We start from the raw sequence: 55257 nt of genomic DNA on the forward strand, positions 1-55257 counted from the left end.
GCTGGCGATGCAGGCGAAGTGGGCGATGCCGGCGACGACGCGGGTCTGGCTGTAGAGCACCTCGGTGCCGTCGGCGAATGTGCGCGTGACGACGGTCCGGTCGCCCCAGCCATCGCTGCCGATCAGCGCGAGAAGAAAGTAAAGCGCGGCGATGAGGTAGTGCATGGGTAACCTGCCTTGGTCGGTGGGGCAGCGTGGGCAGCCCGGCTACATGTTGCGGAACAGCGCCATGAACGGCTGGCTGACGGTCAGCGTTTCCGGCCGCTGCCGCAGCCGCACGACGCCCCTGCCGGTGTCGTCGCGCACGATCGAGGCGATCGCCTTGATGTTGACGATGGTGGAGCGGTGGATCTGCTTAAACACGGCCGGGTCGAGCACCTCGAGCAGTTCGCGGATCGGCGTGCGCAGCAGCGCCTCGCCGTCGCCGGTCATCACCGTGGTGTACTTGTTGTCGGCGCGGAAGTAGGCCACGTCGTCGAGCAGGATGAGCCGGGTTTCGCGGCCGGCGCTGGCGGTGACCCAGTTCAGCGGCGGCTGCGCGCGCGGCGACAGGCTGCTGCCGAGCTGCCGGACCAGCGCGGCGAGCGTGGCGCTGTCGGCGGGTCCGGCGGCCGCGCGCGCCTGCAGGCGCTGCACGGTGGCGGCCAGCCGGTCGGCGGCGATCGGCTTGAGCAGGTAGTCGATCGCACCGCGTTCGAAGGCGTCGATGGCGTACTGGTCGTAGGCGGTGACGAACACGACCTGGGTGGCCGGGCTGACCTCGGGCAGGGCGGCAGCCACGTCCAGGCCGGTCAGGCCGGGCATGCGGATGTCGAGGAAGGCGACGTCGGGGCGGTGTTCGGCGATCGCCTCCAGCGCGCTGGCGCCGTCCTCGCATTCGGCGACGATGCGCAGTTCCGGCCAGGCCTTGCCGAGCTGTTCCAGCAGGGCCTTGCGCAGCAGGGTTTCATCCTCGGCGACGATGGCTTCAAACATGTGGCGCGTCCTGGGCGAAGGTGGCGGGAACGCTGATCGTGGCGGCGGCCCCGCTGGGGAAATTGGCGGCGAGGGTTAGCGTGGCGGCGGCGCCGTAGACCAGGCGCAGGCGTTCGCGCACATTTTTCAGGCCGATGCCGCTGCCGTCGGCTGCGCCGCTGAAGCCCAGGCCGTCGTCGGCCACGGTCACCGCCACCTGGCGGTCGTTGCGGCGGCCGAAGATCCAGATGGTGCCGTCGCCGGGGCGCGGTTCCAGCCCGTGCTTGATGGCGTTCTCCACCAGGGTCTGCAGCATCATCGGCGGCAGCGGCGTGGGCAGCAATTCGTCGGGCACGTCGAGCTGCAGGTTCAGGCGCGAACCCATGCGGATCTTCAGGATTTCCAGGTAGGCGCGCGAGCGTTCCAGTTCCACGCCCAGGGTGGACAAGGCGCGGTCGGTGCGCGGCAGCGAGTGGCGCAGGTATTCGATGAGATGGCCGAGCATCGCATCGGCGCTGGCCGGATCGGTGCGGGTGAGGTACTGCGCGCTGGCCAGCGTGTTGTACAGGAAGTGCGGTTCGACCTGCGCCTGCAGCAGGCTGAGCCTGGCGATGGCCAGCTCCTTCTCGGTGACGGTCTGGGTGGCGGCGGTCTGCTCGCTGCGCCGGCGCTGGGACAGCTGCAGGGCGATGGTGCGGGTGATCGCCTCGGCGTTCTGCAGGTTGATGCCGTCGTCCACCTGCAGCCAGTTGCTCCAGGGCGCGAATGCCGGCTCGCAGATCAGGACGAGCCGGCTGGTGCCGTCGCCGCGGACCACGCTGGCGAGGATGCGGTTGTGCTGGCTCACGACCCAGCTCAGCGGGTTGTAGCGGCCCAGCAGCTTGATGCCGTAGGGGTCGAGATAGCGGGTGCTGGCGCGGATCTGCAGGTGGCTGCGCACGCTGTCGATCGCGTCGACGCCGGGCAGTTCGCGGATGGCGGCATCGAGCAGGTCGAATGCCTCGTCCGCCTCGAACGGTACCTCGATCTGCCGGATCTGCCGGTTGGTCAGCGCGGCGGCGGCGCTCAGCTTGCCATCGATCAACTGCACCCGCCCCAGGTGCGAGTACGCGCGGATGACGACGAACACGATCGTCACCAGACCCACCAGGGTGACCGCGTCGCCCAGCGGCGACCAGAACCAGTCGGCCACCGCGTACAACGCAAGAAACAGCAGGTACCAGGCGAGCACGAGCCGGGCCACGGAGAAGAGGCGCTTGATCACGGTGCGAGTCACGCTGTTCGGGAAGTGCTGCCGAGAATAGTCGGCGCGGAAGCGGAAATCCCCCGGCATGCGACGAAACCGGCGTCACGCCGACGAAGGCGGCCGGCGGCGGCGTAGACTGGTCCGCCCACCCGCCCAGTGGAGCACGTCCATGCTCACGCCATGCATCATCGACTGCCCGTATTGCGGCGAACCGATCGAGATCCTGGTCGACGCCTCGCTGCCCAGCCAGCAGTACATCGAGGACTGCCAGGTGTGTTGCCGCCCGATCACGCTGCGCGTGGAGGTCGACGCGGACGGCGAGCCGCAGGTGCGTGCGACCGGCGAGAACGACGCCTGAGCAAACACCTCCCCGACGCTCCCCACGGAGGTAAACCAGGTCAGGCGGCGGCCAGCTCCACCGACGTCATGATGCCGATGCCTTGCGCCTGCAAGGTGGCGCGGGTGGCATCGTCGCTGGCCGGCGTGACCGGGCGGCTGAGATCCCACAGCACGCTGGCGCGGAAGCCGAGATCGAGCGCGTCCTGCACGGTCCACAGCACGCACACGTCGCGCGCCAGCCCGCACACGACCACCTCGTCCACGCCGCGCTCGCGCAGCCAGCCGGCCAGGCCGGTGCTGGGGCGATGGCCGTGCGGGCCGTGGTTTTCGCGGAAGCCGCTGTAGGAATCCACACCAGGGTCGCTGCCCTTGCGGATCACCGCATCCAGCGCCGACCAGTCGATGCCCGGGTGCAGTTCGGCGCCCGGCGTGCCCTGCACGCAATGCTCCGGCCACAGTGTCTGCGGCTGGCCGTACAGGGTGATCTGTTCGAACGGCGCGCGGCCGGGATGCGAGCTGGCGAACGAGACGTGCCCGCGCGGATGCCAGTCCTGCGTGGCCACCACGTGGTGGAAGCGGCGTTGGCGCAACAGCGCGTCGATGCCCGGCACGATCGCATCGCCTTCGTGGCAGGCCAGCGTGCCGCCGGGCATGAAGTCCGGCTGCACGTCGACCAGGATCAGTGCGATGCGTGATGAGAGTGGCTGGTTCATGGACTTGCTTGCGCGGAGGCTCCGATGAAGTCTAGCGCGCGGCGCGCCGCCCCCGACGATGCCCCATAATGCGCGATGCAGTGGCAACACGGTTCAGGGGTGCGCGATGCAGTACGACCAGTCATGGATGGGTTACGGGATCGTCGGCGGGCTCCAGGCCGGCTTGATCGCCGCGGCGGCAGGGCTGCTGCTGTTTTTCGTTTTCCACTGGCTGGGCCGGCGCAACGGCTGGAGCTACGGTCCGCAGATCGGCTGGTCGTTCCTGCTGGCGACCGCGCTGACCGCCAGCGGCGACCTGTGGAACCTGTTCTATTTCAACTACGGCCAGCTGCAGTCGCTGCAGCTGCTGAAGGTGAAGCTGGCCGAGGTGCACGACCCGGACAGCATCGGCCTGCGCGCGCTGTGCGAGTTGCTGGGCGTGACCGCCGGCATCTACGTGGGCTGGGCGTTGTGCAGCGGCGATTGGCGCCGCCGCTTCGGCGGGCGCAGGTAGGGTTGTTCCGCTCCCGCCTAAAGTAGCGGGTCGAACAATCGTGCCACGTGCATCGCCACCCGGCGCAGGTAGGGCGCCTCGCGGTATTCGCGTTCGTCGATGGCGCGGGCACGGCCGAAGTCCTCGGTCAACATCGCGGCCACATTGGCGGCGAAGGCGGGATCGACGGCCATGGCGGCGACTTCGAAGTTGAGCCGGAACGAGCGGCTGTCCAGGTTCAGGCTGCCGATCGCAGCGGTGTCGCGGTCGATCAGCAGCGCCTTCTGGTGCAGGAAGCCGGGCTGGTAGCGGAACACGCGGATGCCGGTGCGCACGGCGTGGTAGGCATGCAGGGTGGAGGCGAGGAACACGGTGCGGTGGTCCGGCCGCGACGGGATCAGCACGCGCACGTCCACCCCGCGCAGCACCGCCAGCTGCAGCGCCGCGCGCACCGCGTGGTCGGGCACGAAGTACGGCGTGCTCAGCCACACGCGATCGCGCGCCGCATTGATCGCGGCGGCGAAGAACAGCGAGCCGGTTTCCTGCGGGTCGGCCGGGCCGCTGGCCACCACCAGCGCGCTGGCATCGCCGTCGCCGGGCGGCGTCGGCAGCAAGGGTGGCGGCGCGCCGGTGATCCACTGCCAGTCTTCGGCGAACAGTTGCTGCAGGTCGGCCACCGCGGGTCCGCGCAGTTCCAGCTGGGTGTCGCGCCACGGCGCCAGCGGCGGCTTCAGGCCCAGGTATTCGTCGCCCACGTTGAGCCCGCCGACGAAGGCGCGCGCGCCGTCCACCACCACGATCTTGCGGTGGTTGCGGAAGTTCAGCTGGAAGCGGTTGCGCCAGCGGTGGGTGGCGAAGCGATGGATCGCCACGCCGCCCGCGCGCAGGGTCTCGACGTAGCGCCGCGGCAGCGCATGGCTGCCGATGCCGTCGAACAGCACGCACACCTGCACGCCGGCCGCCGCGCGCTGCAGCAGCACCTGCTGCAGGCGCCGGCCCAGCGCGTCGTCGTGGATGATGAAGAACTGCACCAGCAGGCAATGCTCGGCCGCGGCCATCGCCGCCAGCATCGCGTCGAAGGCGGCCTCGCCGTCGATCAGCAGGCGCAGCCGATGGCCGCCGCGGAACGGCCGCCCCTGCAGTGCGCAGATGGCGGCGTAGCGGGCGCAGCCCGGGTCGACCGGCGGCACGGCGTCCACGGTCGCGGGCAGCGCGCGCGCGAGTGGCGCATGGCGTCCGGCGCGATAGCCGAGGAAGCGGCTGGAGCCTAGGTACAGGTACGGCAGCAAGGTCACGTACGGCAGCAACAGCAGGCCGAGCGTCCAGCCGATCGCGCCCTGCGGCGTGCGCGTGTGCATCACCGCGTGCATCGCCGCGAACAGGCCCAGCAGGTGCAGCAGGGCGATGCAGGCGGTGAGTGCGCTGGCGTTCATCGCGGGTGCGGCGGGCTCTCAGTCGCTCAACAGCTGGTCGGCCAGGTGGCGCGCCTGCTGGCGTATTTCCGGCATCGCGGTGGATTCCCACAGCGTGCCGCGCAGCAGGCTGCCGATGGCGAACAGGTTCGGCCAGTACTGCTCCCCGTGCCGCAGGTGGCCGTCGCTGTCGGCCTGCACGCCGAGGCCGAGCGGATCGGGGGCGATGTGCGCATTGGTGAGCAGCTGGCTGACCAGGCGGTGGTTGCTGCGGCGCAGGTCGGTATCCAGGCCGACGGTCTGGATCACCAGGTCGGCGTCCAGCACGTGGGTCGCGCCGGCATGGCCCACGGTCAGTTGCAGCGCGGCGCCGGCGACGTCCACCGCATGCACGCGTCCGCGCTGGCGTTGCAGCCGGCCGTCGCGTTCCAGCGCGGTGATCGCTTCATGTACCTGTGGCGGCATGCGATGGCGCACGCGTTCCCACGCCCAGCGTGCGTGGCGCATGAAGCGCGCGCGCTGTTCCGGCGACAGTTCGGCCCACAGGCCGGGCAGGTGCGGGCGCAGGCTATCGACGACGGCGCGCCATTCGGTGCCTTCCTGCGCGATCGCTTCGCGCAGCAGGCGCATCCAGCGGCGAATCTCCGGCGCGTCGTGCATCGCCTCGACCAGTGCGGCACCGTCGTCGGCGGGCGCGGCGGCGGCGTGCAGGTGCGCCTCGGGAAAGCGGCCGTGGCGGGAGATCGCGACGAATTCGGCCTGCGGCCATTGCGCGGACAATTCCAGCAGCACGTCGACCGCGGTCAGCCCCAGCCCGATCAGCACCACCTTGCGCGGCGGCGGTTGCAGTGCGCCGGTATTGGCCAGCAGGCGCCATGGATCGACCACGTAACGGCCGCTGGCGAGGGCGGCGGCGCTGACCCCGGCCAGCGGCTGCGGCGGCAACGCGCCCAGCGCCAGCACGGCGGCGTCGGCCGGATGGCTTTCCTCGCCATGGATCACGGTGACGCCATCGCGCTCGGGCACCAGTGCGTCGACCGCGAACGGGAGGATGTTGACGTGGTGCCCGTGCGCCTTGCCCTGCCGCAGCGCGCGCGCCACTTCCGCTTCGAGGTAGTCGCCGTAGCGGCGGCGCGGCAGGAAGTCGGTGCCGGCGATGGCGGGGTCGTCGCGCTGCACGAAATCCAGGAAGCCGCGCGGCTTGCCGGCGAACATGCTCATCGAGGCCGCCCGCACGTTCAGCAGGTGGCGCTCCGAGGTGGTGCCATAGGCGACCCCGCGTGCCGGCGTGTCGCCGCCGGTGAACCAGTCCAGCTGCAGCGGCTGCGGCGACGCGCGGTCCAGCAGCTCGCTGAGCAACGTGGCGGCCGCGGCACCGCCGCCGATGATGGCGACCCGTCGAAACATGAAATTCCCTGTGTGTGGTGTCGGGCAGGTCAGCCGGGCAGGCGGCCGGCGATGACGCTGCGCTGCGGCTGCGCGACCCACCGCCCGGTGGGCTCGGCCTGTTCGTAGGCGAAATATTCTGCCAGGTCGCCGCCATAGACGTGCAGCGAGAGTGCCGTGTCGTGCCGCGACAGGTTGCGGCAGCGATGCGCATGCCCGCGATCGCCTTCGAACCAGACGCCGTCGCCCGGGCCGAGCCAGTTGCGGCCATGCAGGCTCAACTCGCCGGAGTCGGCATCGCGGCGATACGACTGCACTTCCAGCGCGCCCACCAGGGTCATTTCCAGGCCCCACAGGCCGGCGTGGTCGTGTACGGGAGTGGCGTGGTTCGGCGGCCACGCCAGTATCAACACGCTGATCGGCGGCTTGCTGCGCTCGGCCAGTAGCCAGCGTTCGAAACCGTGCCGGCGCTGGCGCAGCGAGGCCAGCCGGGTGGCCAGCGCCGAGGCGTCCTGGTGCACCACGCGGCCCAGTTCGCGCGCCATCGTGGCGAGGTCGGGGTGTTCGACGGCGGCATGCTCGAGCGCGATCGTGCGCAGGGTCTTCAAGGTGTGCTGATGCTTGCCCATGCGTGGAACCTGGCAGGGTGAATGGGCGCCAGTGGAGCATGCGTATCGTTAAAGACGCGTAAGCCGGCGGCATCGCCGCAGGCACTTGCGCGGGCGTGCGGACGGGCATCCGGCCGGCGTGGCCGCCGACCGGATGCCCGCTGCGGGAGCGCTATTCGCGCAGGTCGAACGTCACCGGCACCCGCGCCCATGCGCGTACCGCCTGTCCGTTCACCATCGCCGGCTGGAACCGCCATCCGGCCAGCACCTGCTCGGCGGCGCTGCGGTCGAGCAGCAGGTAGCCGCTGCCGTGCTCCACCGATACCTGCACCGGCTTGCCGGTCTCATCCACCAGCACGCGCAGCAGCACGGTGCCCTGCATGCGCTGCTGCAGGGCACGGGTGGGGAAGCGCAGCGGGGCCGAGCGGTAGGCCAGGCTGGCTTCGACCGGCGCCGTCAGTGCCGGCCCGGGTGTAGTGGCGCTTGGCAGCAGGGTCGGAGTGGCGACCGGCGGTGCGGCGACGTTGCCTTCGGTACTCGGCACGACGGCCGGCGGGTTGGCCGGCAACGGCCGCGTGTGCGCGACCGGCGCGACGGGTGGATGCGGCAAGGGTGTCATCTCGACCGGCGGCGGCGGGGGCAGTGGCGGTTCCGGCTTGACGAAATGGATCGTGGGTATCGGGTCGATCTGTTCGATCGCGTGGAAAAACGCCGGGCCGGTCGGTCGCGAGGCGATCACGATCACGGCAAGGTTGAGTGCGATCGCGGCGCTGATGGCGGCGATGCGTGCACGGTCGGGGTGGGTGCGATGAGCTACGGCCAGGCTTGCGGACGACATGGCGACCTCCTGACTTCGGTGGGGATGTTGCGGCGGTCACGCTGCGCGAGCAGGGGGATCGTGCCGTCGCGACTGCAGCGTATGCCCCGGGCAGGCGGTTGCGCAAGCAGACGGCTGGATGGCCAAATGCCGGTTGGCGGCACTGCGGCCGCGGCGGGCAAAAAAAGCCCCGCGGGGAGGGCGGGGCGGTAAGGGCGGGTGGTCGGGGGAATGCGCACACCCGCAACGGCAGCTTGCGCTGCGGCGGCCCTGATCGGGTGTGGATGCTTCGTGAAGGCGGTTTTCACGCCGGCGCTCGCCGTGGACGCCGCCGTCCTGCAACAATCGGTGCCTGGCAACGGGGCCGGCATGCACCGGGGAACGACGATGAACCTGATCAAATGGGTAGGCGTGGTGGGTCTGGCATGCGGCGGCCTGCTGCCGGGCACGCCAGCGCGGGCCGACGACATTTCCTGCAAGATGAGTTTCCAGTTGTCCGGCTGGTCGGTGTTCTACAAGACCGCCAGTGGCAGCGGCACAGTCCATTGCAGCAACGGGCAGAGCCTGCACGTGAAGCTGCGCGCCAAGGGCGGCGGCCTGACCTTCGGCAAGACGAAGATCACCGACGGCGTGGGCAAGTTCAGCGGCGTCGGCAACGTGCGCGATGTGCTGGGCCACTATGCCAACGCCGAGGCGCATGCCGGCGCGGAGAAGTCGGCCGCGGCGCAGGTGCTGACCAAGGGCAACGTCTCGCTGGCGCTCAGCGGCAAGGGCGAGGGCTGGAACCTGGGCGTGGCGTTCGGCGCGTTCATCATCGAATAACGTGACGGGGTACCGGCGCGGCCATGCGCCACGATAGGCGGGCGCGGGCACAGCCGGTTAAGGTATGCCCAAGCGCCTCGCATTCCCCAGGAGTCCCGCATGTCCGCCACATCCGGCACGGTGATCCCGCGCTACAGCTTCGGCGACGAGCTTGCCAGCAGCATCATCCACGGCCTCGGCATCGTGCTCAGCATCGCCGGGCTGGCGACGCTGGTGGCGTTCGCGGCCCTGCATGGCAATGCGCTGACCGTGGTGGCCTGCGCGGTGTTCGGCACCTCGCTGGTGCTGCTGTACACCGCCTCCACGCTGTACCACTCGATTTCGGCGGCGGCGGCCAAACCGGCGTTGCGCACGCTCGACCACATCGCGATCTACGTGCTGATCGCCGGCACCTACACGCCGTTCACCCTGGTGGCCCTGCCCGGGGCGTGGGGCTGGAGCCTGTTCGTGGCCGTGTGGGCGCTGGCGCTGGCCGGTACCGCGCTGGAGCTGGGTCTGCTCAAGCGTTATCACAAGCTGGCGGTGCTGCTGTACGTGGGCATGGGCTGGATCGGCATGGTCGCGTTCGAGCCGCTCAGCCGGCATCTGCAGACCGGAGGCACCGTGCTGCTGCTGGCCGGCGGCCTGGCCTACACGCTGGGCGTGCCGTTCTACCTGTGGCGGCGGCTGCCGTATCACCACGCGTTGTGGCACGTGTTCGTGCTGGCCGGCAGCGTGCTGCATTTCCTGGCCGTGCTGCTGTACGTGATTCCCGACGCGCCGGCATGAGCGTGCCGGCGAGCCTCGCGGCCCTGCGCCGCGAACTGGAGGATGCGGCCACCCATCTGGGCCGGCCGCACGAACTGCGCTTCAAGCCGATGTTCGGCGGGCTGATGGCCTGGCTCGACGAGCAGCCGTGTGCGTGGCTGACCCCGGGCGGACTGGCGCTGAAGCTGGCGCCGGCCGAGCAGCCGGCGCTGCTGCGGGTCGAAGGCACGGCGCGGCTGATCGCCAAGCCCGGTGCGGCACCGAGCCGGCATTACATCGTGCTGCCCGCCGCCCTCAGCCGCGACACCGTGCAGCTCGCCGCCTGGCTGGCGAAGAGTGCACGGCGCTGACGGTCACGGTTTCTGTCGGGCCGGAATGAACTGCGTGCGCACCGCCTCGGCCAATTGCTCCGGCGGCAGCAGGCCCTGGCCGATCACGAAGTCGTTGAACGCCAGCCGGTCGAACTTCGGGCCCAGCGCCAGTTCGGTCTGCAGCCGCAACTGCTGCAGGCGCATATAGCCGTAGAAATAGGCGGTGGCCTGGCCGGGGGAGTCGAAGGTGTAGCGGTCGATTTCCTGCCGCGCCATCGCCTCGGACAGGCCGACGTCGTGGACCAGCACCGCATGCGCGCGCTCCGGCGTGATCAGGCCCAGGTTGAGCATCGGGTCGAGCCAGGCGCGGGCGGCGCGCATCAGCCGCGCCTGCAGCGCGGCGAACTGGCCGGCCGGCGGCTCGTACGGCAGCATCTCCGCTTCGGCATACAGCGCCCAGCCTTCCACGTTGACGCTGTTGAACGCGAACAGGCTGCGCGCCAGCGACACGCCGCGCTCGACCATCGCCGCGAACTGCAGCTCGTGGCCGGGCCGGCCCTCGTGTGCGGTCAGCGTCCACGCCGCGGCCTTGAAGGTGAAATCGTCGTAGGCCTGGCTGGTATCGCCGGCCTTGCCCGGGTTGCCCATGGTCAGCACGAAGGTGCCCTGTTCGCCATGGTTGTTGACGAACGGCGGCGGGTCCATGTGCGGTGCCGGCACCTGCGCCGCCTCGGCTTCCGAGGCCAGGCGCATCTGCATCTTGCGCTGCGGCAGGGTGACGATGCGCTCGCGCCGGATGATGTCCTCGATGTGGCCGAGTACCTCGTGATACCACGGCACCACCTGATCCTTGCCGAGCTGCTGCTTCTTCAGCGCCTTCATCACGTCACGATAGTCGGTGGCATGGATGCCTTCGTCCTTCGCCACCACCGGCGCCAGCACCTGCAGCATGCCGCGCAGTTCGACGAACTCCAGCTGCGCCTGCTGGATCAGCTGCTGCGGCGGGATGTCGATGCCGACCCGGCGCAGGTTGTACGCATACAGCGGCTCGGGCAGGCGGAAGTCGGCGCGTGCGCGCGGCAGCACGGTGCTGCGCACCCAGCCGCCGTAGGCCTTCAGCTGCGCGTCGAGCGCATCCAGCGCGGCCTTGCCCTCGGCGTTGTCCAGCTTGTACTTGGCGAACAGCTGGCGGATGCCGTCGGTGTAGCGCTGGCTGTTCGCCAGCTTCTGCTCGACCTCGCCCTTGTACGGGCCGAGCAGCGCCCTGTTGCCGAGCCTCTCGATGGTCTGCGCCTTCGCCAGCTCGGTGATCGGCGTGCAGCCGGGCGCCTTGCCCACGTAGCACTGCAACCGCTTCAGCGCCGACGGGCGCCGCGCGGCCGCGACGTCGTCCTTCAGCAAACCGAACTCGCCGCTGAAAACCAGCTGGCCGACATCGGTGTACGGAAGCAGGTACTGGCGGTTGAGGTCGATGCCCTCGATCTGCTCGTTGGCGGCCTTGATCAGGATCTGCAGGTCCTGCCGCACGTTGGCGTCTTTCTCGGTGACCAGCAGCGCCTGCAGCTTCGTTTTCGCCGCGACCATGCCGGCGCGCGCGCGTTCGTCCGCGCCGGGCTTGAGGTCGGCGACCTTCGTCGTAGCCGGCCACGCCCAGCCGCGAGGCCGATTCCGGGCTGAAGCGGACGATCTCGTCGAGCAGGATCTGCGAATCGGCATTGCTGCGCGCGATCCATGCCGGCGGCGTGGTCTGTGCGTGCAGCGAACCGGCCGCGGTCAGCGTGGCGGCAAGGGCGAGGGCAAGGCGTACGGACATGCGTGTTCTCCCGTGGGTGGCCCAGCCTAGGCCGGATCCGCCGGGCCGCCATGTGCCGGAAGCTCAGCCGAACAGCATCGCCAGCCCGAACAGGCCGACCATCACGAACGAGAGCACCAGCTTGACCAGGGTGCCGAACAGCAGGCCCAGCCAGGTGCCGATGCCGACATGGGTCGAGCGCAGCACGCTGGTGCCGGAGGCCAGCTCGCCGGCGAGCGCGCCGAGGAACGGCCCGAACAGCAGGCCCGCGATGCCGAAGAACATGCCCACCAGGGTGCCCAGCGCCGCACCCCACAGGGCCAGCTTGCTGGCGCCCACCCGTTTGGCGCCGAGCGTGCTGGCGACGAAGTCGACGATCACCCCGAGCGTGCCGAGCGCGCCGATGATCAGCAGCCACCACAGGCCCAGGTGCCGGTAGCCGTCCACCGCGGCGGCCAGCCAGATGCCGCCGAACAGCATGGGGATGCCGGGCAGGGCCGGCAGCACGGCGCCGGCCAGGCCGCCGACGATCAGCAGCGCGGCCAGCACATACAACGCGATATCCATCAGTCCGATTCCGTTGGCGCGGTCACATGGCGGGCATGCCGGCCGCACAATCCCAGCCGGTTGAGACACTATGGCATGCAACCGCGCGTCGTTCGCGCCAGCCGGAATCTTCGTGGACGCTGCCAACCCGATCCTGCTCAAGACCGACGAGCTTGGCCGCATCGAGATCGTCGTGCGCGACGGCGTACGGATGATCCGCCGCGACGTCCGCGCCGCGCGATGGTGGGCGTGGCTGGCTGCCCATCGTGCGGCGGCGCGCGAGGCGCGGGCATTGGTCCGCCTGGCGGGGATCGACGGCGTGCCGGCGCTGCTGGGCTGGGATGGCTGCGAACTGCTGCGCAGCTATATCGTCGGCGCGCCGATGCAGCAGGCGCGGCCGCGCGAACGCGGCTACTACCGCGATGCGCTGCGCCTGCTGGCGCGATTGCATCGGCGCGGCATCGTGCACAACGATCTGGCCAAGGAACCGAACTGGCTGGTGCGCGCCGATGGCCGTCCGGCGCTGGTGGATTTCCAGCTCGCCTGGACCCGCGGCCGCCGCGGCCGCCTGTTCCGGCTGCTGGCGCGCGAGGACCTGCGCCACCTGCTCAAGCACAAGCGCACGTATTGCGCGGAGGCATTGAGTGCTCGCCAGCGCGCGATCCTCGACACTCCCGCGCCGCCTTCGCGGCTGTGGCGCGCCACCGGCAAGCGTCTTTACAAGCTGGTCGCGCGTCGCGTGTTCGGCTACTGGGACAACGAGGGCAAGGGGCGCGTGCGCGATTGAGGCGCCCTGCACCTGGAGGCTACTTCTCCACGAACGCCCGCTCGACCACGTAGTCGCCGGGTTCGCGCGTGCGCGGCGAGGCCTGGAAGCCGCGGCCGTCGAGCAGGGCGCACAAGTCGTCCAGCATCGCCGGGCTGCCGCACAGCATCACGCGGTCGGTCGCCGGGTTCAGCGGCGGCAGGCCGGTTGCCGTGCTCATCGCGCCGTCGGCGATCGCATCGGTGATGCGGCCGTGGTGGCGGAACGGCTCGCGCGTCACGGTGGGGTAGTAGATCAGCTTCTCGCGCACCAGCTCGCCCAGGTAATCGTGCTGCGGCAGCTGGTTTTCCAGGTAGTCGGCGTAGGCCAGATCGTCGACCCGGCGCACGCCGTGGGCCAGCACGATCCTGTCGAAGCGCTCGTAGGTATCCGGGTCGCGGATGATGCTCATGAACGGCGCCAGCCCGGTGCCGGTGCCGAGCAGGTACAGGTGCTTGCCTGGCTTGAGGTCGGTCAGCACCAGGGTGCCGGTGGGCTTGCGCGTGACGATCAGCGGATCGCCGGGCTGCAGGTGCTGCAAGCGCGAGGTGAGCGGGCCGTCGGGCACCTTGATCGAGAAGAACTCCAGGTGTTCCTCCCAGCTGGCGCTGGCGATCGAGTAGGCGCGCATCAGCGGACGGCCGTCCGTTTCCAGCCCGATCATCACGAACTGACCGCTGTCGAAGCGGAAACCCGGGTCGCGGGTGGTGCGGAAGGAAAACAGGTTGTCGTTCCAGTGCCGCACGTCGATCACGTGCTCGGTTGCCATTGCCACCATGGTCGGTCGTCTCGCGTTGTTGCCGTATCGGGGAGTCGGGGTCTGCGCACGCGATCGCCCGGCGGTGCCGGATGATGAGACTCGCGGGGAGGGCGGCGGTGCCGCGGTGCCTTGCGAGCGCCGGGATGAGCGCGGCGACGGAGCGCCAAGGATACGCGATCCGCCGGCTCCCTGTCGCAGACTCGGGCCGCGATCTGCGGCATCATGCGGCATTCGGCCACGGGGGAATGGGCAAGATGGGCAATCGCGTCAGGGAACCGATCTCGGATCACCACGTCGGCCAGCGCCATCTGGATCGGCTGGTCATGTTGTCCGACGGCGTGTTTGCCATTGCCATCACGTTGTCGGCGATCGAGATCCGGCCGACAGCGGCGCCGGGGCAAGCGCTGTGGCAGACCTGGTCGACGCCGCTGCTGATCTATTTCCTGAGTTTCTTCCTGATCGGTACGGTATGGGCCTTCCATCGGCGCATCGTCGCGCACCTGCGCGACATCGACCCGATCGGTACGGTGATCAATCTGCTGCTGCTCAGTCTGGTGGCACTCATGCCGGTGGTGATCCGCTTCGTGTTCGAGGGCTTGCAGTCTGGCCAGGGATTGCTGGTCTACGGGATTGCGCTGGGGGCGACCTATGCGTGCATGGCGATTCTGTGGCTGCATGTCGCGTTCATTGCCGGGCTCGCGCCGGATCTCGCGCCGGAAAAGGCGCGCAAATGGTTGCTGGAAATGGTCGCGGGGGCGCTGATCTTCGCTGCGCTCGCCTTTCATGAGGCCCATTTTCGCTGGGCATCGCTGGCCCTGACCCTGCTTGCGCTGGTACTGCTGGCGGCAAAACGGCTGCCGGCCCTGCGCAGGCCTGACCGGCCCGACGCCAGCGCGTGACGCGCCGGTAACCCCGTCCAGCGGCTAGGCGGCTGCGATCGGCGCCGGCCCCGGTCCGGGTGACTCCGGCTCGTTCCGGCCCGGACAGGGCGATGTACTACACCCGCCAGCGGACAGGTACTACAGACAAGAACATGCTTGGACTGCAGCACCGAAACTGCGCATACTCCATCGTCGCCGATGATCCAGCCCTACAGGGCCGGATCGCGATGGCACCAGGGGGATTTCGCGGCACGCCGATAGCTGGCGTGCGGGGGTTCTTGCTGGTTGCTTCGGGGGCGGATGATGCCGGTCATGCTCGGCCAATCCAAGGCGATTCAGGCGGTGCGGGCGCAATTGCAGCGCTACGCCGGCTGCGACGTGCAGGTGCTGATCGAGGGCGAGACCGGCACCGGCAAGGAGCTGGCGGCGCGGGAGATCCATTACGCCAGTGCGCGCCGCGACCATCCGTTCGTGCCGGTCAACTGCGGCGCGATTCCCGACAGCCTGATCGAGAACGAACTGTTCGGGCACGGTCGCGGCGCCTTCACCGACGCCAAGGCCGCCCAGCCCGGCCTGATCGACCATGCGCGCGGCGGTACCCTGTTCCTCGACGAGGTCGACACGCTCTCGGACAAGGGCCAGGTGACCCTGTTGCGCTTCCTGCAGGACAACGAATACCGCCCGGTGGGCGGCGGCGCGGCGCGGGTGTCGGACGCGCGCATCATCGCCGCCACCAATGCCAGCCTGGAGCGCCAGGTGGCGATCGGGCGCTTCCGCCGCGACCTGCACTACCGCCTAAACGCGCTGTATCTGCGGCTGCCGCCGTTGCGCGAGCGCGGCGACGACGTGGCCCTGCTTGCCGCGCATTTCATCGATGCCGTCGCTGCCCGGCTGCGCGGGCCGGCCAGGCGATGGGGCGAAGATGCCTTGCAGGCACTGGTTGCATATGCCTGGCCGGGCAACGTGCGCGAACTGGACAACATCGCGTTGCGTGCCTACATGGGCAGCGAGGGGCCGATCATCGGCCTGGCCGAACTGGTGGCGGCGGAGCCCGCATTCGCCGGTGCGGAGTCGACGCCGCGACGCCGCGCGAACGAGCCGGGCCTCCACTTCAGCGCAGCCAAGCTGCATGCCATCCGCAAGTTCGAGCGCGACTATCTCACCCAGCTGATGCAGCAGGCCTGCGGCAACATCAGCGCCGCCGCCCGCTTGTCCGGTACCGAGCGCCGCCAGCTCGGCAAGCTGCTGCTGAAACACGGCATCGAGACCAAGCAGTTTCGCTCGCACTGATCCGCAAGTCCGGCATCGCCATCCCGCCCGGGTGAAATCTTTCCCGCTGCGTCAGCGAAACGGGTCATCGCCGACCCGGCTGCGGCGTGCCCTCGTCCCGCCAACCCGCATGGCGGCTCCTTCGATCGTCTTTCCGCGATGGCACGCATGTTGCGTCGATTCCCACGCGCACGGGCAACGCCCGTCCGGGATCGAGCCCGGCACGGCGCGTCGCAGGGCCGGCAACCGTCAAGGGAGATCGAAATGGCCACCTCGAAAACAGCGAAGTCCAAAGCGGCACGGTCGGCCGTTGCACAAGGCCAGCACTGCGCCGTGATCAATCCGTACGCGCTGGCCGACCTGGTGTCGGGGCAGCGCATACCGTGGAACGACCTCCCCGACCCGGAGCGGGTGCTGGAACAGGTGCTGGCCACGCCGTACGAGGAACTCTTCGACCCGAAGTACGGCGGGCCGCTCTACGTCGGGTTGAAGCTCAACGAGCGCAACGAACTCGTGCAGGAGCGTTCGCCGCTGCTCGATGTCCAGCCCGCCAGGGACGGCGACGATTCGAAGCCGGGCGGCCTGGAAAACCTTGGCGAGTATTCGACTCTGGCCGAGATGGCGCGCGTGGAAGACTTCAAGTCCATCCTGACGTGGCCCATCCTTTGCGGCGATCTGTCGCGCCATGCGCGCCTGCAGATATCGCTGCGCCTGCCGAGTGCGTTGCGGACATGGCAACTCGGCAACGCGCTGTCGCCCGACGTCGTTCGCTCGATCACCTTCGACCCCAAGGTCGTCGCCAACGTGGATTCCGGCTGGACGCCTCCGGGCGGGCATTGGGCCACGGCCGGCGATTTCTTCCACGAGACCGCCGAGTTCTTCGATCCGGTGCAGGGTGCGGTGGCCAACTGCTACTACATCGCCTCGCTGTCGGCGATCGCCTGGGCCACGCCGTTCCGCCTCGCCCATCTCACGCGGGCGACCGGCATGAGCCAGGCTCAGTTCAACGACCAGATCAATTTCTGCAAGCCCGATTCGGGCGGGGCGCTGGACAAGGCGATCCAGGTGACCGAGGCCGTGCCGATGACCGCGGGCGGCAATCCGATCTACTGCCGTTCCAGCGAAAGCGGCGAGAGCTGGCCGGCCATTTACGAAAAAGCCTACGCCAAGCTGAAGACCGGAACCGCCACCGACATGCCCGACATCACCAAGACGGCTTGGGGCGACTGTGTCTGGGCGACGGCCCAGCTCAACGGCGGCACGCGCCATTACTACGACACCGCCAGCCGAAGTGCCGACGACCTGTGGCAGATCCTGCGTTCGAACTGCCTGTCGTACCGGACTTTCAATCCGATGACGGCATGGACGTATTCGTCCGGCGATGCGTCGCCCGACCACGTCGACTATGCCAGTGCCCACGTGGTGGGTTCGCACTGCTACACCGTGCTGGGCTGGGCGTACCGCAACTGCCGGCGCTGGATCGTGCTGCGCAATCCCTGGGGTAATACTGAGGCGACCAGCAGTATCCTGGATGCCACGATCTCGATGTACGACGTGAGCTGGTGGCGACCGATCACACTGAAGAACAACGACGGGGTGTTCGCCATGGAGATCGGCGCCTTCAAGAAATATTTCGCCGGATTCGGCACGGCGCATTGAACCGGGCCGGGCCACTCAGACCATGTGCGCAGCATTCACCGGGCTGGCAGATACGGCTCTTCCGATGCAGCCCGCGGTGGCGCGTGTACGGGCTTCCCCGGGCCGGGTGCAATCACTCCCGCTGCGCCTGCAAATCGGGTCAATTTTGACCCGGGGTCTCGACCATGCCTGGGCTCAAGCCACGGTGTCAGCCCATTCCGCCATCTTCGACGACTGGCATGCTCGTTGCCTGAGTCTTCGCGTGTGCAGAGGGGTGTCATGACGAAGCAGCCATGCACTAGCGCGACAGCGGAAGACGAGGGCGAGATGGAGATCGAGCGTTCGGTGCTCGCGTATCTGCATCGTCACCCGCAAGCGGCGGACACCCTCCGCGGCATCGTCAACTGGTGGCTGCCGCGGCAGCGTTACGAGAGCGGCTGCATGCGCATCGAACGCGTGCTCGACCGGCTGGTAGGCGAAGGGCAGCTGCATTGCGACCCGTTGCCGGACGGCGAAGTGCTGTATGCGTTGAACGACCACACCAAGCCGCCGCAGCCGAACTGACTGCGACACGGGTTTTCACGACGGAGGACCGATCCCATGCCATCTGCGCTCACCTATCCGGGCGTCTACATCGAGGAAATCCCCAGCGGCGTCCGCACCATCACCGGGGTGGCCACCTCGATCACCGCCTTCGTCGGCCGCGCCGCCCGCGGGCCGGCCGACGCCGACGCGGAAAGCCCGGTCATCATCAACAGCTACGGCGATTTCGAGCGCAACTTCGGCAGCCTCGACCCGGCCTATCCGATGGGCTATGCCGTGCGCGACTTCTACCTCAACGGCGGCGCGCAGGCGGCGATCGTGCGGCTGTACAAGGCCAGTGGCGGCAAGCCGGCCAAGGCCGCGATCAAGATCGCCAACCTGCCACTGGAGGCCGCCTCGGGCGGCAGTTGGGGCAACCAGCTGCGCGCGCGCGTCGACAGCAACGTGTCCGCCGATATCGCCGCGCGTTACGGACTGGCCGCGACCGACCTGTTCAACCTGACCGTGCGCGATCTGGCCAGCGGCACCCAGGAAAGTTTTCTCAACCTCAGTGTGAAGGAAAGCCCGCGCCGCGCCGATCGCGTGCTGAAGGCGGGTTCGTCGCTGGTGCGTGTGGCGTCGTCGCTGACGCTGCCTGCCACCACCGTGCCCGCGGCGCATCTCGATCCGGATGCCGGCAAGACCGTGTGGGAGCAGGACAAGTCCTCCGCCGGCGTGGCCTCGGCCGACCAGGCCGCGGACAGCGCGGCCCTGGACGACGCGGCGTACCTGGGCGACCCGGACGCCAAGACCGGCCTCTACGCGTTGAAGAAGACCGATCTTTTCAACTTGCTGTGCATCCCGCCCGACCTGCGCGACGGCAACACCTCGGCCACGGTGTACCAGAACGCGCTGGCGTTCTGCGTGGAGCGGCGCGCGCTGCTGATCGTGGATGCGCCGGCCGAGTGGTCCGGCGCCGGCACGATCACCCAGTCCAGCAACGCGGCGTTGACCGCGCTGGGGCTCAACGGCGATGCCGCGCGCAACGCCGCGCTGTACTTCCCGCGGGTGATCGAGTCGGACCCGAAGCGCCAGGGCCAGCTCGACACCTTCGTGCCCTGCGGCATCGTCGCCGGCGTGATGGCGCGCACCGATACGCAGCGCGGCGTGTGGAAGGCGCCGGCCGGCATCGACGCGGCGCTGAACGGCGTGCAGGGGCTCGCCGCCACGCTCAACGACGCCGAGAACGGCATGCTCAATCCGCTCGGCGTGAACTGCCTGCGCAGCTTCCCGCTGGTCGGCCCGGTGCTGTGGGGCTCGCGCACGCTGCGCGGTGCCGACCTGCTCGCCGACGAATACAAATACGTGCCGGTGCGGCGGCTCGCGTTGTACGTCGAGGAAAGCCTGTTCCGCGGCACCCAGTGGGTGGTGTTCGAGCCGAACGACGAGCCGCTGTGGTCGCAGATCCGCCTCAACGTGGGCGCCTTCATGCAGAACCTGTTCCGCCAGGGCGCGTTCCAGGGCAAGACGCCGAACGACGCCTACTTCGTGAAGTGCGACAAGGAAACCACCACGCAGAACGACATCAACCTGGGCATCGTCAACATCGTGGTCGGATTCGCGCCGCTCAAGCCCGCCGAGTTCGTGGTCATCCAGCTGCAGCAGATGGCCGGCCAGATCCAGTCCTGAGGAAACCACCATGGCTCAGTTCAGCGTCAATGCGCAGCGCTTCGATCCGTACAAGAACTTCAAGTTCCGGGTGAAGTGGGACGGCCGCTACGTGGCCGGCGTCAGCAAGGTGTCGGGCCTCAAGCGCACCACCGAGGTGGTCAAGCACCGCGAGGGCGGCGACCCCAGCAGCACGCGCAAATCGCCCGGGCGCACCGAGTACGAGGCGATCACCATCGAGCGCGGCGTCACCCACGACACCGAATTCGAGAAGTGGGCGAACAAGGTGTGGAACTTCGGCGCCGGACTCGGCGCGGAGGTCTCGCTGAAGGACTTCCGCAAGGACCTGATCCTGGAGGTCTACAACGAGGCCGGCCAGCTCGCGCTGGCCTACAGGCTCTACCGCTGCTGGGTCTCGGAATACCAGGCGATGCCGGACCTGGACGCGAACGCGAACGCGGTGGCGATCCAGCATCTCAAGCTCGAGAACGAGGGCTGGGAGCGCGACGTCGGCGTGCCGGAGCCGGCCGAGCCGAGCTTCACCGTGCCCGCCGGCTGAGCGCCATGCACACGCCCACGCCCGCGCAGCTGCTGCAGGTCTGGGAACGCGGGGGCGACCCGTCCGCCGCGGCACGCGGGCTGTTGCTGCTCGGCTGCTGCTGCGACGACGAAGGTTCCGCCGATGCATTGGCGGCGCTGCCGCTGGGCCGGCGCGACGCACGGTTGCTGGAGTTGCGCGAGCGCCTGTTCGGCGCCGCGATCGACGTGGTGGCGACATGCCCGCAATGCGCGGCCACGGTCGAGGCGACGTTCCGCGGCGACGACCTGCGGCTGCCGCAGGCGGAAGCCGCCGCGTCCACGCTGGAACATGCCGCGCACGGCATCCGCGTGCAGTTCCGCCTGCCGGACAGCCGCGATCTGCTGGCGCTGGAAAATTGCGGCGATGCCGAAGCCGCGCGCGCGCGGCTGCTCGAACGCTGCGTGCTCGACGCGCGATCCGGCGACGCGGCGCGCGAGCCGCGCAGCCTGCCGCACGAGCTGCAGGCGGAGCTGGCGCAGGTGATGGCGCAAGCCGACCCGCAGGCCGACCTGCAACTGGCGTTCCGCTGCCCGGACTGCGGTAACGAATGGCAGCCGCTGTTCGACGTTGCCCGCTTCCTGTGGCAGGAACTGCACGCCTGGGCGCTGCACATGCTGCGCGAAGTGGACACGCTGGCGCAGGCCTACCACTGGGCCGAGGCCGACATCCTCGCCATGAGCCCGCGCCGCCGCCAGGCCTACCTGGAGCTGTGCGCGCCATGAGCGATTTCCTCGACCGGTTGGCGGCACGCGCGATCGGCAGCGAAACGGCGCTGGCGCCGCGGCTGCCGTCGCTGTTCGAACCGCTGCAACGCGCGCCGATCATGCCGCCGGCCGATGCGGGCGAGGTGCCGGCGCACCATCGCGACATGGCTTCGGCGGCACCCACCGTACCGATCGCCGCGCCGTCGCCGCGGGAGCCGGCGCGCGCTGCCGAGTCGATGGAACGGAGTGCTGCGCGCGTCGTGCCGGTGGATCGCACGGCCGCACCGGCGCCGGCATGCGCCGCGGCGAACTTGCCGCACGAGCCGAGGCCGTCGTCGCCGATTGCGCCTGCGCCCGTGCCTTCCGTCGTCGAACGATCCGGCACACCGGTTGCGCCGGAACGTCAGGCGGTCGGTTCGTCGCCGGTGCAGCCGCGGCAGGTGCACGTCGCGCCGGCCCGGCAGGAGACGGCGCGGACGCCAGCGCCGGGCGGCGCCTTGTTGCCCGCGCCCGCACCGGTATTCGCCGCGACGCGCACAACGCCCGCAGGATCCGGGCGTACCGTCGCCGCGCGGGCCGCTGCTGCGCGAACCGAAGGCAAGGCCGCCGCCGCAGTCGAGCCGGTGGTGCACGTCAGCATCGGCCGGCTCGAAGTGCGCGCCGCACCAGCCGCGGCGGCGCCGTCGCACCGGCGCGAGGAACCGCGGCCGAGCAGCCTCGACGACTACCTGCGCCAGCGCGGCAAGGCGTCGCCATGAGCAACGTGCTGGCGATCGCCGCGACCACGCGCACGCTGCGCAACCTGCTGCTGGCGCAGATGCCCGCGCTGGATGCCGAGCTGAGCGACCTGGAAGTGACCCTGCAGCCGCCGGACGTGGCGCGCAAGGGGATCAGCAAGGCGCAGCTCAACCTGTTCCTGTACCAGGTGGTCGCCAACGCTGCCTGGCGCAACCTCGACCTGCCCGGCCAAGTGCGCCCCGGCGAGACGGCGCCGCCGCCGTTGGCGCTGAACCTGCACTACGTGATTACCGCCTGGGGTCGCGGCGAGAACGACAACGACGCGATCAGCCACCGCGTGCTGGCCGCCGCGATGAGCACCCTGCACGACCGCGGCGTGCTCGACGGCAACGACATCCGCAACGCGCTGCCGGACAACGACCTGGCCGGCCAGATCGAGCGCGTGCGCGTCACCCCGCTGCCGCAGAGTGTGGACGAGTTGTCCAGGCTGTGGACCGCGTTCCAGACCAACTACCGCGCCTCGGCCGTCTACGAGGCGGCGGTGGTGCTGATCGACAGCCAGACGGCGATGCGCGCACCGCTGCCGGTGCTGCGGCGTGGCCCGCAGGACCGCGGCGTGATCGCCACCGCGTCGGCCGCCGCGGTGCTGGATGCGCTCGACTACCCGCGCCATCAGGCCGCCGTGCGCCTCGGCGAGGACATCGTGCTGAACGGTCGCCAGCTCGCCACGGATCATGCGCTGGCCCGCTTCAGCAGCCTGCGCCTGGACGCGCCGGTCGAGATCGCGCCGCTGGCCGGCGAGGCCGCCGGCACGTTGCGCGTACATCTCGCCGACACCGCCGACGATGCAGACGCCGCCTCGCGCTGGGCGCCGGGCATCTACACCGTGGCCCTGCTGGTGCAGCCGCCGGGACTCCCGCCCCTGCTCAGCAACGAGTTGCCGCTGGCGCTGGCGCCGCGCATCACGCTCGGCTCGCTCGCCGCCGCGGCCGGCGACTTCGCCTTGAACCTCACCTGCACACCGCGCATCCGCGACGGCCAGCGCGTGTTCCTGCTGTTCGGCGATCGCCTGCTGGCGCCGGCCAGCCTCGGCAACCCCGCCGACACGCACCAGCCGACCGCGCTGCTCTTCCAGCTCACCGGCGTGGCCGCGGGTACGTACACCGTGCGCCTGCGCGTGGACGGCGCCGACAGCATCCCGGTCGAGTTCAGCGGCGGCGTGCCCGCGTTCGCCGCGAACCAGCAGGTGGTGGTGTCATGAACGACTACGCGCCGTGGCTGGAAGCGAACGACCGCTACCTCGCCGGTGCGCTGGCCGACCTGCGTGTGCGGCTGGAGCGCGCCGCGCAGCGGCACGACACACCGGCTGCAGCGCCGGCGGCACCGGCTACCGCGCTGATGGAAACCGCGCCGGCGGTGAGTGCGCCGGCCGGGCCGAAGCATTCCTGGGTCGCGCGGATCTTCAGCGGCCAGCACGCACCGCCGCCGCTCGCGGCGATGGATGCCGACGAACCGTCCGCCGCGCGACCGATCGTCGCCACCATGCCGGGCGGCGCTGCGGCCGCCCCCGCAGCAGGCGCTGACGAAGGCGACCACACCCCTGCGCTGGCCGTGCTTGCGAACCGCCTCGGCCTGTCTGCGTTCGAGCGCGACGTGCTCCTGCTGTGCATCGGCATGGAACTGGACACGCGTTTCCCCGCGCTGTGCGCGCAGGCCCAGCACGATCCAGCGCGGCCGCACCCCACCTTCGCGCTGGCCTTCGCCGTGCTCGACGCGCCGAGCTGGGATGCGCTGTCGCCACAGCGGCCGCTGCGCTATTGGCGCCTGCTCGACATCCACCAGCCCGGTGCGCAGCCGCTGATTGGCGCGGCGCTGAGTGCCGACGAGCGCGTGGTGAATTTCGTCAAGGGCATGAACTACCTGGATGACCGGCTGACGCCGTTGCTCGCCGCCTTGCCGCCGGCCACGCTGCCGCCGTCGCAGCAGGCGATCGCCGACCAGCTGCTGGACAGCCTGCGCCACGTGTCGGCGGGCGAGCCGCTACCGCTGGTGCAGCTGCTGGGCAGTGACAGCGTGAGCAAGCAGGCGATCGCGCAGGCCGTCGCCGCCGCGTTCGGCGCCCAGGCGTACCGGCTCTCGGCCGAGCTGCTGCCGGCCGCGGTGGGCGAACAGGAAACCCTGCTGCGGCTGTGGCAGCGCGAAAGCCAGCTGCTGCCGCTGGCGTTGTACCTCGACGCGGCTGAAGTCGAACGCGGCGATGCCGCCGCGGCGTGGGTCAAGCGGTTCCTCGCGCGCACCGGTGGGCTCGCCTTCGTTGACGCACGCGAGCCGTGGGCGAGTGCGGCCACGCAGGCGCTCAGTGTCGACGTGGCCAAGCCCACCGCCGTGGAGCAGCGTTCGCTGTGGCAGCGCCTGCTCGGCGACGTCGCCGGCGCGCAGCCGCAGCAGCTGGCCGGCCATTTCGATTTCAACCTGGGCAGGATCGAGCAGATCGCGCACAGTGCGCTGGCGGCGGCCGAGGACAGGCCCGTCGCGCTGGCGCCGACGCTGTGGCAGGGCGCGCTGGCGCATACCCGGCCCGCGCTGGACCAGCTCGCCCAGCGGATCGAGCCGAAGGCCGGCTGGGACGATCTGAAACTGCCCGACGGCGAGAAGGCCCTGCTGCGCCAGATCGCCGACCAGGTCGCCCAGCGCACGACCGTCTACGACGACTGGGGTTTCCGCCAGCGGATGAATCGCGGGCTGTCGATCAGCGCGTTGTTCACCGGCGAAAGCGGCACCGGCAAGACCATGGCGGCCGAAGTGCTGGCGCGCGAGCTGGGCCTGTCGCTGTATCGCATCGACCTGTCGGCGGTGGTCAGCAAATACATCGGCGAGACCGAGAAGAACCTGCGCAAGCTGTTCGACGCGGCCGAGGGCGGCGGCGCGATCCTGTTCTTCGACGAGGCCGACGCGCTGTTCGGCAAGCGCAGCGAAGTGAAGGACAGCCACGACCGCTACGCCAACATCGAGGTGAACTACCTGCTGCAGCGGCTGGAGTCGTTCAGCGGGCTGGCGATCCTGGCCACCAACATGAAGGGCGCGCTGGACAGCGCGTTCCTGCGCCGGCTGCGCTTCGTCATCAACTTCCCTTTCCCCGGCACGGCCGAACGCCGCGCGATCTGGGCCTCGGTGTTCCCGGCGCAGGCGGCGGTGGGCGCGCTGGACTTCGACCGGCTGGCGCGGCTCCCGCTCACCGGCGGCAGCATCCAGGGCATCGCGCTCAACGCGGCGTTCATGGCGGCCAAGAGCGGCGTTCCGATCGGCATGCCGCTGCTGCTGGATGCCGTGCGCACCGAGTACCGCAAGCTGGACAAACCGATCAACGAAGCGGACTTCCGCTGGCGGGAAAGCGCCGGAGGCAAGCCGTGAGCATCGAACTGCACATCGAGCGGCTGGTGATCGACGAAGCCGCGCTCGGCGGCGAGCACGCCGCCGGCGTGCGTGCCGCGGTCGAGCGCGAACTGGCCCGGCGGCTGGGGCAACCCGGCGTCGTCGACGCGCTGCGCGGCCTTGGTGCGGTGGACACGCTGCCGCCGGCGACGCTGCCGCCGGCCAGCCGCCCGCACGACCGTCTCGGCCCGCGCATCGCGACGGCGGTGCAGCGCGGCCTCGGCATCACGCCCGCCGCGCGCGTCGCGGGCAAGGAGCAGTGACATGAGAGCGATACCAAAACCCCGTCCCGACGGCATCGTGCGTTTCGGCAAACGGAAGGCCAAACGCGACGACCGCAACCTGATGTTCGCCGCCTTGCTGAAGGCGCCGCCGGCGTTGCCGGCCGAGTACGACTTCGACGTGGTGCATCATGGCATCCCCACGCCGATGTTCGGCAACGACGAGTACGGCGACTGCGTGATCGCCGGCCGCGCGCACCAGACCCTGCGCTTCGAGAAGGCCGAGCAGAACAAGCTGATCAAGATCAGCGACAACGACGTGTTGCACGAGTACTTCAACGAGAGCGGCGGCGTCGACAGCGGCCTGGTCGTGCTCGATTCGCTGAAGGAGTGGCGCAGCAAGGGCTGGCTCGCGGCCAAACGGCGCTACAGGATCAAGGCTTTCGCGCAGATCGACCAGGCCAGGCGCAGCGAGGTCAAGCGTGCGGTGTTCATGGACATCGGCGTGGGCCTCGGCTTCACCCTGCCCGATGCCGCGCTGACCCAGTTCTATGCCGGCAAGCCGTGGGCGGTGGTGAGCGGCAAGGCCGGCCAGCCGAATCCGCGCAACGGCCACTACGTCTACGTGCCCGGCTACACGAAGAGCGGCCCGGTCTGCGTCACCTGGGGCCGCAAGCAGCAGATGAGCTGGGCCTTCCTCGTCAAGTACTGCGACGAGGCCTACGCGATCATCGACGCGATCGACACCACGAAGAAGAAACGCGGACTCGATGCGGGCAAGCTCGACGCCTTCCTCGCCGCATTGCGCAAGGCGAAGCTGGCGGCGAAGAGGACGGCGGCGCGCGCCGGAAACGGACATGGCTGAGCGCAGCGCCAGGATGGCGGTGAGGCCGGCGCCGGCGGTTCACGGCGCACTGCTGCAGCGCAAATGCGCCTGCGGCACGCATGTGCCGGGTGGTGGCGAATGCGCGGATTGCGCGAAGAAGCGGCTGCGGCGAAGCAGCCGCGAGGGTGCGGCATCGCCGATGGTGCCGCGGCTCGTGCACGACGTGCTCGCCACTCCGGGGCGGCCGCTCGAACCCGCGACCCGGAACTGGATGGAGCCGCGTTTCGGCAGCGACTTCAGCCGCGTGCGTGTGCACGACGACGGCCACGCCGCTGAATCCGCGCGCGCCGTGGGAGCGCTTGCCTACGCCGTCGGCAGCCATGTCGTGTTCGATACTCACCAGTACGCACCGGGCACGCCGGCGGGCCGCCACCTGCTCGCGCACGAGCTGGCGCATACGCTGCAGGACCCCGGCGCGGGCGGCCTGCACGCCTCGCTGGCGATCGGGCAACCCGGAGACGCCTCCGAAATCGCCGCCGATCGGGCGGCCGACGCGGTGACGCGTGGTGAGCGGGTTTCCGTTGCGCCCAGCGGTGGCGGGGTGATGCGCCGGCAGATGCGCGGTTGCGCCGCCAGCGCGGGCGACGGCCCGGATGTGCGCAAGGTGCACTGCCCGGACGGTTCCGATTACCGGGTGACGATGACGGCCGCCGACGGACCGCCGGTGCCGGGCTTCCACGGTTCGGTCACGCCAGGCGCCAGCCTCAAGGAAATCTGGCTGGACATCTCCCTGTGCAAGGGCAACATCCAGGTCAACCTGCAGCCGGGCGTGGACATACCGAAGGCGCTCGGCTCGGTGGTCGCCAACATGGTGGCGGGTTCCGACGCGTTGAAGGGCGTCGCCATCAATCCCGAGCTGAAGATCACCTTCATCCAGGGCTCGAGCTTCACGGTGTCGCTCACGCCGTCGGTCAAGCTGGACGACAAGGGCGTCGCCGGTGCCGGTGGGTCGGTGGAGGTGCAGACCAAGGACGTGACCGTGAAGGGTGGCGTGAATTGCGACCCGCGGGCGGGATCGTGCATGTTCACCCTCGACATCGGTGGCGGCGCGGCCACGAAGCCCGTGGACTGTCACAAGAAGGGCAAGCAGAAGATCACCTTCGCCTGCGAGAAGATCACCCACGTGCCGGCGGTGCCGGAGGTGCCGGCGCAGAAGCGGACGGAGACCCAGACGCGCTACGTGTTCTTCCGGCACGCCAGGCATGAGGTGCGCAAGGATTTCCGGTTGCCGACCGACATCCAGGCACTGAACGAACAGGGCTACCGGGTCACCTCCATCAAGGGTTTCACCTCGCCCGAGGGACCGCGCGGTTCCGAACACGCGCCGCAGTTCGAAGGCAACGTGGCGCTGGCCATCGAGCGGGCGCAGGCAGCCCGCGACTGGCTGGCGGACCCGAAGGTGTGCGCCGGCTGCGATCTGTCCGGCGCCAGGCAAAGCGGCGAGAGCGAGCTGCCGCCGGAACAGGGCCAGCAGGAGCCCGAGCCGAAAGGGCCGGACATGGAGCGCGGCGCCGTGGACGAGTTCCTCGGCAAGAAGGGCACGCCCGACCCGCTGGCGCCTGCCGACCCGGCGGGCCGAGCGAAATTCGAGCGCATGCCATTCGGCCGGCAGCGCGAACAGGCGTACGAGCTCATGCGCCGGGCAGCCATCGTGCTGGAGCGCACGCAGGTGGTGCGTGAACGCCAGCCCGGCGTTCCGGCGCGGGACGAGCCCAGTGCCGTCGAATGCAGCGCGGAAGTGCTGGAGGCGGCGCAGAAATCGTTCGGCATAAAGATCCCGGGGCCATTCAATTTCGACACGCCGGGTAAACCTTGATGGACACCTTGCCATGAACGTCTTCGACGGCCTGCTCGGCTACGAAAAACTGATGCTGGTGTGCGGCTTCATCCTGTTCGTGTTCGCGCTGGCGGCGATCACCGTGATGATCGTGCAGCGACGCGACTTCAAGATGGCGATGGCGCTGATCGTGCTCGCGATCGTGCTGATGGGCTTCCCCGGCATCCAGGCGGTGAAGTTCAGCCAGGACACGGTCGAGCTGGATCGCATCCGCACGCAGCCGCAGGCGCCGGCCGATCCGGCGCAGAAGCAGCAGGCCGAGCAGACGCTGGCCAATCTCGAGCAGCGCGCGGTCGGCAATCCGCAGCTGCAGGCGCAGGTATCGGACGGCTACCGCGCGATCGGCGAGGTGGACAAGGCGTACGACCTGGCGAAGTCGGTGCTGCGCGAGAAGCCGTCGGCGCAGGTGCAGGCCACCCTGGTGCCGGTGCTCACCGCGAAGTTGAACCAGGTGCAGGCCGGTGCGCGGATCATCGCGCCGCCAGCCGCTGCAACCAGCGCGCCGGCATCCGGCAGCGTGCCGCCTGCGGTGGCGACGGGGGCGTCGGCCGGCACCGCCAGCGTCGCGTCCCCGACTCCCGCGCCGGTGGCCCGCGAGCGCGAGCGCCAGATCGCCGCCATCGCCAGCCAGTTGCAGAGTACCGCCGCACCGTTGCCGGCGGCCTCGCATGCCGCGCTGGCCAAGGCCTACGTGGTGCTGGGCCAGCCGCAACGGGCCCAGGCGAATGTCGACGCCGCCCGCCGGATCGATCCGAACATTAGGATCAGCGCTGCCGTGCTGCGTGCGGCAAGGGCAGGCGGCAACCCATGACCGATGGAGCGATGACGATGGACACCTTACGCAAGAACGACCAGGGACCGCAGGTGCGGCAACTGCAGAAGCTGCTGGCGCAGCGTGGCTACGCGGTCGATGCCAACGGCACGTTCGACACGAAGACGTGGCAGGCGGTGCGCGCATTCCAGGCGCAAAATCTCGACCAGCACGGCCAGCCGCTGGTGGTCGACGGTGTGGTCGGGCCGCTGAGCTGGTGGAGCCTGCAGAACCCGAAGCCGTTCATCAAGACGCCGACCGCGGTCGATTACACCACGCTGCCGGCGAACGGCGGCAGCCAACTCGGCCGTGCCGCACTCGCGGCGGCGATCGGCGAGTTGAAGGCGAACGCGCGCGAGATCGGCGGCAACAACCGCGGTCCGTTTGTGCGCAAATACCTCGCGCCGGCCGGTCTCGACGAAGGCGATTCGTGGTGCGCCGGTTTCGTCAGCTGGTGTTTCATGCAGGCAAGTGGTGGCGACAAGGCGGCGATGCCGTTCACCTATATCGCCAGCGCGCGCACCTTGCTGGCCGAGTTCAAGCAACAGGGCTGGGCGTCGGCGCCGGGCAGCGGTTACCTGCCGCAGCCGGGCGACGTGGTGGTGTGGTGGCGGGTCAGCCTGGCCGGCTGGTTGGGCCATACCGGCCTGGTGCACTCGGTGCAGGACGGCATGCTGTACACGATCGAGGGCAACCGCAGCCCGCGCGTGCAGGGCTTTTCCTATGTGCTGAGCCGGATGGACAAGCTGCTCGGCTACGGCCACGTGCCATGAGCGGATTCCCCGGTTCCCCGCGCATCCTGAAGGGCGGCATCGTGCTGATCGACGCGGCCAACTCGGCGGTGCTGCGGGTGATCGCGCTGCAGTACAACCCCGATTCGCTGACCCGCTCGCTGCAGGTGCAGGCCGTCAGTGCGGACGGCGGCGACCGCTCCGAGGTGCTGCGCCTGAAGGGGCCGCCGGTGGAGACGCTGAAGCTGGAGGCGGAGATCGACGCCACCGACCAGCTGGAATTTCCGGAGCAGAACGGCGGCGTCGCCCAGTCCGGCATCTTCGCCCAGCTGGCCGCGCTGGAGACGATGGTCTATCCGAACAGCGGGCAGCTGCGCGCGAACGACCTGCTGGCGCAAATCGGCACGCTGGAAATCGTGCCGATGGAGACGCCGCTGGCGCTGTTCGTGTGGAGCAAGTCACGCATCCTGCCGGTGCGCGTCACCGAGTTCGGCATCACCGAGGAAGCGTTCGACACGGCGCTGAACCCGATCCGCGCCAAGGTCAGTCTGGGGTTGCGCGTGCTGTCGGTGAACGACGTGCCAAGCGGGCACAAGGCCGCCAGCCTGTTCATGAGCTACCTGCAACAGAAGGAGCGCCTGGCCAGCGGCGCCGGCGGCCAGCTGTCCGCGCTCGGCCTCAGTGGAGTGCCGTGATGAACCTGAACTTTCCGCCCACCAGCCGTTATGCGCTGACGCCCACCGCGAGCTTCGTGCGCGCCGACGGCACGGTGGTGATATACCTGAAGCGCCGCTTCGTGCCGCCCCCGGAAAACCTCGCCCTGCTGCAGTGGCATCGCGTGGTGCAGGGCGAGCGGCTGGACAACATCGCGGCGAAGTACCTGGGCGATCCCGAACAATTCTGGCGGCTGTGCGACGCGAACCGCGCGCTGCGTCCCGAGGAGCTGACCGAGACGATCGGCAAGCCGCTGCGCATCACCTTGCCCGAAGGCATTCCGGGGGTGCCGCATGCTTGAAGGCGTGCACTTGACGCTGTTGGTCGGGCCGGTGGTGCCGGTACCGGTGCCGCAGCCCGTGCTGGACGCGCTCACCCGGGTCGAGGTGAACGCGCCGGACGAGGGGGCCGGCGCGTTCACCCTGCAGTTCACGCTGAGCGTGCAGTCGCCGCTGCACACGCTGTTCCTGCTCTCGGGCGGCGGCGTGGTGCCGCTGCTGCGGGTGATCGTGGTGGTCACGGTGAACGGCATGCCGCAGGTGCTGATCGACGGCGTGGTGACCCGCACCGAAGTGGTGCCGGGCGCGGACCAGCGCCACACCACGCTGCAGGTCACCGGCGACGACCTCACCGCGGTGATGACCAAGCTGGAGTTTTCCGGCCTGCCCGGCCTGCCGTATCCGGCGATGCCGGCCGAGGCGATCGTGGCCTTGCTGCTGGCGAAGTACGCGTTCCTCGGCATCGTGCCGCTGGTGATTCCCAGCATCGCGATCGACGTGCCGATCCCGACCAACCGCATTCCGACCCAACAGGGCAGCGACCTGGAGTACATCCGCCTGCTGGCCGAGCGCGTCGGCTACGTGTTCTACCTCGACCCCGGCCCGCTGCCCGGCATGAGCACCGCGTACTGGGGGCCGAAGATCAAGGTGGGCGTGCCGCAGCCGGCGCTGAACGCGGACATGGACGCGGCCAGCAACGTCGACGAGCTCAGCTTCAGCTACGACGGCAACGCGCGGCAGCTGCCGGTGGTCTACATCCAGAACGAGCAGACCAAGGTGCCGTTGCCGCTGCCGATTCCCGACATCGGCCCGCTCAATCCGCCGCTGGGCCTGATCGATCCGCCGCCGCAGCAGTTCCGCCCCTTGCCCGAGACCGCGAAGTATTCGCCGCAGCGCGCACTGCTGCTGGGCATGGCCGAGGCGGCGAAATCCGCCGACACCGTCACCGGCCGCGGCAGCCTCGACGTGGTGCGCTACGGCCGCGTGCTGAAGCCGCGCCAGTTGGTCGGCGTGCGCGGCGTCGGCCCCGCGTTCGACGGCCTGCATTACGTCACCCAGGTGCGCCACACGATCCGCCGCGGCGAGTACAGGCAGAGCTTCCAGCTGTCGCGCAAGGGCCTGGTTTCCACCGTGCCGCTGGTGCCGTCATGAACCGCTATTACGGCAAGTACCGCGGCACGGTGGTCCAGAACGTGGACCCGGAACAGCGCGCGCGCATCCAGGTGATGGTGCCGGACGTGTCCGGGCTGATCCCGTCGAGCTGGGCGATGCCGTGCGTGCCGATCGCCGGCAAGCAGAGCGGCGTGTACGTGGTGCCGCAGATCGGCGCCGGCGTGTGGATCGAGTTCGAGCAGGGCGATCCGGATTATCCGGTCTGGGTCGGCGGCTTCTGGGGCAGCGCAGCGGAAGTGCCGGCGCTGGCGCTGGCCGGCAATCCGGCCAGCCCGAGCGTGGTGCTGCAGTCGGGCCTGCAGAACACCATCGCGATCAGCGACCTGCCGGGGCCGGCCGGCGGCATCCTGCTGAAGAGCGTCACCGGCGCGATGATCATGGTCAACGAGGTCGGCATCACGATCTCCAACGGCCAGGGCGCCACCATCGTGCTCGCCGGGCCGACGGTGACGATCAACAACGGCGCGCTGGTCGTGACGTAGGAGATGCACGATGCCGGGCTTCCTCATTCATGTCGGTGCCAGCGTGCTCTGTTCACACGGCGGCCAGGCGCAGGCCACCGCCCCAAATCCGCGCGTCGCGGTGAGCGGCCAGCCCACGGTGACGCTCGCCGCGCCGTGGCTGGTCGCTGGCTGCGCGCTGCCGCCGCCCACGGCGGCGAACGGGCCGTGCATCAGCGCGCAGTTCGTCACTGCCGCCACCCGGGTCACTTCCAACGGCCAGCCGCTGCTGCTCTTCGACAGCCAGGCGATCTGCGCGCCGACCGGCACGCCGCTGCTGATCGTCGCCAGCCAAACGCGCGTCACCGCGATGTGAGGACGCCCATGAATATCGCCAAAGAAAATATGGATTATCCGTTCCACTTCGATCCGCGCGGACGCACCGCGGAGACCGGTGACGACGAGCACGTGCGCGACATGATCGAGCAGCTGCTGTTCACCAGCCCGGGCGAGCGGGTGAACCGGCCCGACTTCGGCAGCGGCCTGCTGCAGCTGGTGTTCGCGCCGAACAGCCCGGAGCTGGCCGCCGCGCTGCAGTTCACCTTGCAGGCGGCGCTGCAGCGCTGGCTGGGCGACGTGATCGACGTGGGCTCGCTGGCGGTGAGCAGCGAGGACGCCGCCTTGCGCGTCGACCTCAGCTACACCGTGCGCGCCAGCGGCGACACGCGCAGCGACAGCTTCGTGCGGAGCCTGCCATGAACCGCGCGAACGCCCATGCGAGTCACGCCACGATCGGTTGCGCGCCGCTGCCGGCCTGCAGCGTGCCGGCGCGACGCGAAAAGTTGCGGCTGGCCGGCACGCTCAACGGCATCGACTACGTCGAGGTCGGCGACGACGGCATCAGCCTGTGCGTGCATTTGTTCGGCGACATCCCGCAAGGCCTCGGCATGGCCAACGTGCGCATCACCGGCGGCGACCGCATCACCGGGCTGCGCGTGCTCAGCGTGAACCCCGAGCTGGAACCGGACATGCACGACGACGCCTGCCTGCGTGTGCTGCTCGACCGCGAAGGCGACCACACGGCGTACTGCCTGTGCCTGGTGGATGCGGCTTCCGGCAACGACCCGGCCGGCTGGCTGGTGTATCCCGGTTTCGATCCGCGCTATGCCTGCGCCACGCTGCACTTCCGCCTGGACTGCGCGAAGACGCTGGATTGCGCGGACGAGGCGCCCTGCGTGAAGGCATCGCCACCGGCGCCGGAGATCAACTACCTCGCCAAGGACTACGCCAGCTTCCGCCAGCTGTTCCTCGACCGCCTCGCGCTGGACATGCCGGCCTGGCAGGAGCGCCACGTGCCGGACCTCGGCATCGCGCTGGTGGAGACGCTGGCGTACACCGCCGACTACCTCAGCTACTACCAGGACGCGGTCGCTACCGAGGCCTACCTGGGCACCGCGCGCAAGCGCATCTCGGTGCGCCGGCATGCGCGGCTGGTCGACTACCGCATGCACGAGGGCTGCAATGCGCGCGCGCTGGTGACGCTGGCCAGCAGCAACGACCTGAGCCTCGAACTGGCCAACCTGCTGCTGCTGGCGCCGCCGTCCGGGCCGGGCCATCCGCAACCCGGCGTGATCGACGCGGCCCAGCTCGACACGGCGCGTGCGCAAGGCGCGCTGATCTACGAGCCGATGCTGCTGGACGGCATGACCACGTTCGACGTGGTCGCCGCGCACAGTGCGATCCGGCTGCACAGCTGGGGCGACGAGCTGTGCTGCCTGCCGCGCGGCAGCACGCGCGCGACCCTGGTCGACACGGCGCCGCCGGCGCCGCCGGCAGCGACGGATGCCGCCGCGGTCGCGCCGCCGCAGCGCGCGCTGAAGCTCGCGGCCGGCGACCTGCTTATCTTCGAGGAAGTGCTGGGACCGCAGACCGGCAACCCGGCCGACGCCGATCCCGCGCATCGCCACGCCGTGCGCCTCACGGACGTCCGGACGTCCGTCGACCCGCTGGACGGCACCCTGCTGCTGGAAGTCGCGTGGGATGCCTGCGACGCACTGCCGTTCGACCTGTGCCTGTCGGTGCGCACGCCGGCGCCGGACTGCGCCTGGCTGCACGACGTCAGCCTGGCGCGCGGCAACGTGCTGCTGGTCGACCACGGCGAACACGTGCGCGGGCAGTGCACGTCCACCGCGATCTGCCTGCCCGGCGACAGCGACGGCGATTATCCCGGGCTGACCGCCGCGCTCGCCGCGATGCCGGATGCCTGCACGCGCTGCGGCACGCTGGCCGAGGACTGCTGGCTGGTGCCGGGTAGCACGCAATACGGCTGCTGCCGTTGCGACGGCGCGGTGCAGGACGTGCGCCGCCCGCCCGCCGACACCGGCCACGTGTTGCCGGACGCGCCGCTGACCTGGGCCGAACCGTTGCCGCCGCATGCGCCGGTGTGCCGGCTACTGGCGCGCGACCCGCGCCAGGCGCTGCCGCAGCTCGCCGTCTACGGCGGTGCGCTGGCCGACGTGCTGGTGGCCGGCACGCCCGATCCGCGCTGGCGCTGGCTGCCGCGCCAGGACCTGCTGGAGAGCGGCCCGGACGATCGCCATTTCGTGGTCGAGGTCGACGACGATGGCGCCGCCCACCTGCGCTTCGGCGACGGCGTGCTGGGCGCGCAGCCGCAGGCCGGCGACTTCTTCCGCGCCGCCTCGCGCATCGGCAACGGCCCGGCCGGCAACGTGGGCCGCGACAGCATCGTGTGGCTGGCGCTGAAGTCGGGCGTGCTGTCCGCCGAGCTGCAGCCGCGCAACCCGCTGCCGGCCAGCGGCGGCACCGCGCCGGAGAGCCTGGCCGAAGTGAAGCTGTACGCACCCGGCGCGTTCCGCGCCAAATCACTCCGCGCAGTCGTCGCCGACGATTACGCGAGGTTCGCCGCGCAGGCGCCGGAGCTGCAGGGCGCCGCTGCCGCGCTGGAGTGGAGCGGCAGCTGGTACGCGGTCGACGTGATGGTCGACCCGCTGGGCTGCGAGAACCTGCCGTCGGCACTGGCGCGGCGGATCAGGACGCAACTGGAGCGCTACCGCCGCATCGGACACGACGTCGAGGTGCATGCGGCCTGCTACGTGCCGCTGCGCATCGCACTGTTCGTCTGCGTGCTGCCGGACTTTCTCGTCGCCCACGTCGAGGCCGAGCTGCGCGACCGCTTCGGCACGGGCCTGCGCCGCGACGGCACGCCCGGCTTCTTCCATCCGGACCGGCTCAGGCTGGGTGCGCCGGTGTTCGCCAGCGCACTGCTGGCCGAGGCGCAGTCGATCGCCGGCGTGGCCCACGTCGAAGTCACCACGTTGGTCCGCGCCGAGGGCGGCGATGACGGCGTGCCCGACGACGGCGTATTGCACCTGGCCGCGCGCGAAATCGCCCAGGTCGACAACGACCCGGACCATCCCGACCACGGCAGCATCAGCTTCGATATGGGAGGTGGCCGATGAGCTGCTGTAGCGCCTGTGGCAGGCATGCCTGCGCCTGCGGTTGCGGCGCGACCGCCGGCACGCCGTTGCCGTTGTACAACCGGCCGGGGCTGTCCAGCCTTGCGTACCGTGTCGGTACGTACGCCGACTTCCGCGCCACCATGCAGCGCGATCTCAGCGATGCCGCACTGCCGGCGCTGGCCGGACTGCGCACGCGCGAGGCGGACGACCCGGCGATGGCGCTGCTCGACGCCTGGGCGGTCGGCGCCGACGTGCTGAGCTTCTATCAGGAACGCATCGCCAACGAAGGCTACCTGCGCACTGCCACCGAGCGGCGCTCGGTGCTGGAGCTGGCGCGGCTGGTCGACTACCGCCTGCGCCCCGGCGTGGCCGCCAGCGTCTACCTCGCCTACACCGTGGAAAAGGACTCGCCGCCGGTGACCATTCCCGCCGGCGCCCGCGCGCAGTCGGTGCCCGCGCCGGGCGAGCAGATGCAGACCTTCGAGACCGCCGAGCCGCTGGACGCGCGCTTCGAGTGGAACGCGCTCAGGCCGCGGCTGACCCGGCCGCAGAACATCACGCTCGACAACGTCGCAGGGCTCGGCGAGCTGTGGATCGCCGGCACCGCCAGCAACCTCAGGCCGAACGACCGCCTGCTGTTCCTGTTCGGCGACCTCGCCACCGGTGTGCAGGCGATCCGCTTGGTGCGGTCGGTCGAGGTGCAACAGCAGAGCGGGCGCAGCAAGGTGTTGTTGCAGCCGGTCGAAGCGGCGACGGCGCAGATCGTGGCGGCGGCGAACAAGGCGATCATTGCGCTGAACGCATCGGCCGCCGGACCCCATCGCGAAAGATGGCTGGAAGGCATCGAATCCGCGCGCAGGGATCTGCTGCTGGGCGGCGACAACGGTGGCAGCTTCGACGTGCTGATGAATCGCCGGCTGGATGGCATTCCCGCCGGACCGCCAGCCGTCGACGATTTCAAGAGCGCGGTGGATGCGGCGTTCGGCACGGCTCCGCCGTCCGCCGGGCCGCCGGGCGGCTTCGGCGCGCTGTTCGCCGCGCTGACGCTCACGCCGACCTTGCAACCGGCCAGCCGTTTCCGCCTGCAACGCAACGTCGTCAGCGCGCTGGGCAAGGCCAGCGACGTGCGCCCGCAGCTGCTGCTGAATTTCGAGGCGCGGCTGGCCGACAACTTCTACCGCGCCTGGACCAGCGTGCCGCAGGGCGAGCCTTCGCCGGCGCTGAGCGGCGTCCATGTGCTGCGCGTGGCCGCGCCGCTGTTCGGCTACAACGCGCCGCAAAGCATCTCCATCACGCAGACGCCCGATGGCCATGGTGGCTCGACCTCGAAGGTCGCCACCACCGAGCTTTCGCTGGATGAAGATCCGAATGTCGTGCGCCTGGACAATGGCTACGACGGTGTGATGGCGGGTAGTTACCTGGTCATCCATCCGTCTGGTGACGTTCCCACGGTGGCGCGGGTGAAGAGCGTGCGGGTTCATCCGCAGCTGAGCTACGGCATCAGCGGCAAGACCACCGAGATCACGCTGGATGATCCGTCGGTGGATGGCGACTCGGTGGTGTGGCAGGTACCAAGCATGACGGCCTTGCGCAGCACGCAGGTGCATGCGCAGAGCGAACCGTTGTCGCTGGCCGAGCTGACCATCGCCGACACGGTCGGCCGGGTTGCCGATGACGGTGCATCGCGCACGACCAGCGACAGCGCCACCCGGCTCACCCTCGACAGCGCCGTCGACGGCCTCAAGGCCGGTCGCTGGGTGATCGTGGAAGGCCGGCGCAGCGACGTGCCGGGTACCGATGCGGTGAGCGCCGCCGAGCTGGTGATGCTGGCCGCGGTGGAGCAGGGCGCGGATGCGGATCTGCCGGGCGACACCGTGCACAGCACCCTGGTGTTCGCCAACCAGGGCCTGGCATACAGCTACGTGCGCGACAGCGTGGCGGTGCATGCCAACGTGGTGCGCGCCAGCCATGGCGAGACGCGCAACGAGGTGCTCGGCAGCGGCAGTGGCGCGTCGTCGATGCAGGCGTTCGTGCTGAAGCAGTCGCCACTGACCTGGGTTTCCGCCGCCACCGTCGACGGCGTGCAGAGCACGCTCACGCTGCGCGTCAACGGCATGCAGTGGCACGAGACGCGCAACCTCGCCTTCGCCGGCGCGGCCGGGCGCAACTTCGTCACCGCCACCGACGACGACGGCAAGACCACCGTGCAGTTCGGCGACGGCATGCACGGCGCGCGGCTGCCCGCCGGCGTCGAGAACATCGTCGCCACCTACCGCAACGGCATCGGCACGCCGGGCAACGTGCGCGCGGGGCAGGTCAGCCTGCTGGCGACCCGGCCGCTCGGCGTCAAGGACGTGGTCAACCCGCTGCGCGCCTCCGGCGGCGCCGACGCGGAGACGCGCAACCAGGCGCGCCGCAACGCGCCGCTGGCGGTGCTGGCGCTGGACCGGCTGGTCTCGGTGGCGGACTACGCCGACTTCGCACGCACGTTCGGCGGCGTCGGCAAGGCGGCGGCGGTCAAGCTGGGCAGCCTGGTGCAGGTCACCATAGCCGGCGCCGCCGATGCGCCGATCGATGCCACCTCCGACCTCTACCGCAACCTGCTGCAGGCGTTGCAGCAGTACGGCGATCCCTCGCTGCCCGTGCGCCTGGGCGTGCGCGAGCTGCTGGCGCTGACCGTGAGCGCGAAGGTGGGGCTGTTGCCGGACTTCGCGTGGGAGTCGGTCGAGCCGGCCGTGCGCGCGGCGCTGCTGGATGCGTTCGGCTTCGAGCGGCGCCTGCTGGCGCAGAACGTCTATCTCAGCGAACTGGTTGCCTGCATGCAGGCGGTGCGCGGCGTGGCCTGGGTCGACGTGGACGCGTTCGGCAGCCTCGACGAGGCGACCCTGCTGGCCGGCTTCGGCGCCGGCGGCGACAACGGCAAGGGTGGCGATGGCGCCGCGTTGACGAGCCACGTCGCCGTCACGACCGCGACGACGACGGTGCCGCCGCGCGTGCAGGTGCTTCCTGCCCGCTACGACGACAACGGCATGCTGCGCCCGGCGCAACTGGCCTATCTGCCGCCGAACGTCCCCGACACCTTGCTGCTGCAGGAGGCCACGCCATGACTGCGCGTCCGGATCGGCTGTACGACCTGCTGCCGGTGGTCTACCGCATGCGCGATGCGGAGCAGGGTTACCCGCTGCGCGATTTTCTGCGCGTGCTGTCGAGCCAGGCCGACGTGCTCGAGCAGGACATCGCCCGGCTGTACGACAACTGGTTCATCGAGACCTGCGACGACTGGGTGGTGCCCTACCTCGGCGACCTGCTCGGCTACACCTTGTTGCCCGAGGCGGCCACGCTGGGCGAGGACGGCCGCCGCGACGCCAGCCTCGGCCGCGTGCTGGCACCGCGCGCCGACGTGGCGAACACGATCGACGCGCGCCGGCGCAAGGGCACGCTGTCGCTGCTGGAAGACCTGTCCCGCGACGCGGCGGGCTGGCCGGCGCGCGCGGTGGAGTTCTACCGCCGGCTCGGCTGGATGCAGCATCTCGACCACCCGCATCCGCAGCGCGGCGGCACGGCCGACCTGCGCGATCCGGGGCGGCTGCAACGGCTCGGCTGGGCGAACGGCGCGTTCGATCCGTTCGCGCACAGTGTCGACCTGCGGCGCATGGGCAGCCGGCATCGGCACGGCCGCCACAACATCTCCGCGGTCGGCGTGTTCGCCTGCCGCCTGCGCAGCTACCCGGTGAACTGCACGCCGGCATACTGCATCGAGGAACGCGGCCCGCAGTGCTTCAGCTTCAGCGTGCTCGGCAACGACACGCCGCTGTTCCAGCGTCCGGTCGCGGAAACCGAACCCACGCACATCGCCGACGAGCGCAACCTGCCACTGCCGCTGCGCCGCTGGCGTTTCGCCGAGCGCGGTCCATTGGCCGACTACGCCAGCGTGTCGGCCGAACTCTACGGCGACGGCCGCAGCGTGCAGGTGTGGGCGCCGGACTGGCCGGCGAAAGGCCAGGGCGTGCCGGTGCCGCGCGATGCGCTGATCCCGGCCGACCTGTCCGGCTGGCGCGGCCAGGTGCCGCGCGGGCGCGTGGCGCTCGACCCCGAGCGCGGCCGCCTGATGTTCCCGGCCAACCAGCGGCCGAAGCGCGGCGTGTGGGTGAGCTACCAGTACGGCTTCGCCGCCGACCTCGGTGGCGGCGAGTACGCGCGGGTCACGCCGGAGTTGGAAGGCGCCACCCGCTATGTGGTGCATGCCACCTTGCCGGGTCGCGCGGCGAGCGGCAACTGGCCGGCCGGCCACTTCGGCAGCATCGCCGACGCGCTGACGGCGTGGGTGCAGGCCAAGGCGACCACGCCGGCGCTGCGCGCGCTGGTGATCGAGCTGGCCGAAAGCGGCGTGTACGAGGGCAGCATCGACCTGCAGCTCGATGCGGGCGAGGCGATCCAGCTGCGTGCCGCCGAACGCACGCGGCCGGTGCTGCGCCTGCTCGATGTGCGTGCCAGCCAGCCGGACGCGCTCAGCGTCAGTGGCCGCGCCGGCAGCCGCGTGCTGCTGGACGGCCTGCTGGTCGTGGGCCGCGGCATCGAGGTGCACGGGCCGGGCGACGAGGCCGCCACGGACGACGACCTGTGCGAGCTGCTGATCCGCCACTGCACCCTCGTGCCTGGCTGGGCACTGCACTGCGACTGCGACCCGAAGCGTCCGGGCGAACCCAGCATCACCCTCGACGGCACGCGCGCGGCGCTGCGCGTCGAGCACAGCATCCTCGGCGCGATCGCCGTGATCAGCCCCGAGCGCCGCGGCGAGCCACCGCCGCTGGAACTGTGCGACAGCATCCTCGACGCCACCGGCATGGAGCGCGTGGCGCTGGGTGCGCCGGACGAGGCGGTGGCCTATGTCGAGGCCAGCTTCCGCCGCTGCACGGTGATCGGCGAAGTGCAGGCGCATGGCATCGCGCTGGCCGAGGATTCGATCTTCGCCAGCCCGCTGCGCGTGCTGCGCCGGCAGCAGGGCTGCGTGCGCTTCTGCTACGTGGCGCACGGTTCGCGCACGCCGCGTCGTTTCCATTGCCAGCCCGACCTGGCGCTGGCCGCGGTCGCCGCGGCCGATCGCGCGCACGAACGGCTGCGCGTGATGCCGCAGTTCCGCAGCCGGCGCTACGGCACGCCGCACTACCTGCGCCTGGCCGACGGCTGTTGCGTGGAAATCCGCAGCGGCGCGTCCGACCGTTCGGCGATGGGCGTCTACCACGACCTGTACGAACCGCAGCGCGAGGCGAACCTCGCGGCGCGGCTGGCCGAATACGTTCCGGCGGGCACGGACGCCGGCATTCTTTTCGCGAATTAGGAGATCGACCATGAAAGGCGACTTCGCACGCGTCAGCTTCGACCCGACCCTGCACTACAGCCAGGTGTTCCAGCAGCAGGGACGCGTGCTGCTGGAGGCGGACTGGAACGAACAGGCGCACATCCAGCTGCATCTGCTGCGCACCCTGGTGCGCGACCTGGTCGGCCCGTGCTGGGCGGCAGGCGGCGGTTTCGCCATCACCGGCAGCACCACCAACGCCGACGGCAGCAGCAAGCCGCTGCCGCTGACCGACTGGCAGCTGGCGCCGGGGCATTTCTACGTCGACGGCATCCTGTGCGTGAACGAAGCCGTGTGCACGCTGGCGCAGCAACCGTACGCGCCCACACCGGACTTCGGCGTGGCCGACGGCAAGAGCGGCTTCGAGAACCCGCCGGCGGGTTTTGCGCTGTGGCTCGACGTGTGGGAGCGGCATCTGTGCGCGGTGGAAGCGCCGCGCATCGCCGACGTGGCGCTGGACGGCGTCGACACCGCCTCGCGCGCGCAGGTGGTATGGCAGCTGCGCATGCTCGACCAGCCGCGGGCGCAACAGCAGCTCGACGACGTCGCCGCGGCACTGAAGACGCGCCAGGATGCCGCCGGCAACCCGGCCGACGTCGCTGCGGTCAAGCAGCAGATCGCCGAGGTGGCCAAGCTGCGCAAGAGCCTCGATGGGAACGGCCAGGCCAACGCTTCACCCTGCGCGATGCTGCGCCAGTTGCTCGGTGCGCGCGCGGCGTATGCGCTGCCGCGGCTGCGCGCGGAACTGGGGCCGCAGGAATCCGACAACGATCCCTGCGTGATCGCCGCCGACGCGCGCTACCGCGGCTGCGAGAACCAGCTGTACCGGGTCGAGATCCACCGGGGCGGGCCGGCCGGCACGGCCAGCTTCAAGTGGTCGCGCGAGAACGGCTCGGTGGTGTTCGCGGTCACGCGCAGCGACCTCGGCGCAGCGGCAGACGACGGCAGCGCGCAGCTGACGGTGACGCTGGTCCGGCTCGGCCGCGATGCCCGGCTCGGGCTGGCGGCGAACGACTGGGTCGAACTGGTCGATGACCGCTACACGCTGGGGCAGCGCGCGTACCCGCTGCTGCAGGTGATCGCGGTCGACCTGGCAAGCTGCAGCGTCACCCTGAACGTGCCGAAGAACACCACGCCGTGGCCGTTGGACGACGACCCGCGCCGACATCCGCTGCTGCGTCGCTGGGATCAGCGCGAGGCGGTGAATGCGCAAGGCGTGCAGGCCGTGGCCGAAGGCGCGCCGATCGCGCTGGAGGACGGCATCCAGGTCAGCTTCGAAGCGGGCGGGCTGTATGCCATCGGCGACTACTGGCTGATTCCCGCGCGAGTGGCCGGCAACGGCCTGCTCGACTGGCCGATGAGCGGCACGGCGCCCGCTGCGCTGCCGCCGCGCGGATTGCATCACCACGCGGTGCTCGGCGTCACCGGCGACAACGCCGCCTACGACGAATGCTGCTGCCGCTTCGACAGCCTGTGCGAGTTGCTGCGCGCCTCGTCCAAGACGCACGGCCACGACCTGCTCACCGCGCCCGCGGTGGGCGCCGCCAAGTCCACGGCGGCGGCCGGCAGCGCCAAGCGCAAGCGGACGCGCGCCAAGCCGGCGAAGCCCGGCAATCCCTGAGTGCACCGCGCCTCAGCCCCGGCATCCGAATCATGGCCAAGGAAACTGTCCGATGGATCCGCTGACTGCTCCGTACTTTCCCATCATCTACGTCCGCGGCTACGCGATGACGGCGAACGAGATCGCCGATACCGTCGCCACGCCGTACATGGGCTTCAATCTCGGCTCCACCAAGCTGCGCCAGGCCTGGGACGGCACCGTGCGACGCCATGTGTTCGAGTCCCCGCTGGTGCGGTTGATGAAGGATTACGGTTACCGCGACGTCTACGCCGATGGCAGCGAGATCAGCGGCGAACTGCCGGCGCGCAGCGTGGTCATCTACCGCTACTACGAAACGGCCGACACCGACCTGGGCGACGGCAAGGTGCTGTCGATCGTCGAAGCCGCCACCGGCCTGCGCGACCTGATCCGCCAGCTGCGCGACCAGGTCTGCGGCACCGATGCGGCGCGGAAAAAGGCGTTCCGCGTGTACCTGGTCGCCCATTCGATGGGTGGACTGGTATGCCGCAGCTTCCTGCAGAACGACAAGATCAGCACCGGCGCCGACCGTGCCATGGTGGACAAGGTATTCACCTACGCCACACCGCACAACGGCATCGAGATGGTCGGCTTCAATGTGCCGGCGGTGCTCGGCCTGTGGGACATGAATAACTTCAACCGCAAGAACATGGCCGGCTACCTCGGCCTGAAGGGCACGCCGGAGCGTGTGGATACGCTGGACGGCAAGTTCGATCCGCAACGCTTCTTCTGCTTCGTCGGCACCAATCATCGCGACTACGAGGCGGCGCTCGGCATCTCGCGCAAGCTCGCCGGCGAGATGAGCGACGGCCTGGTGAAGATCGAGAACGCCACCGTGAGCGAAGCGCCGCGCGCCTTCGCCTACCGCAGCCACAGCGGCGTATACGGCGTGGTCAATTCCGAGGAGGGTTACCAGAACCTGGTGCGCTTCCTGTTCGGCGACATGCGCGTGGACGGTGTGCTGGAGGTGGACGTACTGCCGCTGCCGGCCTCGGTGCAGAAAGCGAAGGACGACGGCAAACAGGTGCGTGCTTCGTACTACTTCGAGGCCACCGTGGCCCCGCGCGGCACCAACAGCTACCGCTTGACCGAGCGTCGCCGGGATACCTTCAGCGCGATCCTGCGCGGCTTCGACGAACTGCTGCGACCGGACAACGCCGGGCTGGCGGCGCCGCGCTCGCCGGTGCTGTTCTCGGCGTTCCTCGACACCAGCAAGATCACCTCCGGCAATACCGTCGTGTTCAGCGTGGAGCTGACCGTATCGACCACCGGCTACACCATCGACAACAAGCTGTGGCTGGACAAGCACGTCGAGGGCGAATACCTGTTCCGCGACACCGTGGTAGTCCGGGCGACGCGCAGCGGCGATGGCTGGAACGTGCGCTACGTGCTCGCCGACGAGCAATCCAGCGAAGGGCTCGGCACCCTGGCCGAGTCCCGGCCGGAGGGCTACCTGATTCCACTTTCTTCGCAGAAAGGCTTCAAGGGACGGCTGCGGCTGACGGTGCAGCGACCCGTGCCGGCAGGCGGCTGAGCTTCCAAGGCAGGGGCCGCAGCAACGATCCATGTCCGGCTTGCCGAAAAGGCAGCTTGCCGCTTGTTCGCCCACCGGCCTGAAAGCCCGTTTCCAGTTCAACCGATCAGGACATCCCTCGAAGCATTGGCCACTTGCGGAGTTTGGACGATGGACAAGAACGAATGTCTTGCGATGCAGCTGGCAACCCACATCGACTGGTTCGACAAAGAGTCGAGAGGGCATAAGCAGCTGCACCGGAAACTGCGCTACCTGGCCTTTTCCCTTACTGCGCTGTCGACGGTCCTGGCCGGGCTGGCGCTTGCCGCGCCCGAACTGCAGACGTCAAGCAACGTCGCCATCGTGTTGACCACGGCGGTCGCCGGCCTGGCTACCTCCATCGAGGGTTTGCGCAAGCCCGGTGAGTTATGGATCCACGAAAGAACGCTCTACTACGCGCTCAAAGATCTCAAGCGCAAACTCGAGTTCAGCACCTCGGAGGATCACGACCCCAGGGTCGTCGACATCATTTTCTCCGAGATGCAGGACGTTCTTGGTTCTGCACGCGAGCGATGGAGCCGGCAAGTGGCCGGGAAGGCGGGAAAGGAATCATCGGACCGGTCAACTTGAGGACGCGTAACCGGAGTCATCAATTCGCATAACTGGCGCCTGCTTGGCCTTGGTTTTCACAGCCCCGGTCGCCAATAGGCCCCGCGAACGGGTCCGGTTCGCCCGCGACCGGCTTGGCAACCCACCCTAGTGGGCAACGGGCTGCCTTTACACTATGCGGATGAACGACTCCGCCTGCGCGTCACCCTGGCGTCTATCCGTCGCCCCGATGATGGACTGGACCGACCGGCACTGCCGCTACTTCCATCGGCTGCTGACGCCGCGGGCGCGGCTGTATACCGAGATGGTGACCAGTGCGGCGCTGGTGCGCGGCAAACAGCTACGCCTGCTCGAGCACAGCCAGCAGGAACATCCGCTGGCCTTGCAACTGGGCGGCAGCGATCCGCACGAACTGGCGCAGGCGGCGCGCTTTGGCGCCGAGGCCGGCTACGACGAGATCAACCTCAACGTGGGCTGCCCGTCGGACCGGGTGCAGTCGGGGCGCTTCGGTGCCTGCCTGATGTACGAGCCGGCGCTGGTGGCCGAGTGCGTGAAGGCGATGCGCGACGCGGTCAGCGTCCCGGTGACGGTGAAGTGCCGCATCGGCGTGGACGACCAGGACGACTACGCCGGGCTGCAGCACTTCACCGAGCTGATGCTGGAGGCCGGCGTCGGGGTGCTGGTGGTGCACGCGCGCAAGGCCTGGCTCAAGGGCTTGTCGCCGAAGGAGAACCGCGAGGTGCCGCCGCTGGATTACGCGCGGGTGTACCGGCTCAAGCGTGAATTCCCCGAACTGGTGGTGGTGATCAACGGCGGCATCACCACGGTGGCACAGGTACAGGCGCATCTGGCGCAACTGGACGGGGTGATGCTGGGCCGCGCCGCGTACCACGACCCGTACCTGCTGGCGCAGGTCGAGCATGCACTGCACGGCGAGCCGCTGCCCACGCGTGAAAGCGTGTTGCAGCGCCTGCGGCCGTACGTCGAGGCCGAGCTGGCGCGCGGCACCGCGCTGAAGCACATCAGCCGGCACCTGCTCGGCCTGTATCAGGGCGAACCGGGCGCGCGCGCGTTCCGCCGCACGCTCAGCGAGGGCGCGCATCTGCCGGGCGCGGGCTGGGCCTTGCTGGAACAGGCCCAGGCGCCCTGCGCGGCGGCAGCGTGACAGCTACCGTCCGTCCGGTCAGTATTCAGGCCTGATTGCCTAGGCTGGACGTTTCGGCAGCTGCCAGGCGGGAACTTCACGCATGACAACGCACAAAAACTTCATCCTTGCTCTGTTCATATCGCTGTGCACCGGCGTGTCCGGGGCGGCTTTGGCGCAGGCGGCCGGGTCGGCGGTGACCCTGGACCAGGCAGTGCTCAAGGTGCAGGAGGACACCGGCGGCAAGATACTGTCGGCCGAGCAGCGGGGGGTCGGGCATCGGCAGGAGTACCGCATCAAGGTGCTTACTCCCGATGGTCACGTCAAGGTGATGGTGGTCTCTTCCGAATCAGGCAAGAATCCGGCATCTACCCAGTCAACCAAGAACCTGCCCGCCAAGAGCGCGGGCCGCAAGGAGAAACGCTGATGCGCATCCTGTTGGTGGAGGACGAGGCGCCGTTGCGCGAGACGCTGGCGGCACGCCTGAAACGGGACGGCTTCGCCGTCGATGCGGCGCAGGATGGCGAGGAGGGCATCTACCTCGGCCGCGAAGTGCCGTTCGACCTGGCGATCATCGACCTGGGCCTGCCCAAGATGTCCGGCATGGAACTGGTCAAGGCGCTGCGCGAACATGGACAGCGCTATCCGATCCTGATCCTGACCGCGCGCGGCAGCTGGCAGGACAAGGTCGAGGGGCTGAAGTACGGCGCCGACGACTACCTGGTGAAGCCGTTCCACGTCGAGGAATTGCTGGCGCGCATCAACGCGCTGGTGCGCCGCGCCAGCGGCTGGTCGAAACCGATCCTGGCCTGCGGCATGATCAAGCTGGACACCACCGCGCAGACGGTGACGGTGGAGGGCAAGCTGGTCGACCTCACCAGCTACGAATACAAGGTGCTGGAATACCTGATGCTGCACGCCGGCGAGCTGGTCTCCAAGGCCGATCTCACCGAACATATCTACCAGCAGGATTTCGACCGCGACTCCAACGTGCTCGAAGTGTTCATCGGCCGGTTGCGGCGCAAGCTGGATCCGGAAGGCACCCTCAAACCCATCGAGACGGTACGTGGACGCGGATACCGCTTTGCCATCCCGCGCACCGACGGCGACGACGAATGAGCGCAGGTCGCCGCGCCGCCCGCTTTCACTGGCGGCGCGCGCGGCGATCGCCACCAGTTTTGTGCTGGCAGGCTTTCTCGGCCTGGTCGGGCTCACCCTGACGCAGACCAACAAGGCGCGCGCGCTGCGCACGCTGCATGACCGGCTCGAGACTTTCGCGATTGCGTACATCACCAATACCGATGTCAACCGGTACGGCAAGTTGTTGCAGCCGGAAACGTCGCCGAACCCGAATTTCTCGCGGCCGGGTTCCGGCCTGTACGCCGTGGCGCTGGGCGACCACGGCTATCGCTGGGAGTCGTCCTCGGCGATCGGCCGCGACTTCACCTTCCTGAAGCCGCTGGAGCCGGGCCAGAGCCAGTTCGTGGGGCCGGTCGACACCCGCATGGGCCGGCTGTACTACTACAGCTACGGCGTGGCGCTGGATACGGTGGACAAGAAGTCGGTGCGGCTCACCGTGATGGTGGCGCAGACCGAGGACCAGCTCGAAGGCGAGAGCGCGGTGTTCCGCCACACCTTGGTGGTCTGGCTGTCGATCCTCGGCGTGATGCTGATCGTGCTGCAACTGCTGTTGCTGCGCTGGAGCCTGACCCCGTTGCGCAAGGTGGCCAGTGACATGAGCCGGGTCGAGCGCGGCGACAGTGAGCAACTTGACAGCCAGTACCCGCTGGAACTGACTGGCCTGACCGAGCGCATCAATGCGTTCATCACCAACGAGCGCGAGCAGCGCACGCGTTACCGGCATACCCTGGCCGACCTGGCGCACAGCCTGAAGACGCCGCTGGCGGTGATCCGCTCGCAGCTGGAATCGCCGACGACCGGCGACGAGGCGGCGCGGCGCAGCAGCGTGCTCGACCAGGTGCGGCGGATGAACGAACTGGTGGCCTACCAGCTGTCACGCGCCGCCACGTCCGGCCGCCAGACCTTCGCCAGCGCGGTGCCGATCGCCGGCCATGCCGAGGATCTGGTGCAGGGCCTGGAGAAGGTCTATGCCGCCAAGAACGTCCTGTGCGAGTTCGACATCGAGGAAGGTGCGGTGTTCTACGGCGAGCAGGGCGATCTGCTGGAGCTGATGGGCAACCTGCTGGAGAACGCGTTCAAGTGGGCCGGTCACCGGGTACTGCTGGTGATGAAGATGCAGCGCCAGGCCGGCCGGCAGCGGCCCGGCCTGTGGCTGAGCGTGGAAGACGACGGCCCGGGCATCGCCGAGGACAAGATCGAGAAGGTGCTGCAACGCGGCGTGCGCGGCGACGAGCGGGTGCAGGGCCACGGCATCGGCCTGTCGATCGTGCAGGACATCGTGCATGCCTACCAGGGCGAACTGGTGGTCGACCGCTCGCCGGAATTCGGCGGCGCCCGCTTCAGCGTGAGCCTGCCGGCGAGCTGAGCCTCGGAACCTGTTGAAAGGCCATCAGCGTGCGCGGCAGAAGCCGACCGGCTCGCGGCCCTCGGCCGGCGAGCGGCCGTAGAACGCCGCCAGCAATTCGGCGATCGTCGGCTCGGCCTCGCGCAACAGCGCCGGCTGCGAGTAATGCAGCTCGCTGACCACGGCGAAATACTCGGCGGCACTTTCGGTGGCGTAGTGATCGATCGGGCTGTCGCAGCTGTCCTGCGGCATCGCGGCCAGGCGATCGTAGGCCAGCTGGAACTGCTGGATCCAGCGTCGCCGCGGGATGTTCACCAGCGGCGGCACGCCATCGGGCGGGCCATCGAGCATGTCCAGCTTGTGCGCCATCTCGTGCACGACCACGTTGTAGCCGTCCCAAGGCTGCTCCAGGTCCAGTTGCACGTCGGCCAGCGACAGCACCAGCGGCCCGCGTTCCCACGCTTCGCCTATGCGGATCTCGTCGCCCTCGGTGACTACGCCGGTACGGTCGTCGTGGTGGCTGCGGCGTACCTTGAACTCCCCCGGGTAGACCAGCACCTCGCGCCAGCCGCGCAGGCTGGCGGCACCCTGCTGCAGCGCCGGCAGGCAGGCCTGCATGGCGATCAGCAGGCGCCAGTAATCGTCCAGCACGGCGCCGGCCAGTGCATGGAAGCGTTTGCGTGCCAGGAACAGGGCGGACAGCCGGCGCAGGTGTTGTTGCCGTTCGGGATCGAGCCGGCGTGCCAGCGGGCAGCCGGCCAGCGCGCGTCGCCACAGTGGGTCGGTTATCGGCGCCGGCTCAAAACGCGCCCGCAGCGATTGCCACCAATGCCCCGGCATGACGCCGAGCGCTTACTGGATCGACCCAGGCAGCAGCGATTGCCAGCCCAGATGCGGCCGGCGGGTTGGCGTCGGCGCGGAGGAAGCGCCGCCGGAGCGACCGCTGCCATTGCCGGAGGTGCTGCCGGAGTTGTCGCTGTTGCTGGCCGGCGGACAATCGCGGGTCAGCCCCAGCGCATCGCCGCCGCTGCTGGTATTGCCGTCGTGGGAGCTGGCGCTGTCAAGCGCGGCGTGCGAGGGGTCCAGGTCCTGGGCGGTGTCAAGACTTGTCGCCGCGGCGCCGCCGATCCCGGCAATGCACAAGGCGCAACCGATAAGCCAATGGGTGGCACGCATGGCGATCGAACTCCCTGACCCGCAAGCGAAGACCCTGATCGTCTCAGAAACATGGGTGCCATGCCAGTGCTGTCACCCCGGCGGCGGTCACGCCAGGGGCCAGTGGCGGATGCCGCAGGGCCGGCCGGCCGGGCTAGAATCCGCCGATGTCCAATCCGCCCCACGATTCTTTTTCCCGTTGCCGCCGGCCCGTCGCCGCCACCGTGTCCGGGACCCGCTGATGCAGCCGGTGCAGTTGCTGGCTTTGCTTGCCGGAGGCGAAGCGTTGTCCGGCGCCGGTCTTGCCGCGCAGGCCGGGGTGACCCGCGCGGCGATCTGGAAGCAGGTCGAAGCCCTGCGTGCCCGCGGCGTGCCGATCGAGGCACGCGGTGCGGCCGGGTACCGCCTGCCATGGGCGCTGCAGATGCTGGACGCGAAGCAGATCCGCGCCGCCCTGCCAGCGCCGCTGGCGCGCTCGCTGGGTGCACTGGAGGTGCATTGGGAGCTCGATTCCACCTCCAGCGAACTGCAACGCCGCGGCGCCGGCGCGGCGGACCTCAGCATCGTGCTGGCCGAGACCCAGCATGCCGGCCGCGGCCGGCGCGGCCGCGAGTGGCTGTCGCCGCCGGGGCTGAACCTGTATCTGTCCTGCCTCAAGCGCTTCGAATCGGGGTTTGCTGCATTGACCGGGTTGTCGCTGGCCGTCGGCGTGATCGTGCTGCGCGCGCTGGAAAATCTGGGCATCGCCGGGGCCGGCTTGAAGTGGCCGAACGACGTCCTGGCCGTCACCGACGGGCAGGCGGGCGGCAAGCTGGGTGGCATCCTGGTCGAGCTGAGCGGCGAATACCAAGGGCCGTGCGCAGCGATCATCGGCATCGGCCTCAACCTGCGGTTGACGCCGGCGCTGCACGAACAGGCCGGCCAGCCAGCGAGTGACCTGGCCACCTTGGCCGGCGGTACGCCGCCGGATCGCAACCGCGCCGCGGCGGCACTGATCGCGGCGCTGGTCGAGGGACTGCGGCAGTTCGAGCGCGACGGCTTCGCCGCGTTCGGCGCCGACTATGCGCGCTGCGACCTGCTGCGCGACCAGCCGCTGCAACTGAGCGGTGCACTGGGCACGTTCGACGGCGTGGGCGCCGGGGTGGATGCGCACGGTGCGCTGCAGGTGCGTATGACCGACGGCAGCGTGCGCCGGGTCGACAGCGCGGACGTCACGGTACGCCGCGCATGAGGCTGCTGCTCGACCTCGGCAATACGCGGCTGAAATGGGCGCTGCAGGCGCAGTCGGATGGCTGGCTGGCGCGCGGTGCGGTGGACTGGCAGGAGGATCCTGCAGCCGCGCTGGTGTCGGCCTGGACCGGCCTGCCGCGACCGGAACAGATGATCGCGGCATCGGTCGTCGATGCCGCGCGCGAAGCCCAGGTGGCGGCCGTGGCGGAACGCCTGTTCGCCCGCGCGCCGACCTGGCTGCGCACGCCGGCCCATGCCTGCGGCGTGCGCAACGCGTATGCCGAGCCGCAGCGGCTGGGCGTGGATCGTTTCCTGGCGATGGTCGCGGCGCATGCCGATGGCCGCGCGCCGTGCGTGCTGGCTGGCGTCGGCACCGCACTCACGCTGGATGCGCTGGCGGCGGATGGCCGGCACCTTGGCGGCCTGATCGCGCCGGGGCCGCGGTTGATGCAGCAGTCGCTGCTGGACGCCACGGCGCGGGTGCGGCCGGAACGACCGGGTGAGATCGTGGAACTGGCCGACAACACCGCCGATGCGGTGGCCTCGGGCTGCTGGCAGGCGGCCGCCGCGCTGGTGGAGCGCTTCGCCACGCGCTCGGCAGCGCGGTTCGGCACGACGCCCGCGCTGATCCTCGGCGGCGGCGACGCCGCGCCGCTGCTCCCGCTGTTGTCGCTGCCGGCCGGGCTGAGCCAGGACGGCGTGCTGCGCGGCCTGGCCGTGTGGGCCAACGCGCAATGACGTCGGCGCCATCCCGTTTAGAATGATGATCGCTGCCGGTTGATGGGGGTTCGATGTTCCTGCGTCTGCTGTTCGTACTGTTGACCGCGCTGAATATCGCAGTGGGCGCCTGGCTGCTGCTGGGGCAGCCATATGCCCGCGGCGGCACCCCCAGCGATCCGGGCGTGGCAGAACTGCGCCTGCTGTCGGAATTGCCGGAACCCGGCCCGGCGGCGACGGCGGCCCCGCCCGCGCCCGCGGTGGTGACGCCATCGCGCAATCTCAGTTACAGCTGCCTCGCGCTGGGCCCGTTCGCCACACCGCAGGACTTGCGCAACGCGCGCCAGGCGCTGTCCGCGCAGGCCACGCGGATGCGCTCGCGCCAGGAACAGGCCAGCCAGACCAGTGGCTGGTGGGTCTACCTGCCGGCGGCCGGAAGCCGTGCGCAGGCGCTGGCGGTGGCGCGGCAGCTTGCGGCGCGCAACATCGACGACTACTTCGTGGTCAGCTCCGGCGAGCAGCCCAACACGATCTCGCTGGGCCTGTTCAAGGACCCGGCGAATGCGCGCAAGCGCCGCGACGAAGTCACCGCGGCCGGCTTTCCCGCCCGCATGAGCGAGCGCAGCGAGAGCGTGCCCGAATACTGGCTGGACCTGGTGGTCGCCGACGGCGGCAACTTCGACTGGCGCAGCCGCGTCCGCACCGCCGGCATCGACTCGCACAGCACCGGCTGCTTCTGAACGCGCGTCTGGACGCAGCCTGCTAGAATCCCCCCGCCTTCGCCGGCATAGCTCAGTTGGTAGAGCAACTGATTTGTAATCAGTAGGTCGCGGGTTCGATTCCTGCTGCCGGCACCATGAAACCCGGGGTCGCCTTTCAGGCGGACTCGCACGGCCTTGGCTGAACGCTTCACACCGGTCTTAACGCGACCATCGCGATCCGTCCACTTCGGTTTGTCCACGCTCGGATCTTCGAGCGCGCGTGAGGACACATCATGGGTACGCTTTACGTGGTGCAGGGCTTTCACGAGGTGGACGGCGATTTCGTCGCGGACAAGCCCATCCTTCACGGCATGGAACAGCTGGCGCGCACGCGCGGTGAGATGCTGGCCGGACAACGTGACGGCGTGCTGGTTTACGCGCAGGCCGCGGATGCCGATCGCGGCGAATACTCGGAGGCGGTCATCCTCGCCAGGTATGGCCGCGTACCGCACCCGGAGCGGCAGAGTCTTTGCCAGGCCGGCTGAGCATGACGGCGGGGAAATGCAAGGGATAAACCGGGGTCATTCCGGGGCAGCGACGCACGCGAGTCGTAGGCGCAGGCCGACATACGTGGGACAGCGCGCTAGGCAGACTGGGCAAACACCGGAAGCACATGATCATCCGCCACCAGGGGGCGCGGATAGGTGCTCCGGGCGGTTTCTCGGTCCGGGAGATGCGGCGATGCGCATGGTTTTGTCGATCAAGGAAAGCAGCCACGGCCTGTGGTGCATCTGCAGTGGGGAGGCGGTGCTGTACGACGGGTTGCGCTTCGCGCATGCGATCCGGCTGGCCCGCGGACTGGCCCGCGAGAAGCACGCCAACTCCGGCTGCACGGCCAGTGTCGAGATGGTCTGTGCGGAATTCACCATCGCCCTGGTGCATTACACGAGCCCGGTCACGCCGCAGCGTGCCGCTGCCTGACCCCGCGCGTCCGAGGCAACCCTTGGGCAATGGTCGTGCGTGGTGCATCGGGCGAACTGACTCTGCGTATGTCTCAGCCACAGGCGATACGAACGACCCGCGGCGGGTGACCTCCGACCGGTTCGCGATGATCGGCCGATGTCCGACGGCTGATGTGCATGTAACGTGAAAGCTTGCTAGGATCAACCCGACGGCTGCGCAGGGGCAGCTTAGGGTGATCAACATGCAAACGCTTCTCGTGCATTCCGCCTTCTGGCGTGGAGTGTCGATGTTTGCAGGGATGCTGTTAGGAAAAGTCGTTCGGGACGCTGAGCCCGGAGCTTCGCTGGCCCGTGGTGCCGGGGATCTGGTGTCCTGGAACCCGGGTGCGCGATCGCGGCGCGAGGACGAGTTGGCACGAAGTCGCCAGGCAGGACTCCACTAGCCAGCGGCGTGCCGGTTCCGGTCGGGTAGTGTGGTTGCAGTGGATGCGGCCGCCGTGGTCGTGTGCATCGATCCGGTGGTATCACGTTCGAATCAAGCCGGAGAACACCCATGTCCATGCCATCCATGATGCGCATCTGCTGCCTGTGCGCGTTCGCGCTGCTGGCCACGACGGCCTCGGCGCAGTCGGACTCCGGCAACATGATGAAGATGAGCGTCACCATGAAGATGCAGGTACCGGGTGCGGGGGACATGCCTGCACGCACGACCACGCAGGACGTGTGTACCTCCAAGAGCCATGACATGCGCGCCATGCTGCAACAGCAGCAGGACTGCACCGTCAGCCATTACCAGCAGGTGGGCGATGTCGTCAGTTACCACCTGGTCTGCGGCGGCGATCCGCCGAAGATGACCGGCGACGCGCGCTTCGAGTTGCTGCCCAACGGCAATATCAAGGGCAGCGTTCACGCGAACAGCAGCATGGGTGGCCAGAGCGTCCTCATGGACATGACCTATGCGGGCGAGCGCACGGGCAGCTGCGACTACACCGCGAGCCGGCAGAAGCACTGAGCGGGAACCGCTGGCGCCGATCTTCGATGATCGGCGTTTGCCGAAGCTGCCGGCCGCGGTTCCGGCGTCGGCTGGACCGTTGCGGTAAACTTCAGGCCATTCGCGACGCACTCGGGAGGGTGGCAAGGCGCCACCCTCCACCAGTCGCCGTACCGACATCGACGGTGAGCGATGGCCCAGGCCTGGCGCCGCCGCGACGCATGGCAGGTAAACACGGATCATGGGCAAACAGACCATTTCATTGATCGGCGTGCCGACCGACATCGGTGCGGGCCACCGCGGTGCCGCGATGGGACCGGAGGCGCTGCGGGTGGCCAACCTGGCGGAAAAGCTGCAGCGCCGCGGGCTGAAAGTGATCGATCGCGGCAATCTGCAGGGCCCCCTCAATCCGTGGCTGCCGCCCGAGCATGGCTATCGCCATCTGGATGAGGTGGTGGCGTGGAATACGGCCGTCTATACGGCCGTTCACCAGGAACTTCAGGCCGGGCGCCTGCCGATCATGCTCGGCGGCGACCACTGCCTGGCGATCGGCTCGATTTCGGCGGTGGCCCGCCATTGCCACGATGAAGGCAAGCAGCTGCGCGTGCTGTGGCTGGATGCGCATACCGATTTCAACACGGCGCAGGCCACGCCCACCGGGAACATCCACGGCATGCCGGTGGCCTGCCTGTGCGGCGTCGGCCCGGCCGGGCTCACCGATCTGAGTGGCAGCACGCCGGCGACCACGCCGGACGTGTTCCGTTACATCGGCATCCGCTCGGTCGACGAGGACGAGAAGCGGCTGGTGCGCGGAGCCAACATGCAGGTGCACGACATGCGCCATATCGACGAGGTCGGCATGAAGCGCGTGATGGAAGAGGCGCTGGCCGGTATCGACGAGAACACGCACCTGCACGTGAGCTTCGACGTCGACTTCCTCGACCCAAGCATCGCGCCCGGCGTGGGCACCACCGTGCGCGGCGGGCCGAATTACCGCGAGGCGCAGCTGTGCATGGAGATGCT

General features: G+C 69.4%; 56 protein-coding genes, 1 tRNA gene and 1 pseudogene (2 of these 58 cut by a window edge). 45 read left to right on the forward strand and 13 right to left on the reverse strand.

The annotated features are described in order from the left end of the window. The 3 genes in view from ABIE04_RS16890 to ABIE04_RS16900 are tightly spaced (at most 42 nt apart) and all read right to left on the reverse strand, a layout consistent with a single transcriptional unit that may run on beyond the window. A protein-coding gene (locus ABIE04_RS16890) for a hypothetical protein (protein ID WP_354552911.1) crosses the window boundary here: on the reverse strand, positions 1-165 show its start. The gene continues 231 nt to the left of window position 1, outside the view; 165 of the gene's 396 nt are visible here — the first part of the coding sequence; it begins with the start codon at positions 163-165; its stop codon lies beyond the left edge, outside the window. A 42-nt stretch (positions 166-207) separates the two neighbouring features. Beyond that, positions 208-975, reverse strand: a complete 768-nt coding sequence (locus ABIE04_RS16895; protein ID WP_354552913.1) for a LytR/AlgR family response regulator transcription factor — start codon at positions 973-975, stop codon at positions 208-210. After that, positions 968-2218 carry a sensor histidine kinase gene (locus tag ABIE04_RS16900; protein ID WP_354552915.1) on the reverse strand — a complete coding sequence of 417 codons (1251 nt, stop codon included), beginning with the start codon at positions 2216-2218 and terminating at the stop codon, positions 968-970. The genes ABIE04_RS16895 and ABIE04_RS16900 overlap by 8 nt, the downstream gene beginning before the upstream one ends. A 151-nt stretch (positions 2219-2369) precedes the next feature. Here ABIE04_RS16900 and ABIE04_RS16905 point away from each other — a divergent pair, with 151 nt between their 5' ends. Further along, positions 2370-2558 (forward strand): CPXCG motif-containing cysteine-rich protein, encoded by a 189-nt coding sequence (locus ABIE04_RS16905; RefSeq protein ID WP_354552918.1) that lies wholly within the window; start codon positions 2370-2372, stop codon positions 2556-2558. Between the two features lie 40 nt (positions 2559-2598). On the opposite strand, the gene pncA is transcribed toward ABIE04_RS16905, so the two are convergent. Continuing rightward, positions 2599-3252, reverse strand: a complete 654-nt coding sequence (pncA, locus tag ABIE04_RS16910) for a bifunctional nicotinamidase/pyrazinamidase (RefSeq protein WP_354552920.1) — start codon at positions 3250-3252, stop codon at positions 2599-2601. Between the two features lie 106 nt (positions 3253-3358). Here pncA and ABIE04_RS16915 point away from each other — a divergent pair, with 106 nt between their 5' ends. After that, positions 3359-3745 (forward strand): hypothetical protein, encoded by a 387-nt coding sequence (locus tag ABIE04_RS16915; protein WP_354552923.1) that lies wholly within the window; start codon positions 3359-3361, stop codon positions 3743-3745. A gap of 17 nt (positions 3746-3762) precedes the next feature. Here ABIE04_RS16915 and cls read toward each other — a convergent pair whose 3' ends face one another. The 4 genes from cls to ABIE04_RS16935 form a co-directional block, all read right to left on the reverse strand. Then, a complete protein-coding gene (gene cls / locus ABIE04_RS16920) occupies positions 3763-5157 on the reverse strand; it encodes a cardiolipin synthase (protein WP_354552925.1) in 1395 nt (464 codons plus the stop codon). Positions 5158-5175: 18 nt separating this feature from the next. After that, complete coding sequence (locus ABIE04_RS16925) at positions 5176-6543, reverse strand: FAD/NAD(P)-binding protein (RefSeq protein WP_354552927.1); 1368 nt, start codon at positions 6541-6543, stop codon at positions 5176-5178. A gap of 29 nt (positions 6544-6572) precedes the next feature. After that, positions 6573-7151 (reverse strand): cysteine dioxygenase, encoded by a 579-nt coding sequence (locus ABIE04_RS16930; RefSeq protein WP_354552929.1) that lies wholly within the window; start codon positions 7149-7151, stop codon positions 6573-6575. A gap of 151 nt (positions 7152-7302) precedes the next feature. Beyond that, the gene (locus ABIE04_RS16935) at positions 7303-7968 is read right to left on the reverse strand and encodes an energy transducer TonB (RefSeq protein ID WP_354552932.1); all 666 of its coding nucleotides are present in this window, start codon (positions 7966-7968) and stop codon (positions 7303-7305) included. Positions 7969-8334: 366 nt separating this feature from the next. Between ABIE04_RS16935 and ABIE04_RS16940 the strand changes: the two genes are divergently transcribed. From ABIE04_RS16940 to ABIE04_RS16950, 3 genes are all read left to right on the forward strand, one after another. After that, positions 8335-8769 (forward strand): hypothetical protein, encoded by a 435-nt coding sequence (locus tag ABIE04_RS16940; RefSeq protein WP_354552934.1) that lies wholly within the window; start codon positions 8335-8337, stop codon positions 8767-8769. Between the two features lie 99 nt (positions 8770-8868). Beyond that, positions 8869-9537, forward strand: a complete 669-nt coding sequence (gene trhA / locus ABIE04_RS16945; protein ID WP_354552936.1) for a PAQR family membrane homeostasis protein TrhA — start codon at positions 8869-8871, stop codon at positions 9535-9537. Beyond that, complete coding sequence (locus ABIE04_RS16950; RefSeq protein ID WP_354552939.1) at positions 9534-9866, forward strand: TfoX/Sxy family protein; 333 nt, start codon at positions 9534-9536, stop codon at positions 9864-9866. Before trhA ends, ABIE04_RS16950 begins: the two co-directional genes overlap by 4 nt. A gap of 3 nt (positions 9867-9869) precedes the next feature. Here ABIE04_RS16950 and ABIE04_RS16955 read toward each other — a convergent pair. Together ABIE04_RS16955 and ABIE04_RS16960 are read right to left on the reverse strand one after the other, a co-directional pair. Next, positions 9870-11640, reverse strand: a pseudogene (locus ABIE04_RS16955) (DUF885 domain-containing protein). Positions 11641-11703: 63 nt separating this feature from the next. Further along, positions 11704-12186 carry a DUF456 domain-containing protein gene (locus ABIE04_RS16960; protein ID WP_354552941.1) on the reverse strand — a complete coding sequence of 161 codons (483 nt, stop codon included), beginning with the start codon at positions 12184-12186 and terminating at the stop codon, positions 11704-11706. Between the two features lie 106 nt (positions 12187-12292). Here ABIE04_RS16960 and ABIE04_RS16965 point away from each other — a divergent pair, with 106 nt between their 5' ends. Beyond that, positions 12293-12952, forward strand: coding sequence for a serine/threonine protein kinase (locus tag ABIE04_RS16965; protein ID WP_436410399.1), 660 nt, complete (start codon positions 12293-12295; stop codon positions 12950-12952). A 19-nt stretch (positions 12953-12971) separates the two neighbouring features. Here the strand turns inward: ABIE04_RS16965 and ABIE04_RS16970 are convergent, their stop codons facing one another. Continuing rightward, the gene (locus ABIE04_RS16970; RefSeq protein ID WP_354552943.1) at positions 12972-13748 is read right to left on the reverse strand and encodes a ferredoxin--NADP reductase; all 777 of its coding nucleotides are present in this window, start codon (positions 13746-13748) and stop codon (positions 12972-12974) included. Between the two features lie 125 nt (positions 13749-13873). Between ABIE04_RS16970 and ABIE04_RS16975 the strand changes: the two genes are divergently transcribed. The 31 genes from ABIE04_RS16975 (at position 13874) to ABIE04_RS17125 (ending at position 48499) form a co-directional block, all read left to right on the forward strand. After that, positions 13874-14629, forward strand: a complete 756-nt coding sequence (locus ABIE04_RS16975; RefSeq protein ID WP_354552945.1) for a TMEM175 family protein — start codon at positions 13874-13876, stop codon at positions 14627-14629. 294 nt (positions 14630-14923) lie between these two features. Then, on the forward strand, positions 14924-15901 hold the full coding sequence (locus ABIE04_RS16980) for a sigma-54 dependent transcriptional regulator (RefSeq protein ID WP_354552948.1): 978 nt from the start codon (positions 14924-14926) through the stop codon (positions 15899-15901). A gap of 243 nt (positions 15902-16144) precedes the next feature. After that, the gene (locus ABIE04_RS16985; protein WP_354552950.1) at positions 16145-17539 is read left to right on the forward strand and encodes a C2 family cysteine protease; all 1395 of its coding nucleotides are present in this window, start codon (positions 16145-16147) and stop codon (positions 17537-17539) included. A 258-nt stretch (positions 17540-17797) separates the two neighbouring features. Continuing rightward, positions 17798-18082 carry a hypothetical protein gene (locus ABIE04_RS16990; protein WP_354552953.1) on the forward strand — a complete coding sequence of 95 codons (285 nt, stop codon included), beginning with the start codon at positions 17798-17800 and terminating at the stop codon, positions 18080-18082. A gap of 36 nt (positions 18083-18118) precedes the next feature. Further along, positions 18119-19729 carry a phage tail sheath family protein gene (locus ABIE04_RS16995; RefSeq protein WP_354552955.1) on the forward strand — a complete coding sequence of 537 codons (1611 nt, stop codon included), beginning with the start codon at positions 18119-18121 and terminating at the stop codon, positions 19727-19729. Between the two features lie 10 nt (positions 19730-19739). After that, positions 19740-20267, forward strand: coding sequence for a phage tail protein (locus ABIE04_RS17000; protein ID WP_354552957.1), 528 nt, complete (start codon positions 19740-19742; stop codon positions 20265-20267). A 5-nt stretch (positions 20268-20272) separates the two neighbouring features. Further along, positions 20273-21010, forward strand: a complete 738-nt coding sequence (locus ABIE04_RS17005; protein ID WP_354552959.1) for a hypothetical protein — start codon at positions 20273-20275, stop codon at positions 21008-21010. Then, positions 21007-21750 (forward strand): hypothetical protein, encoded by a 744-nt coding sequence (locus ABIE04_RS17010; RefSeq protein WP_354552961.1) that lies wholly within the window; start codon positions 21007-21009, stop codon positions 21748-21750. The genes ABIE04_RS17005 and ABIE04_RS17010 overlap by 4 nt, the downstream gene beginning before the upstream one ends. Next, complete coding sequence (locus tag ABIE04_RS17015) at positions 21747-22991, forward strand: DUF4255 domain-containing protein (protein WP_354552964.1); 1245 nt, start codon at positions 21747-21749, stop codon at positions 22989-22991. Before ABIE04_RS17010 ends, ABIE04_RS17015 begins: the two co-directional genes overlap by 4 nt. Next, complete coding sequence (locus tag ABIE04_RS17020; RefSeq protein ID WP_354552966.1) at positions 22988-25141, forward strand: ATP-binding protein; 2154 nt, start codon at positions 22988-22990, stop codon at positions 25139-25141. Before ABIE04_RS17015 ends, ABIE04_RS17020 begins: the two co-directional genes overlap by 4 nt. Then, entirely contained in the window at positions 25138-25425 is a 288-nt protein-coding gene (locus tag ABIE04_RS17025) for a hypothetical protein (RefSeq protein ID WP_354552968.1), read from the forward strand. The genes ABIE04_RS17020 and ABIE04_RS17025 overlap by 4 nt, the downstream gene beginning before the upstream one ends. A 1-nt stretch (position 25426) precedes the next feature. Continuing rightward, complete coding sequence (locus ABIE04_RS17030; protein WP_354552970.1) at positions 25427-26248, forward strand: hypothetical protein; 822 nt, start codon at positions 25427-25429, stop codon at positions 26246-26248. Next, complete coding sequence (locus tag ABIE04_RS17035; protein ID WP_354552973.1) at positions 26241-28085, forward strand: eCIS core domain-containing protein; 1845 nt, start codon at positions 26241-26243, stop codon at positions 28083-28085. The genes ABIE04_RS17030 and ABIE04_RS17035 overlap by 8 nt, the downstream gene beginning before the upstream one ends. A gap of 13 nt (positions 28086-28098) precedes the next feature. Beyond that, complete coding sequence (locus ABIE04_RS17040) at positions 28099-28917, forward strand: hypothetical protein (protein ID WP_354552975.1); 819 nt, start codon at positions 28099-28101, stop codon at positions 28915-28917. Positions 28918-28934: 17 nt separating this feature from the next. Next, positions 28935-29690: a CHAP domain-containing protein gene (locus ABIE04_RS17045; RefSeq protein WP_354552977.1), complete on the forward strand. Its 756-nt coding sequence runs from the start codon at positions 28935-28937 to the stop codon at positions 29688-29690. After that, positions 29687-30343, forward strand: coding sequence for a hypothetical protein (locus ABIE04_RS17050; RefSeq protein WP_354552980.1), 657 nt, complete (start codon positions 29687-29689; stop codon positions 30341-30343). Before ABIE04_RS17045 ends, ABIE04_RS17050 begins: the two co-directional genes overlap by 4 nt. Then, positions 30343-30663 carry a LysM domain-containing protein gene (locus ABIE04_RS17055; RefSeq protein ID WP_354552982.1) on the forward strand — a complete coding sequence of 107 codons (321 nt, stop codon included), beginning with the start codon at positions 30343-30345 and terminating at the stop codon, positions 30661-30663. Before ABIE04_RS17050 ends, ABIE04_RS17055 begins: the two co-directional genes overlap by 1 nt. Positions 30664-30667: 4 nt before the next feature. After that, positions 30668-31792, forward strand: coding sequence for a hypothetical protein (locus ABIE04_RS17060; RefSeq protein ID WP_354553101.1), 1125 nt, complete (start codon positions 30668-30670; stop codon positions 31790-31792). Further along, the gene (locus tag ABIE04_RS17065; protein WP_354552984.1) at positions 31789-32295 is read left to right on the forward strand and encodes a phage baseplate assembly protein V; all 507 of its coding nucleotides are present in this window, start codon (positions 31789-31791) and stop codon (positions 32293-32295) included. The genes ABIE04_RS17060 and ABIE04_RS17065 overlap by 4 nt, the downstream gene beginning before the upstream one ends. 10 nt (positions 32296-32305) lie before the next feature. Beyond that, positions 32306-32629 (forward strand): hypothetical protein, encoded by a 324-nt coding sequence (locus ABIE04_RS17070; RefSeq protein ID WP_354552986.1) that lies wholly within the window; start codon positions 32306-32308, stop codon positions 32627-32629. Between the two features lie 8 nt (positions 32630-32637). Next, positions 32638-33012: a GPW/gp25 family protein gene (locus ABIE04_RS17075; RefSeq protein WP_354552989.1), complete on the forward strand. Its 375-nt coding sequence runs from the start codon at positions 32638-32640 to the stop codon at positions 33010-33012. Beyond that, entirely contained in the window at positions 33009-35732 is a 2724-nt protein-coding gene (locus ABIE04_RS17080) for a putative baseplate assembly protein (protein ID WP_354552991.1), read from the forward strand. The genes ABIE04_RS17075 and ABIE04_RS17080 overlap by 4 nt, the downstream gene beginning before the upstream one ends. Next, positions 35729-38839 (forward strand): putative baseplate assembly protein, encoded by a 3111-nt coding sequence (locus ABIE04_RS17085; RefSeq protein WP_354552993.1) that lies wholly within the window; start codon positions 35729-35731, stop codon positions 38837-38839. Before ABIE04_RS17080 ends, ABIE04_RS17085 begins: the two co-directional genes overlap by 4 nt. Further along, the gene (locus ABIE04_RS17090; protein ID WP_354552995.1) at positions 38836-41070 is read left to right on the forward strand and encodes a hypothetical protein; all 2235 of its coding nucleotides are present in this window, start codon (positions 38836-38838) and stop codon (positions 41068-41070) included. The genes ABIE04_RS17085 and ABIE04_RS17090 overlap by 4 nt, the downstream gene beginning before the upstream one ends. Before the next feature lie 10 nt (positions 41071-41080). Continuing rightward, a complete protein-coding gene (locus ABIE04_RS17095; RefSeq protein ID WP_354552997.1) occupies positions 41081-42709 on the forward strand; it encodes a DUF6519 domain-containing protein in 1629 nt (542 codons plus the stop codon). A gap of 52 nt (positions 42710-42761) precedes the next feature. Continuing rightward, the gene (locus ABIE04_RS17100; RefSeq protein ID WP_354552999.1) at positions 42762-44261 is read left to right on the forward strand and encodes an esterase/lipase family protein; all 1500 of its coding nucleotides are present in this window, start codon (positions 42762-42764) and stop codon (positions 44259-44261) included. 150 nt (positions 44262-44411) lie between these two features. Beyond that, complete coding sequence (locus ABIE04_RS17105; RefSeq protein ID WP_354553001.1) at positions 44412-44870, forward strand: DUF4231 domain-containing protein; 459 nt, start codon at positions 44412-44414, stop codon at positions 44868-44870. 160 nt (positions 44871-45030) lie between these two features. After that, positions 45031-46014, forward strand: coding sequence for a tRNA dihydrouridine(20/20a) synthase DusA (gene dusA, locus ABIE04_RS17110; RefSeq protein ID WP_354553003.1), 984 nt, complete (start codon positions 45031-45033; stop codon positions 46012-46014). 82 nt (positions 46015-46096) lie between these two features. Continuing rightward, positions 46097-46420, forward strand: a complete 324-nt coding sequence (locus tag ABIE04_RS17115) for a PepSY domain-containing protein (RefSeq protein ID WP_354553005.1) — start codon at positions 46097-46099, stop codon at positions 46418-46420. Then, positions 46420-47112 (forward strand): response regulator transcription factor, encoded by a 693-nt coding sequence (locus tag ABIE04_RS17120; RefSeq protein WP_056391729.1) that lies wholly within the window; start codon positions 46420-46422, stop codon positions 47110-47112. The genes ABIE04_RS17115 and ABIE04_RS17120 overlap by 1 nt, the downstream gene beginning before the upstream one ends. After that, on the forward strand, positions 47078-48499 hold the full coding sequence (locus tag ABIE04_RS17125; protein WP_354553008.1) for an ATP-binding protein: 1422 nt from the start codon (positions 47078-47080) through the stop codon (positions 48497-48499). The genes ABIE04_RS17120 and ABIE04_RS17125 overlap by 35 nt, the downstream gene beginning before the upstream one ends. Before the next feature lie 24 nt (positions 48500-48523). Here the strand turns inward: ABIE04_RS17125 and ABIE04_RS17130 are convergent, their stop codons facing one another. Both ABIE04_RS17130 and ABIE04_RS17135 read right to left on the reverse strand, forming a co-directional pair. Next, entirely contained in the window at positions 48524-49318 is a 795-nt protein-coding gene (locus ABIE04_RS17130; RefSeq protein ID WP_354553010.1) for a zinc-dependent peptidase, read from the reverse strand. Between the two features lie 12 nt (positions 49319-49330). Continuing rightward, entirely contained in the window at positions 49331-49654 is a 324-nt protein-coding gene (locus ABIE04_RS17135) for a hypothetical protein (RefSeq protein WP_354553012.1), read from the reverse strand. Positions 49655-49874: 220 nt separating this feature from the next. Between ABIE04_RS17135 and ABIE04_RS17140 the strand changes: the two genes are divergently transcribed. From ABIE04_RS17140 to rocF, 8 genes are all read left to right on the forward strand, one after another. Continuing rightward, positions 49875-50864, forward strand: coding sequence for a biotin--[acetyl-CoA-carboxylase] ligase (locus ABIE04_RS17140; RefSeq protein WP_354553015.1), 990 nt, complete (start codon positions 49875-49877; stop codon positions 50862-50864). Beyond that, a complete protein-coding gene (locus ABIE04_RS17145) occupies positions 50861-51601 on the forward strand; it encodes a type III pantothenate kinase (protein WP_354553017.1) in 741 nt (246 codons plus the stop codon). Before ABIE04_RS17140 ends, ABIE04_RS17145 begins: the two co-directional genes overlap by 4 nt. A 53-nt stretch (positions 51602-51654) precedes the next feature. Beyond that, positions 51655-52320 (forward strand): SPOR domain-containing protein, encoded by a 666-nt coding sequence (locus ABIE04_RS17150; protein WP_354553019.1) that lies wholly within the window; start codon positions 51655-51657, stop codon positions 52318-52320. A 41-nt stretch (positions 52321-52361) separates the two neighbouring features. Continuing rightward, a tRNA-Thr gene (locus tag ABIE04_RS17155) sits at positions 52362-52437 on the forward strand. 137 nt (positions 52438-52574) lie between these two features. After that, positions 52575-52826, forward strand: coding sequence for a hypothetical protein (locus tag ABIE04_RS17160; RefSeq protein WP_354553021.1), 252 nt, complete (start codon positions 52575-52577; stop codon positions 52824-52826). A 196-nt stretch (positions 52827-53022) separates the two neighbouring features. Continuing rightward, the gene (locus tag ABIE04_RS17165; RefSeq protein WP_354553024.1) at positions 53023-53262 is read left to right on the forward strand and encodes a hypothetical protein; all 240 of its coding nucleotides are present in this window, start codon (positions 53023-53025) and stop codon (positions 53260-53262) included. Positions 53263-53796: 534 nt separating this feature from the next. Continuing rightward, positions 53797-54255, forward strand: coding sequence for a DUF3617 domain-containing protein (locus tag ABIE04_RS17170; protein WP_354553026.1), 459 nt, complete (start codon positions 53797-53799; stop codon positions 54253-54255). Positions 54256-54475: 220 nt separating this feature from the next. Next, positions 54476-55257: the 5' portion of an arginase gene (gene rocF / locus ABIE04_RS17175; RefSeq protein WP_354553028.1), read on the forward strand. The gene runs 133 nt beyond the window's last position; 782 of the gene's 915 nt are visible here — the first part of the coding sequence; it begins with the start codon at positions 54476-54478; its stop codon lies beyond the right edge, outside the window.

The sequence above is a fragment of the Rhodanobacter soli genome (assembly GCF_040548735.1).
GTDB lineage: Bacteria > Pseudomonadota > Gammaproteobacteria > Xanthomonadales > Rhodanobacteraceae > Rhodanobacter > Rhodanobacter soli_A.

Bases quoted from the DNA above. Each gene is read 5' to 3' on its own strand.
- ABIE04_RS16930 (WP_354552929.1), bottom strand. From the start codon at position 7,151: ATGGGCAAGCATCAGCACACCTTGAAGACCCTGCGCACGATCGCGCTC.
- ABIE04_RS16940 (WP_354552934.1), top strand. From the start codon at position 8,335: ATGAACCTGATCAAATGGGTAGGCGTGGTGGGTCTGGCATGCGGCGGC.
- ABIE04_RS17040 (WP_354552975.1), top strand. From the start codon at position 28,099: ATGAACGTCTTCGACGGCCTGCTCGGCTACGAAAAACTGATGCTGGTG.
- ABIE04_RS17010 (WP_354552961.1), top strand. From the start codon at position 21,007: ATGAGCGATTTCCTCGACCGGTTGGCGGCACGCGCGATCGGCAGCGAA.
- ABIE04_RS17165 (WP_354553024.1), top strand. From the start codon at position 53,023: ATGCGCATGGTTTTGTCGATCAAGGAAAGCAGCCACGGCCTGTGGTGC.
- ABIE04_RS17095 (WP_354552997.1), top strand. From the start codon at position 41,081: ATGAAAGGCGACTTCGCACGCGTCAGCTTCGACCCGACCCTGCACTAC.
- ABIE04_RS17170 (WP_354553026.1), top strand. From the start codon at position 53,797: ATGTCCATGCCATCCATGATGCGCATCTGCTGCCTGTGCGCGTTCGCG.
- ABIE04_RS17140 (WP_354553015.1), top strand. From the start codon at position 49,875: ATGCAGCCGGTGCAGTTGCTGGCTTTGCTTGCCGGAGGCGAAGCGTTG.
- ABIE04_RS17045 (WP_354552977.1), top strand. From the start codon at position 28,935: ATGGACACCTTACGCAAGAACGACCAGGGACCGCAGGTGCGGCAACTG.
- ABIE04_RS17085 (WP_354552993.1), top strand. From the start codon at position 35,729: ATGAGCTGCTGTAGCGCCTGTGGCAGGCATGCCTGCGCCTGCGGTTGC.
- dusA (WP_354553003.1), top strand. From the start codon at position 45,031: ATGAACGACTCCGCCTGCGCGTCACCCTGGCGTCTATCCGTCGCCCCG.
- ABIE04_RS17150 (WP_354553019.1), top strand. From the start codon at position 51,655: ATGTTCCTGCGTCTGCTGTTCGTACTGTTGACCGCGCTGAATATCGCA.
- ABIE04_RS17065 (WP_354552984.1), top strand. From the start codon at position 31,789: ATGAACCGCTATTACGGCAAGTACCGCGGCACGGTGGTCCAGAACGTG.
- ABIE04_RS17050 (WP_354552980.1), top strand. From the start codon at position 29,687: ATGAGCGGATTCCCCGGTTCCCCGCGCATCCTGAAGGGCGGCATCGTG.
- ABIE04_RS17105 (WP_354553001.1), top strand. From the start codon at position 44,412: ATGGACAAGAACGAATGTCTTGCGATGCAGCTGGCAACCCACATCGAC.
- ABIE04_RS16950 (WP_354552939.1), top strand. From the start codon at position 9,534: ATGAGCGTGCCGGCGAGCCTCGCGGCCCTGCGCCGCGAACTGGAGGAT.
- ABIE04_RS16990 (WP_354552953.1), top strand. From the start codon at position 17,798: ATGACGAAGCAGCCATGCACTAGCGCGACAGCGGAAGACGAGGGCGAG.
- ABIE04_RS17115 (WP_354553005.1), top strand. From the start codon at position 46,097: ATGACAACGCACAAAAACTTCATCCTTGCTCTGTTCATATCGCTGTGC.
- ABIE04_RS16970 (WP_354552943.1), bottom strand. From the start codon at position 13,748: ATGGTGGCAATGGCAACCGAGCACGTGATCGACGTGCGGCACTGGAAC.
- ABIE04_RS16895 (WP_354552913.1), bottom strand. From the start codon at position 975: ATGTTTGAAGCCATCGTCGCCGAGGATGAAACCCTGCTGCGCAAGGCC.
- ABIE04_RS17080 (WP_354552991.1), top strand. From the start codon at position 33,009: ATGAACCGCGCGAACGCCCATGCGAGTCACGCCACGATCGGTTGCGCG.
- pncA (WP_354552920.1), bottom strand. From the start codon at position 3,252: ATGAACCAGCCACTCTCATCACGCATCGCACTGATCCTGGTCGACGTG.
- ABIE04_RS17160 (WP_354553021.1), top strand. From the start codon at position 52,575: ATGGGTACGCTTTACGTGGTGCAGGGCTTTCACGAGGTGGACGGCGAT.
- ABIE04_RS17145 (WP_354553017.1), top strand. From the start codon at position 50,861: ATGAGGCTGCTGCTCGACCTCGGCAATACGCGGCTGAAATGGGCGCTG.
- ABIE04_RS16905 (WP_354552918.1), top strand. From the start codon at position 2,370: ATGCTCACGCCATGCATCATCGACTGCCCGTATTGCGGCGAACCGATC.
- ABIE04_RS16980 (WP_354552948.1), top strand. From the start codon at position 14,924: ATGCTCGGCCAATCCAAGGCGATTCAGGCGGTGCGGGCGCAATTGCAG.
- ABIE04_RS17075 (WP_354552989.1), top strand. From the start codon at position 32,638: ATGAATATCGCCAAAGAAAATATGGATTATCCGTTCCACTTCGATCCG.
- ABIE04_RS17005 (WP_354552959.1), top strand. From the start codon at position 20,273: ATGCACACGCCCACGCCCGCGCAGCTGCTGCAGGTCTGGGAACGCGGG.
- ABIE04_RS17055 (WP_354552982.1), top strand. From the start codon at position 30,343: ATGAACCTGAACTTTCCGCCCACCAGCCGTTATGCGCTGACGCCCACC.
- cls (WP_354552925.1), bottom strand. From the start codon at position 5,157: ATGAACGCCAGCGCACTCACCGCCTGCATCGCCCTGCTGCACCTGCTG.
- ABIE04_RS17120 (WP_056391729.1), top strand. From the start codon at position 46,420: ATGCGCATCCTGTTGGTGGAGGACGAGGCGCCGTTGCGCGAGACGCTG.
- ABIE04_RS17070 (WP_354552986.1), top strand. From the start codon at position 32,306: ATGCCGGGCTTCCTCATTCATGTCGGTGCCAGCGTGCTCTGTTCACAC.
- ABIE04_RS16925 (WP_354552927.1), bottom strand. From the start codon at position 6,543: ATGTTTCGACGGGTCGCCATCATCGGCGGCGGTGCCGCGGCCGCCACG.
- ABIE04_RS17130 (WP_354553010.1), bottom strand. From the start codon at position 49,318: ATGCCGGGGCATTGGTGGCAATCGCTGCGGGCGCGTTTTGAGCCGGCG.
- ABIE04_RS17100 (WP_354552999.1), top strand. From the start codon at position 42,762: ATGGATCCGCTGACTGCTCCGTACTTTCCCATCATCTACGTCCGCGGC.
- ABIE04_RS16975 (WP_354552945.1), top strand. From the start codon at position 13,874: ATGAGCGCGGCGACGGAGCGCCAAGGATACGCGATCCGCCGGCTCCCT.
- ABIE04_RS16985 (WP_354552950.1), top strand. From the start codon at position 16,145: ATGGCCACCTCGAAAACAGCGAAGTCCAAAGCGGCACGGTCGGCCGTT.
- ABIE04_RS16935 (WP_354552932.1), bottom strand. From the start codon at position 7,968: ATGTCGTCCGCAAGCCTGGCCGTAGCTCATCGCACCCACCCCGACCGT.
- ABIE04_RS17020 (WP_354552966.1), top strand. From the start codon at position 22,988: ATGAACGACTACGCGCCGTGGCTGGAAGCGAACGACCGCTACCTCGCC.
- ABIE04_RS16915 (WP_354552923.1), top strand. From the start codon at position 3,359: ATGCAGTACGACCAGTCATGGATGGGTTACGGGATCGTCGGCGGGCTC.
- ABIE04_RS16995 (WP_354552955.1), top strand. From the start codon at position 18,119: ATGCCATCTGCGCTCACCTATCCGGGCGTCTACATCGAGGAAATCCCC.
- ABIE04_RS17000 (WP_354552957.1), top strand. From the start codon at position 19,740: ATGGCTCAGTTCAGCGTCAATGCGCAGCGCTTCGATCCGTACAAGAAC.
- ABIE04_RS17090 (WP_354552995.1), top strand. From the start codon at position 38,836: ATGACTGCGCGTCCGGATCGGCTGTACGACCTGCTGCCGGTGGTCTAC.
- ABIE04_RS17015 (WP_354552964.1), top strand. From the start codon at position 21,747: ATGAGCAACGTGCTGGCGATCGCCGCGACCACGCGCACGCTGCGCAAC.
- ABIE04_RS17030 (WP_354552970.1), top strand. From the start codon at position 25,427: ATGAGAGCGATACCAAAACCCCGTCCCGACGGCATCGTGCGTTTCGGC.
- ABIE04_RS17035 (WP_354552973.1), top strand. From the start codon at position 26,241: ATGGCTGAGCGCAGCGCCAGGATGGCGGTGAGGCCGGCGCCGGCGGTT.
- ABIE04_RS16960 (WP_354552941.1), bottom strand. From the start codon at position 12,186: ATGGATATCGCGTTGTATGTGCTGGCCGCGCTGCTGATCGTCGGCGGC.
- ABIE04_RS17135 (WP_354553012.1), bottom strand. From the start codon at position 49,654: ATGCGTGCCACCCATTGGCTTATCGGTTGCGCCTTGTGCATTGCCGGG.
- trhA (WP_354552936.1), top strand. From the start codon at position 8,869: ATGTCCGCCACATCCGGCACGGTGATCCCGCGCTACAGCTTCGGCGAC.